Source organism: Streptomyces sp. NBC_01275, assembly GCF_026340655.1.
GTDB lineage: Bacteria > Actinomycetota > Actinomycetes > Streptomycetales > Streptomycetaceae > Streptomyces.
The window spans coordinates 7,094,484-7,151,581 of the sequence record NZ_JAPEOZ010000001.1 but is presented as its reverse complement, the minus strand read 5'-3'; the positions used below and the strand labels follow the sequence as shown (position 1 = coordinate 7,151,581).

General features: G+C 71.9%; 51 protein-coding genes and 3 riboswitches (2 of these 54 cut by a window edge). Of the genes, 25 read left to right on the top strand and 26 right to left on the bottom strand.

Annotated elements, in window-relative coordinates; translation table 11 throughout:
- Both OG562_RS31780 and OG562_RS31775 read right to left on the bottom strand, forming a co-directional pair.
- Window positions 1-405: the 5' end (the start) of an iron ABC transporter permease gene (locus tag OG562_RS31780; protein WP_266404074.1), read on the bottom strand. The gene continues 609 nt to the left of window position 1, outside the view; the window shows 405 of its 1,014 coding nt (coding positions 1-405); it begins with the start codon at window positions 403-405; the stop codon falls past the left edge of the window.
- Window positions 402-1,478, bottom strand: a complete 1,077-nt coding sequence (locus OG562_RS31775; protein WP_266404072.1) for an ABC transporter substrate-binding protein — start codon at window positions 1,476-1,478, stop codon at window positions 402-404. The genes OG562_RS31780 and OG562_RS31775 overlap by 4 nt, the downstream gene beginning before the upstream one ends.
- 89 nt (window positions 1,479-1,567) lie before the next feature.
- Window positions 1,568-1,781, bottom strand: a riboswitch (cobalamin riboswitch).
- Window positions 1,782-1,976: 195 nt separating this feature from the next.
- Window positions 1,977-2,207, top strand: a riboswitch (cobalamin riboswitch).
- A gap of 165 nt (window positions 2,208-2,372) precedes the next feature.
- Between OG562_RS31775 and metE the strand changes: the two genes are divergently transcribed.
- Window positions 2,373-4,691, top strand: a complete 2,319-nt coding sequence (gene metE, locus OG562_RS31770; RefSeq protein ID WP_266404069.1) for a 5-methyltetrahydropteroyltriglutamate--homocysteine S-methyltransferase — start codon at window positions 2,373-2,375, stop codon at window positions 4,689-4,691.
- Window positions 4,692-4,757: 66 nt separating this feature from the next.
- Here the strand turns inward: metE and OG562_RS31765 are convergent, their stop codons facing one another.
- The 4 genes from OG562_RS31765 to OG562_RS31750 form a co-directional block, all read right to left on the bottom strand.
- Entirely contained in the window at window positions 4,758-5,093 is a 336-nt protein-coding gene (locus OG562_RS31765; RefSeq protein ID WP_266404067.1) for a hypothetical protein, read from the bottom strand.
- 111 nt (window positions 5,094-5,204) lie between these two features.
- Entirely contained in the window at window positions 5,205-5,957 is a 753-nt protein-coding gene (locus OG562_RS31760) for a CbtA family protein (RefSeq protein WP_266404065.1), read from the bottom strand.
- 25 nt (window positions 5,958-5,982) lie between these two features.
- Window positions 5,983-6,204 carry a CbtB-domain containing protein gene (locus OG562_RS31755; RefSeq protein ID WP_266404064.1) on the bottom strand — a complete coding sequence of 74 codons (222 nt, stop codon included), beginning with the start codon at window positions 6,202-6,204 and terminating at the stop codon, window positions 5,983-5,985.
- A gap of 35 nt (window positions 6,205-6,239) precedes the next feature.
- Window positions 6,240-6,392, bottom strand: a riboswitch (cobalamin riboswitch).
- Between the two features lie 237 nt (window positions 6,393-6,629).
- Window positions 6,630-7,280 carry a superoxide dismutase gene (locus OG562_RS31750; protein ID WP_266404061.1) on the bottom strand — a complete coding sequence of 217 codons (651 nt, stop codon included), beginning with the start codon at window positions 7,278-7,280 and terminating at the stop codon, window positions 6,630-6,632.
- A 250-nt stretch (window positions 7,281-7,530) separates the two neighbouring features.
- Here OG562_RS31750 and OG562_RS31745 point away from each other — a divergent pair, with 250 nt between their 5' ends.
- Window positions 7,531-8,754, top strand: a complete 1,224-nt coding sequence (locus tag OG562_RS31745; protein WP_266404059.1) for a serine protease — start codon at window positions 7,531-7,533, stop codon at window positions 8,752-8,754.
- A gap of 259 nt (window positions 8,755-9,013) precedes the next feature.
- Window positions 9,014-10,216, top strand: coding sequence for a serine protease (locus OG562_RS31740; protein WP_266404057.1), 1,203 nt, complete (start codon window positions 9,014-9,016; stop codon window positions 10,214-10,216).
- A gap of 128 nt (window positions 10,217-10,344) precedes the next feature.
- Here OG562_RS31740 and hflX read toward each other — a convergent pair whose 3' ends face one another.
- From hflX to miaA, 6 genes are all read right to left on the bottom strand, one after another.
- Window positions 10,345-11,838 carry a GTPase HflX gene (gene hflX / locus OG562_RS31735; RefSeq protein WP_266404055.1) on the bottom strand — a complete coding sequence of 498 codons (1,494 nt, stop codon included), beginning with the start codon at window positions 11,836-11,838 and terminating at the stop codon, window positions 10,345-10,347.
- A 166-nt stretch (window positions 11,839-12,004) separates the two neighbouring features.
- The gene (locus OG562_RS31730) at window positions 12,005-13,483 is read right to left on the bottom strand and encodes a M1 family metallopeptidase (RefSeq protein WP_266404052.1); all 1,479 of its coding nucleotides are present in this window, start codon (window positions 13,481-13,483) and stop codon (window positions 12,005-12,007) included.
- A 189-nt stretch (window positions 13,484-13,672) separates the two neighbouring features.
- Window positions 13,673-15,829: a bifunctional (p)ppGpp synthetase/guanosine-3',5'-bis(diphosphate) 3'-pyrophosphohydrolase gene (locus tag OG562_RS31725; protein WP_266404050.1), complete on the bottom strand. Its 2,157-nt coding sequence runs from the start codon at window positions 15,827-15,829 to the stop codon at window positions 13,673-13,675.
- 301 nt (window positions 15,830-16,130) lie between these two features.
- A complete protein-coding gene (gene dapF, locus OG562_RS31720; RefSeq protein WP_266404047.1) occupies window positions 16,131-17,000 on the bottom strand; it encodes a diaminopimelate epimerase in 870 nt (289 codons plus the stop codon).
- Between the two features lie 150 nt (window positions 17,001-17,150).
- Window positions 17,151-17,666 (bottom strand): hypothetical protein, encoded by a 516-nt coding sequence (locus OG562_RS31715; protein WP_266409630.1) that lies wholly within the window; start codon window positions 17,664-17,666, stop codon window positions 17,151-17,153.
- A gap of 108 nt (window positions 17,667-17,774) precedes the next feature.
- On the bottom strand, window positions 17,775-18,713 hold the full coding sequence (gene miaA / locus OG562_RS31710; protein ID WP_266404045.1) for a tRNA (adenosine(37)-N6)-dimethylallyltransferase MiaA: 939 nt from the start codon (window positions 18,711-18,713) through the stop codon (window positions 17,775-17,777).
- Between the two features lie 190 nt (window positions 18,714-18,903).
- Here miaA and OG562_RS31705 point away from each other — a divergent pair, with 190 nt between their 5' ends.
- Entirely contained in the window at window positions 18,904-19,239 is a 336-nt protein-coding gene (locus OG562_RS31705) for a hypothetical protein (protein WP_266404042.1), read from the top strand.
- Between the two features lie 24 nt (window positions 19,240-19,263).
- Entirely contained in the window at window positions 19,264-19,539 is a 276-nt protein-coding gene (locus OG562_RS31700; protein ID WP_266404040.1) for an antitoxin, read from the top strand.
- Between the two features lie 145 nt (window positions 19,540-19,684).
- Here OG562_RS31700 and OG562_RS31695 read toward each other — a convergent pair whose 3' ends face one another.
- The 4 genes from OG562_RS31695 to OG562_RS31680 form a co-directional block, all read right to left on the bottom strand.
- A complete protein-coding gene (locus OG562_RS31695; RefSeq protein WP_266404037.1) occupies window positions 19,685-20,401 on the bottom strand; it encodes a class III extradiol dioxygenase subunit B-like domain-containing protein in 717 nt (238 codons plus the stop codon).
- 180 nt (window positions 20,402-20,581) lie between these two features.
- Window positions 20,582-22,111 (bottom strand): tRNA (N6-isopentenyl adenosine(37)-C2)-methylthiotransferase MiaB, encoded by a 1,530-nt coding sequence (gene miaB / locus OG562_RS31690; RefSeq protein ID WP_266404034.1) that lies wholly within the window; start codon window positions 22,109-22,111, stop codon window positions 20,582-20,584.
- A 61-nt stretch (window positions 22,112-22,172) separates the two neighbouring features.
- The gene (locus OG562_RS31685) at window positions 22,173-22,895 is read right to left on the bottom strand and encodes a response regulator transcription factor (RefSeq protein WP_266404031.1); all 723 of its coding nucleotides are present in this window, start codon (window positions 22,893-22,895) and stop codon (window positions 22,173-22,175) included.
- A complete protein-coding gene (locus tag OG562_RS31680) occupies window positions 22,895-23,962 on the bottom strand; it encodes a sensor histidine kinase (protein ID WP_266404029.1) in 1,068 nt (355 codons plus the stop codon). The genes OG562_RS31685 and OG562_RS31680 overlap by 1 nt, the downstream gene beginning before the upstream one ends.
- Before the next feature lie 214 nt (window positions 23,963-24,176).
- Between OG562_RS31680 and OG562_RS31675 the strand changes: the two genes are divergently transcribed.
- From OG562_RS31675 to OG562_RS31665, 3 genes are all read left to right on the top strand, one after another.
- Window positions 24,177-24,662: a cation:proton antiporter regulatory subunit gene (locus OG562_RS31675; RefSeq protein ID WP_266404027.1), complete on the top strand. Its 486-nt coding sequence runs from the start codon at window positions 24,177-24,179 to the stop codon at window positions 24,660-24,662.
- 4 nt (window positions 24,663-24,666) lie between these two features.
- Window positions 24,667-25,887, top strand: a complete 1,221-nt coding sequence (locus tag OG562_RS31670) for a cation:proton antiporter (protein WP_266404024.1) — start codon at window positions 24,667-24,669, stop codon at window positions 25,885-25,887.
- Between the two features lie 515 nt (window positions 25,888-26,402).
- Window positions 26,403-27,848, top strand: a complete 1,446-nt coding sequence (locus tag OG562_RS31665) for a hypothetical protein (RefSeq protein WP_266404021.1) — start codon at window positions 26,403-26,405, stop codon at window positions 27,846-27,848.
- A 7-nt stretch (window positions 27,849-27,855) separates the two neighbouring features.
- Here OG562_RS31665 and OG562_RS31660 read toward each other — a convergent pair whose 3' ends face one another.
- Window positions 27,856-28,263, bottom strand: a complete 408-nt coding sequence (locus OG562_RS31660; RefSeq protein WP_266404019.1) for a MazG nucleotide pyrophosphohydrolase domain-containing protein — start codon at window positions 28,261-28,263, stop codon at window positions 27,856-27,858.
- A gap of 99 nt (window positions 28,264-28,362) precedes the next feature.
- Here OG562_RS31660 and OG562_RS31655 point away from each other — a divergent pair, with 99 nt between their 5' ends.
- Window positions 28,363-29,361: a TAXI family TRAP transporter solute-binding subunit gene (locus OG562_RS31655; RefSeq protein ID WP_266404017.1), complete on the top strand. Its 999-nt coding sequence runs from the start codon at window positions 28,363-28,365 to the stop codon at window positions 29,359-29,361.
- A gap of 76 nt (window positions 29,362-29,437) precedes the next feature.
- Here the strand turns inward: OG562_RS31655 and OG562_RS31650 are convergent, their stop codons facing one another.
- Entirely contained in the window at window positions 29,438-30,847 is a 1,410-nt protein-coding gene (locus OG562_RS31650) for a HAMP domain-containing sensor histidine kinase (RefSeq protein ID WP_266404015.1), read from the bottom strand.
- A gap of 9 nt (window positions 30,848-30,856) precedes the next feature.
- The gene (locus OG562_RS31645) at window positions 30,857-31,543 is read right to left on the bottom strand and encodes a response regulator transcription factor (protein WP_266404012.1); all 687 of its coding nucleotides are present in this window, start codon (window positions 31,541-31,543) and stop codon (window positions 30,857-30,859) included.
- Window positions 31,544-31,830: 287 nt separating this feature from the next.
- Between OG562_RS31645 and OG562_RS31640 the strand changes: the two genes are divergently transcribed.
- The 8 genes from OG562_RS31640 (at window position 31,831) to OG562_RS31610 (ending at window position 38,465) form a co-directional block, all read left to right on the top strand.
- Window positions 31,831-32,607 carry an amino acid ABC transporter ATP-binding protein gene (locus OG562_RS31640; RefSeq protein WP_266404009.1) on the top strand — a complete coding sequence of 259 codons (777 nt, stop codon included), beginning with the start codon at window positions 31,831-31,833 and terminating at the stop codon, window positions 32,605-32,607.
- A gap of 128 nt (window positions 32,608-32,735) precedes the next feature.
- Entirely contained in the window at window positions 32,736-33,596 is an 861-nt protein-coding gene (locus OG562_RS31635) for a glutamate ABC transporter substrate-binding protein (protein WP_266404007.1), read from the top strand.
- A 109-nt stretch (window positions 33,597-33,705) separates the two neighbouring features.
- Window positions 33,706-34,371: an amino acid ABC transporter permease gene (locus tag OG562_RS31630; RefSeq protein WP_266404004.1), complete on the top strand. Its 666-nt coding sequence runs from the start codon at window positions 33,706-33,708 to the stop codon at window positions 34,369-34,371.
- Complete coding sequence (locus OG562_RS31625; RefSeq protein ID WP_266404001.1) at window positions 34,368-35,282, top strand: amino acid ABC transporter permease; 915 nt, start codon at window positions 34,368-34,370, stop codon at window positions 35,280-35,282. The genes OG562_RS31630 and OG562_RS31625 overlap by 4 nt, the downstream gene beginning before the upstream one ends.
- Window positions 35,283-35,458: 176 nt before the next feature.
- Window positions 35,459-37,093: an FAD-dependent monooxygenase gene (locus OG562_RS31620; protein WP_266404000.1), complete on the top strand. Its 1,635-nt coding sequence runs from the start codon at window positions 35,459-35,461 to the stop codon at window positions 37,091-37,093.
- Between the two features lie 310 nt (window positions 37,094-37,403).
- A complete protein-coding gene (locus OG562_RS46260) occupies window positions 37,404-37,451 on the top strand; it encodes a hypothetical protein (protein WP_309506048.1) in 48 nt (15 codons plus the stop codon).
- 94 nt (window positions 37,452-37,545) lie between these two features.
- The gene (locus OG562_RS31615) at window positions 37,546-38,073 is read left to right on the top strand and encodes a cysteine dioxygenase (RefSeq protein WP_266403997.1); all 528 of its coding nucleotides are present in this window, start codon (window positions 37,546-37,548) and stop codon (window positions 38,071-38,073) included.
- A complete protein-coding gene (locus OG562_RS31610) occupies window positions 38,064-38,465 on the top strand; it encodes a rhodanese-like domain-containing protein (RefSeq protein ID WP_266409629.1) in 402 nt (133 codons plus the stop codon). Before OG562_RS31615 ends, OG562_RS31610 begins: the two co-directional genes overlap by 10 nt.
- Before the next feature lie 69 nt (window positions 38,466-38,534).
- On the opposite strand, the gene OG562_RS31605 is transcribed toward OG562_RS31610, so the two are convergent.
- The 4 genes from OG562_RS31605 to recA form a co-directional block, all read right to left on the bottom strand.
- A complete protein-coding gene (locus tag OG562_RS31605; protein WP_266403994.1) occupies window positions 38,535-41,072 on the bottom strand; it encodes an ABC transporter permease in 2,538 nt (845 codons plus the stop codon).
- Between the two features lie 78 nt (window positions 41,073-41,150).
- Window positions 41,151-41,777: a helix-turn-helix transcriptional regulator gene (locus OG562_RS31600; RefSeq protein WP_266403992.1), complete on the bottom strand. Its 627-nt coding sequence runs from the start codon at window positions 41,775-41,777 to the stop codon at window positions 41,151-41,153.
- A gap of 152 nt (window positions 41,778-41,929) precedes the next feature.
- A complete protein-coding gene (gene recX / locus OG562_RS31595; protein WP_266403990.1) occupies window positions 41,930-42,718 on the bottom strand; it encodes a recombination regulator RecX in 789 nt (262 codons plus the stop codon).
- Between the two features lie 3 nt (window positions 42,719-42,721).
- Entirely contained in the window at window positions 42,722-43,846 is a 1,125-nt protein-coding gene (gene recA, locus OG562_RS31590; RefSeq protein WP_266403988.1) for a recombinase RecA, read from the bottom strand.
- 368 nt (window positions 43,847-44,214) lie between these two features.
- Here recA and OG562_RS31585 point away from each other — a divergent pair, with 368 nt between their 5' ends.
- A complete protein-coding gene (locus OG562_RS31585) occupies window positions 44,215-44,991 on the top strand; it encodes a hypothetical protein (RefSeq protein WP_266403985.1) in 777 nt (258 codons plus the stop codon).
- 96 nt (window positions 44,992-45,087) lie between these two features.
- On the opposite strand, the gene OG562_RS31580 is transcribed toward OG562_RS31585, so the two are convergent.
- Both OG562_RS31580 and OG562_RS31575 read right to left on the bottom strand, forming a co-directional pair.
- On the bottom strand, window positions 45,088-46,353 hold the full coding sequence (locus OG562_RS31580) for an AI-2E family transporter (RefSeq protein ID WP_266403982.1): 1,266 nt from the start codon (window positions 46,351-46,353) through the stop codon (window positions 45,088-45,090).
- A 60-nt stretch (window positions 46,354-46,413) separates the two neighbouring features.
- On the bottom strand, window positions 46,414-46,608 hold the full coding sequence (locus OG562_RS31575) for a DUF3046 domain-containing protein (protein ID WP_266403979.1): 195 nt from the start codon (window positions 46,606-46,608) through the stop codon (window positions 46,414-46,416).
- A 79-nt stretch (window positions 46,609-46,687) separates the two neighbouring features.
- Here OG562_RS31575 and OG562_RS31570 point away from each other — a divergent pair, with 79 nt between their 5' ends.
- From OG562_RS31570 to OG562_RS31540, 7 genes are all read left to right on the top strand, one after another.
- Entirely contained in the window at window positions 46,688-47,632 is a 945-nt protein-coding gene (locus tag OG562_RS31570) for a hypothetical protein (RefSeq protein WP_266403976.1), read from the top strand.
- A 69-nt stretch (window positions 47,633-47,701) separates the two neighbouring features.
- Window positions 47,702-48,682 carry an AraC family transcriptional regulator gene (locus tag OG562_RS31565; protein WP_266403973.1) on the top strand — a complete coding sequence of 327 codons (981 nt, stop codon included), beginning with the start codon at window positions 47,702-47,704 and terminating at the stop codon, window positions 48,680-48,682.
- Complete coding sequence (locus tag OG562_RS31560) at window positions 48,625-49,326, top strand: AzlC family ABC transporter permease (protein WP_266403970.1); 702 nt, start codon at window positions 48,625-48,627, stop codon at window positions 49,324-49,326. Before OG562_RS31565 ends, OG562_RS31560 begins: the two co-directional genes overlap by 58 nt.
- A complete protein-coding gene (locus OG562_RS31555; RefSeq protein WP_266403967.1) occupies window positions 49,323-49,631 on the top strand; it encodes an AzlD domain-containing protein in 309 nt (102 codons plus the stop codon). Before OG562_RS31560 ends, OG562_RS31555 begins: the two co-directional genes overlap by 4 nt.
- A gap of 226 nt (window positions 49,632-49,857) precedes the next feature.
- Window positions 49,858-54,804, top strand: coding sequence for a DEAD/DEAH box helicase (locus OG562_RS31550; RefSeq protein ID WP_266403964.1), 4,947 nt, complete (start codon window positions 49,858-49,860; stop codon window positions 54,802-54,804).
- A gap of 142 nt (window positions 54,805-54,946) precedes the next feature.
- Window positions 54,947-55,789: an Fpg/Nei family DNA glycosylase gene (locus OG562_RS31545; RefSeq protein ID WP_266403961.1), complete on the top strand. Its 843-nt coding sequence runs from the start codon at window positions 54,947-54,949 to the stop codon at window positions 55,787-55,789.
- A gap of 32 nt (window positions 55,790-55,821) precedes the next feature.
- On the top strand, window positions 55,822-56,586 hold the full coding sequence (locus OG562_RS31540; protein WP_266403957.1) for an SDR family NAD(P)-dependent oxidoreductase: 765 nt from the start codon (window positions 55,822-55,824) through the stop codon (window positions 56,584-56,586).
- 85 nt (window positions 56,587-56,671) lie between these two features.
- Here the strand turns inward: OG562_RS31540 and OG562_RS46060 are convergent, their stop codons facing one another.
- Window positions 56,672-57,098, bottom strand: partial view of a recombinase family protein gene (locus OG562_RS46060; RefSeq protein WP_323187577.1) — the 3' end only. It continues 539 nt past the right edge of the window; 427 of the gene's 966 nt are visible here — the last part of the coding sequence; its start codon lies off the right edge, out of view; it ends in the stop codon at window positions 56,672-56,674.

Here is a 57,098-nt window from a genome sequence, read left to right as displayed (position 1 = left end):
GAAGGAGAGCAGCGCGCCGACGAACGCGCCCGCCGACAGCGACAGGGCCCCACCGCCGACGCCGAGCACCACGACGGCGACCGCGCCCGTGGAGGCCCCGGAGGAGACGCCGAGCACGAACGGGTCGGCGAGCGGGTTGCGCAGCAGGGACTGCATGACCGCGCCGCACAGCGCGAGCCCGGCGCCGCAGACTGCGGCCAGCAGCGTCCGGGGCATCCGCAGGTTCCAGACGATGCCGTCCCGCAGCGGGGCGAGTGTGCTCTCGCCGCCGCCGAGGTGGGAGGCGACCGACGCCCACACGTCGGCGGTGGAGATGTCGGCGGGGCCGATGGTCACGGCGGCGGCCACGGAGAGGGCCAGTGCCGCGAGCCCGCCGCCCGTCAGCAGCAGGCTGCGCGGGCTCACTTGGCGAGTCCGAGGTCGCGCAGGCCGGCGGCGACCTGCTCGATCCCTTCGACGGTGCGGATGGAGGGGTTCAGCGCCTGGCCGCTGAGCAGGATGTACCGCTTCTTCCTGACGGCGGTGAGGTTGCGGGTGGCGGGGTTGGACTCCAGGAAGCCGATCTTGGCCTTGGCGGTCTCCGCGGTCTGGGACTTGCGGGTCAGGTCGCCGAGGACGATGACGTCGGGGTCGCGGTCGGCGACGGTCTCCCAGTTGATCTGGGGCCACTCGTCGTGAGTGTCGGAGAAGGCGTTCCGTGCGCCGACGGCCCGGGTGATCGCGCCGGGCGCGCCGCAGCAGCCGGCCAGGTAGGGCGACTGGGAGTTGGCGAACCAGTACATGAGGGAGGCATCGGAGGCGTCCAGGCCGTCGGTGGCCTTGCGCACCCGCTCCTTCAGCCGGGCGACGAGTGCGTCGCCGCGCGTCTCGACGCCCAGGGCGCGAGCCAGGTCGCGTATCTCGTCGTATACGGCGTCGAGGGTGAGCGGTGTGCTGCGCGAGCCGTCGCCGCCGCTGTCGTTGTCCTTGCCGGCGGCGCAGTCGGACGGGGAGACGTACGTGGGCACGCCCAGCTTCTCGAACTGCTCGCGGGTGGCGACGCCGCCCTTGCCGAGGGTGGAGACGAACGAGGAGGTGACGAAGTCGGGTTCGGCGTCGAGGACCTTCTCGAAGGAGGGGGCGTTGTCGGCGAGGCGCGGCACGGACGCGTTCGCCTTCTCCAGTCCCTTGAGCACCGGGTCGGTCCAGGTGGCGGTGCCGGCCATACGGTCGCCGAGGCCGAGGGAGAGCAGGATCTCCGTGGTGCCCTGGTTGAGGGAGACGACCCGCTGAGGGGCCGACTTCACAGTGACCTGGTGCCCGCAGTTGTCGAGGGTGAGCGGGAAGCCGGCGGCGGACGCCGCCGCCTCGCCGCCGGAACGGTCCCCGTCGGAACGGTCTCCGTCGGAGCCGCCGCACGCTGTCAGCAGCAGGACGGGCGCGAGGACGAGGACGGCGGTACGGCGGAGGGGGACGGGGACGGTACGCAGCACGGGCATGCCTTGCCTGTCGGGGCTCGATACGCGGAGCCTGGCCTACGGAGGTCCTCCTCGCTCGAAGCCGACTCGAAGCATGGTTCGCAGCAGGCCCGCAGCGGGAAGGCGCCAGCAGGTCTTCGGACTCGGGTTCGTCCGGACGGAGCGCCTTCCCGGCGCGTTGCACACCGGCTCCTTCGGCCGGCCCGCGTCGCTCCAGTGGCGTCGAGTGCCCCGCCCGTCCCCCTCACCGCTGCGCGTCAGTTCCGGATTCCCACCGGATTCCCTGGCCTCGGATGTGGCACGACTGGCCCCAACAAAGTATCAAGATCAACCATCGGCTCCCGTCATGGGGTTCACCGGTACACGGGTTCACAGGTACACGGGTTCACGGGTTCACGGGCAGGAAGGTCGTTGCCGGGGCATCTCCCGCCCTGCGGATGTTCCACACGTGCCCCTCCCGTGTCCCTCGTCACCATCCGAATGCCGGACGTGACCCGTCGTATCGCCGGACGGCCCCCTAGGCTGGCCGGTGCAGCTGGTTCGCCCCGTCCGCCAGGCGGGATGCGTCGCAAGAGGGAACCCGGTGGGAATCCGGGACTGCCCCGCAGCGGTGAGCGGGAACGACCGCCGTCTTACGCACTGGACCCGACGAACGGGGTCTGGGAAGCGACGGCCAGTAGGTGTCCTCCTCGGTGAACGACGAGGACGTGCCCGCGAGTCCGAAGACCTGCCAACTGCCCGTACGCGTACGACTCGCGCACGGACATCCCGGTGACCTCGTGGGCGGGTCGGCGTACATGTCAGGCGGACGACCGCGGCTTGCCGTGCGATGTCGTCTCCGCCCGATCCGTCACCCCGTCGCGCTCGCGTCCCGTCGCCGGGATCTCAGGGATTCATCTCGCGAAGGAGATCTCCGTGACCACCAAGCCCGCAGCCACGGCAGCACGGGCCACCGTGTACGGCTACCCCCGCCAGGGACGGAGCCGGGAACTGAAGAAGGCGATCGAGGGCTACTGGAAGGGCCGCGGCACCGCCGACGCCCTCCGGGCCACCGCCGCCGAACTGCGCCGCACGAACTGGCGGCAGCTGGCCGAGGCCGGCGTCGACGAGGTCCCGACCGGCGACTTCTCGTACTACGACCATGTCCTGGACACCACCGTCATGGTCGGCGCGATCCCCGCCCGCCACCGCGACGCCGTCGCCGCCGACCCGCTCGACGGGTACTTCGCGATGGCACGCGGCACGCAGGACGTCGCGCCGCTGGAGATGACCAAGTGGTTCGACACCAACTACCACTACCTGGTGCCCGAGTTGGGCCCGGACACGATCTTCACGGCCGACTCCGCCAAGCAGGTCGCCGAGTTGAAGGAGGCCCTCGCCCTCGGGCTGAGCGCCCGCCCGGTGCTGGTCGGCCCGGTCACCTACCTGCTGCTCGCCAAGCCCGCGCCCGGCGTGGCCGCTGACTTCGAGCCCCTGACCCTGCTCGACCGGCTGCTGCCCGTGTACGCCGAGGTCCTCGCCGATCTGCGCGCGGCCGGCGCCGAGTGGGTGCAGCTCGACGAGCCCGCCCTCGTCCAGGACCGTACCCCCGCCGAGCTGAACGCCACCGCCCGCGTCTACCGCGCCCTCGGCGCGCTCACCGACCGGCCGCGACTGCTGGTCGCCTCCTACTTCGACCGGCTCGGCGACGCGCTGCCCGTGCTCGCCAAAGCCCCCGTCGAGGGACTGGCGCTGGACTTCACGGAGTCGGCCGCCGCGAACCTGGACGCGCTCGCCGCCGTCGGCGGACTGCCCGGCAAACGCCTGGTCGCCGGTGTCGTCAACGGCCGCAACATCTGGGTGAACGACCTGGAGAAGTCCCTGGCCGTCCTCGGCACCCTGCTGGGTCTCGCCGCCCGGGTCGACGTGTCGGCGTCCTGCTCCCTGCTGCACGTGCCCCTCGACAGCGCGGCCGAACGGGACGTCGAGCCGCAGATCCTGCGCTGGCTGGCCTTCGCCCGGCAGAAGACCGCCGAGATCGTCACCCTCGCCAAGGGTTTGACCCTCGGCACCGGCGCGATCGCCGCCGAACTCGCCGCGAACCGGGCCGACCTCGCCTCCCGCGCGCACTCCCTCATCACCCGCGACCCGGCCGTCCGCGCCCGCACCGGCGCGGTCACCGAGACCGACGCCCGCCGTTCCCAGCCCTACGGCGAGCGGACCGCGGCCCAGCGCGCCCACCTGGGCCTGCCCCTGCTGCCGACCACCACCATCGGCTCCTTCCCGCAGACCGGCGAACTGCGCACCGCCCGTGCCGACCTGCGCGCGGGCCGGATCGACACGGCCGGCTACGAGGACCGCGTCAGGGCGGAGATCCAGGAGGTCGTCTCCTTCCAGGAGAAGGCCGGCCTGGACGTCCTGGTGCACGGCGAGCCCGAACGCAACGACATGGTCCAGTACTTCGCCGAGCAGCTCGTCGGCTACCTCGCCACGCAGCACGGCTGGGTCCAGTCCTACGGCACCCGTTACGTCCGCCCGCCGATCCTGGCCGGCGACATCTCCCGCCCCGAGCCGATGACGGTGCGCTGGACGACGTATGCCCAGTCGCTCACCGAGAAGCCGGTCAAGGGCATGCTCACCGGGCCCGTCACCATGCTCGCCTGGTCCTTCGTCCGCGACGACCAGCCCCTCGGCGACACCGCCCGCCAGGTCGCGCTCGCCCTGCGCGAGGAGGTGAACGACCTGGAGGCGGCCGGGACTTCGGTCATCCAGGTGGACGAACCCGCGCTGCGCGAGACGCTGCCGCTGCGCGCCGCCGACCACGCCGGCTATCTGGCCTGGGCCACGGAGGCGTTCCGGCTCAGCACCAGCGGGGTGCGGCCGGACACGCAGATCCACACGCACATGTGCTACGCCGAGTTCGGTGACATCGTGCAGGCGATCGACGACCTCGACGCGGACGTCATCAGCCTGGAGGCCGCCCGCTCGCACATGCAGGTCGCCCGCGAACTCGCCGCGCACGGCTACCCGCGGGAGGCCGGACCCGGCGTGTACGACATCCACTCCCCGCGTGTGCCGAGCGCCGGGGAGGCCGCCGCACTGCTCCGCACCGGTCTGGAGGCGATCCCCGCCGAGCGTCTGTGGGTCAACCCCGACTGCGGGCTGAAGACCCGCGGCTGGCCGGAGACCCGCGCGTCCCTGGAGAACCTGGTCGCCGCGGCCCGCACGGTCCGCGGCGAGCTGCCCGCCTCCTGACCCGGACGCCTCCGACGGGCCGGGGCGGCGGACGCCGTCCGCCCCGGCCCGCATCGCCGTGGTGGTTCAGGAGGCCAGGTCGCGGTGGCGGCGCAGCAGTTCCGCGAGCGCGCGGCGCAGGCAGTCGGCGTCGTTGCCCGCATCGGAATCCGACTGCGGCTCCGACTGCGACTGCGACTGCGAGTCCTGTGCACGGCAGTCCGTCGGGCTCCCGACCAGTCTCTCCAGGTCCTGGAGGAGCTGTTCGGTCCGTTTCGCCTGGTGGGCGAGGACGCGTACGCGGGCGCTCTGGCCGCCTATCTGGCGTCGGCTGGCGATCAGCCGCTCGTACTCCGCGACGGTGAGGGCGACCGCCTCACGGCCTCCGAGGGTGATGCGGCGCGGCTGGGGTCGTCCGGCCATCCCGTTCCTCCGCTCCTCGCCCGATGGTCCTCGTCTCATCGCTCGTTGTCGGGAGAACGCGAGAGGGCCCCCGGATGGTTCCGCGGGCCCTCTTTCGTGTGTCGGGTCATGTCAGTTGGGGGCTGCGACCGGCCGAGGTGCGGGGGCGGTCGCGGGCTTGGGGTTGAGCAGCCGTTCGGCCAACTCGCCGAAGACCAGCCCGAACCCGCCCCACAGGGTGACCTGCATGGCCAGCGCGGAGAGCCGGAACCGCCACAGCAGGGTCGCCGGGAAGTCCGCCGGCACCTCGTTGATCACCGGCAGGAACGCGTACGCCAGACCGATCGCCACCGCGAAGGCGGCCACCGCCGTGACGGTCGCGTACCAGGTGCCCAGCCTCGGCGCGAGCCTCCTGCCCAGCAGCGTCGCGGCGACCGCCAGGAGGATGCTGAGCAGCATCATCAGGAAGTAGAGCGTGGTGCGCTTGCCGATGGTGTCGGGGTCGCCGACCGAGGGCGGGTTGGCCGGGTACTTCAGGAACGGCACCACGTACACGGCCAGCAGCGCGCAGCCCGAGAGCAGCAGCGCGGTCGCCCGTGCGCTGAAGCGGCCGACGCGGCCGAGCGCGAAGCAGTAGGCGAGCGCGGCGATGCCGCCGAAGGCGACGCCGTAGAGCAGCACACCGGTGGCGAGGCCGGCGGTGGACTGCAGGGAGCGCGAGACGATCTCCATCTCGTGCTCGTGGGAGTGGGCTTCCTCGAAGCCGATCGCGCTGTCGACGTTCGGCTCGCCGAGGAAGTAGGCCACGAACAGGGCGAGCACGCCGGCGGCCAGGCCGGCGAGCATGCCCCGCACGAGAAGGTTTCTCACCGTTGCGGAGTTCATGAGACGGACCGGGTTCCCCTTCGGATCAGTGGCAGGGGAAGCCGAGGAGATGGCGGGCGTCGTGCACCCACTCGTGGACGTCCTCGCCGGAGACCACGGCGGTCGCGCCCTGCTCGGCGCCGACGAAGTACAGCAGGACCAGCATCAGAACCCCGACGAACACCGCCCACGGGACGATCGCCCCGATCGGCAGCTTCGCGGGAACGACAGGGGTGGTGGCGGTCGGCGGAGCGACGGTCTGCGCCATGGCAGGACCTCCTCGGGAGTTCGCGTCCCATCTCGGTGGTGCACACGACGACGGCCACGGGTCTGACTCACACGACAGCCCGGGCAAGCCCCGGGCTCTGTGCTCACAGTGGCGCGACCGTGCCGGATTTCCACCGGCTTCCGTCGTACCGTCGTCAATATCGCACTGACCGTACCGCGCGCCGGGAACGCCGCCAAGACCACCCCACCTGGCGTGATCTAGCTCTCCCGGCAAGAACCCGGCCTCACCTGGCCTGAATCCGGCCTGAATCCGGCCTGAGCGCGGCGAGAACCCGGCCTGAGCCCGGCGAGAAAAGGCTCCCGCGAGTCACTCCCCAGAGGGGGACCCCGTCGCGGGAGCCCTTCTCCTTGCCGCCTGCCGCGTGAAGGGTGAGAAGACGATCACGAGCAGGACGTCTCATGCGCTCACGGCGTGAGCAGCAGGCTGTTTCCGCGCTCCTTGGCGGCGGCGTAGCGCTTCGCCACGTCCTGCCAGTTGACGACGGCCCACATGGCGTCGATGAAGTCGACCTTCTGGTTCTTGTACTGGAGGTAGAAGGCGTGCTCCCAGGCGTCGAAGACCAGGATCGGGGTCGAGCCCTGGCCGACGTTGCCCTGGTGGTCGTAGACCTGCTCGACGATCAGGCGACCGCTCAGCGGCTCGTACGCGAGGACGCCCCAGCCCGAACCCTGGGTGGTCGCGGCGGCCTTGGTGAGCTGGGCCTTGAAACCGGCGAAGGAGCCGAAGGACTCGGCGATGGCGTCCGCGAGCTCGCCCACGCCGTCGGCCTCCAACGGCTCGCCGCCGCCGTCGCCGGTCATGTTGTGCCAGTAGATGGAGTGCAGGATGTGGCCGGAGAGGTGGAAGGCCAGGTTCTTCTCCAGACCGTTGATCGCCCCCCACGCCTCCTTGTCCCGCGCCTCGGCGAGCTGCTCCAGCGTGTCGTTCGCGCCCTTGACGTACGCCGCGTGGTGCTTGTCGTGGTGCAGCTCGACGATCTGCGGGTTGATGACCGGTTCGAGCGCCGCGTAGTCGTACGGAAGCTCCGGGAGCGTGTACACCGCCGTGTCCAACATCCTTCGGCCGTCTTGTCGCCACGTGCCACGTCGCGTGGCCACCTGGCCACTTCTTATTGCAATTAATGTGCAGTTGCAGGCTAGCAGCAAGAGCAGGGTTCCATGCGAACTCCCGCGCGGCGAGCGCCTATCGTGTTGCCGTTGCACAGGGCCGTAAGACCCGTCTGAACTCGGCGTGAGATCACGGTGAGTTCTGCCGGCGGGTACGGCCGCAGCTCCACGTTCGTTGACAGCAGGGGGAGTTCAGACCATGCGATCCATACGGCCGTCGTTCACCGCTCGCCGAGGGAGGAACGCGCGCCGCAGAACCTCCCCCGTCCTGGGCGCGGTCGCCCTCGCCTCGGTGCTCGCGCTCACCGCGACCGCCTGCGACTCCGGCGACACCAACGCCGACAGTCAGGCCAGCGCGTCGGCGTCGGCCGCCGGCGACGGCAAGATAACGATCCCGGACGACATCAAGGACAAGCTCAAAGAGCACGGGATCGACCTCGACAACTGGAAGAACGGCGCCTGGAAGAACTGGGACAAGGACGACTGGCTGCGCGAGGCGCAGGACTACATCAACCCGATCATCAAGGGCCTGTGGGACCCGGACCGGATGCGGGAGGCCGAGGACCCGGACCGGGGCGTCGACGACAACGACCTCTCGGGCGACCAGGGCGTGACCGACCCGACGCCGGCGGCGGTGGACGCGAAGAGCGTGGCGACCACGTATCACGCCAACGTTCCCGAGGCGGGCAAGGTCTTCTTCGACGCCCCCGAGGGCACGATGGTCTGCTCGGCGACGGTCGTGGAGGACCCCGCCCACCCCGGCAAGTCCAACCTGGTGTGGACCGCGGGCCACTGTGTGCACGCAGGCAAGGACGGCGGCTGGTACCGCAACATCGCGTTCGTGCCGTCGTACAACGACTCGGGCAAGACCTCCGCGCAGCTGGAGACGGCCACCAAGGAAGAGGCCGCTCCGTACGGCGTGTGGTGGGGCGACTGGACGCGGACCTCGGACCAGTGGATCGCGCAGGGCGGTGAGACGGGCGGCAAGGGCTCCGCGTACGACTTCGCCGTCATCCATGTGACGCCGGAGGAGGGCGGTTCCGGCAAGTCCCTGGAGGAGACGGTCGGTTCGGCGCTGCCGGTGGACTTCAACGCGCCGGCGGTGACGAAGGTGGACAGCATCACCGCGACGGGCTACCCGGCGGCGGAGCCGTTCGACGGGCAGAAGCTCTACCAGTGCACGGACAAGCCGGGACGGCTGTCGATCAAGGCGTCGGACCCGACGATGTACCGCATCGGCTGCACCATGACCGGCGGTTCGTCCGGCGGCGGCTGGGTGGCGACGGGCTCGGACGGCAAGCCGGCCCTGGTGTCCAACACCTCGATCGGCCCGGTGACTTCGGGCTGGCTCGCGGGCCCGCGGCTGGGCGAGGTGGCCAAGGGCGTGTACGACTCGGTGAGCGACAAGTTCGCCGGTCAGTAACAGGGTTCCCGGCATGGACGGCGGTGGGGCTCTCACACGAACCTTCACCGGCTCACCGCCGTTCATCCCGATTTCCACGGGCATAGTGGGGGGGGTGGCTTCGGGCGTCCGCGCACGAGCCGCCTCTAAGCCTGACAAGCACATGACATTCACGCGTCACGCCATTCCATTCCATGCCACGCGTCGCATCGCACGTCACGCACGCGCGTCCTGGCGTGACACGCACACGCATCACACGGACCACGGGGGTCATCGCACCATGCGTTCCACACGTACGCCCATCCCACGCCGACGCGGTCGGCGGCGCACCCTTCTCGCCATCACCTCTCTCGTCGCCGCCCTGGCGCTCACCGCGACCGCCTGCGAGGACTCCGACGACGCCCAGGCCGACGCCGCCGCCTCCCAGTCCGCAGCCGGCACCGGCGACGGCAAGGTCAAGGTCCCGGCCGACATCGCCGACAAGCTCAAGAAGCACGGCATCGACATCGACCAGTGGGCCGACGGCGGCTGGCAGGACTGGGACAAGGACCAGTGGCTCAGCGCGGCCAAGGACTTCGTCAACCCGGTGATCGAGGGCCTGTGGAAGCCGGAGCGGATGCGGTCCGCGAAGGAGGCCGACAAGACGCTCACGACCAAGGACGCCACCGCCGACCAGGGCGTCAGCGACCCGGAGCCGGCGCCCGTCGAGGCGACGGCCGAGAAGACTCCGTACCACGAGACCGCGGCCCCGGTCGGCAAGGTCTTCTTCGACTCGCCCGAGGGCACGATGGTCTGCTCCGGGACGGTCGTCACGGATGTGAACCACCCGGGCAAGTCCAACCTCGTCTGGACGGCCGGCCACTGCGTGCACGCCGGCGGCGCCGGCGGCTGGTACCGCAACCTGGTCTTCGTCCCGGCCTACAACGACCTCGGCAAGAGCGAGGCACAGCTCGGCGACGCCACCTCCACCGAGATAGCCCCCTACGGCAACTGGTGGGCCGACTGGGCGTCGACGTCCAACGAGTGGATCAAGGACGGTTCGGGCACGGGCGGCGCGGGCGCCCCGTACGACTACGCCGTGCTGCACGTGACGCCGGAGCAGGGCTCCAAGTCGCTGGAGGAGACGCTCGGCGGAGCGCTGGACGTCGACTTCTCCGCACCGTCCGCGACCGAGGTCGACGCGATGGGCGCCTGGGGCTATCCGGCGGCGCCGCCCTACAACGGGCTGAAGATGTTCAAGTGCGTCGACCAGCCCGGGCGGCTCTCGCTGAGCCCGTCGCTGCCGACGATGTACCGCATCGGCTGCACCATGACCGGCGGTTCGTCCGGCGGCGGCTGGTTCCGCGTGCTGGACGGCGAGACCAAGCTGGTCTCCAACACCTCCATCGGCCCAGCCGACGACACCTGGCTCGCGGGCCCGCAACTGGGCCCGGAGGCCGAGGCGCTCTACCAGAACATGAGCAAGACGTACGGCGGTCAGTGACCGGGGACGACCCGGATCCGACCGGGCCTGACCGGTTCCGACCGAGCCTGACCGGGCCCTGAGCCGGACACCCTGAAGGCCCGCCCCCTGGACATCACCAGTAGGGGGCGGGCCTTCAAGGTCGAGCGTCAGACGAGCGGTGCCGGTACGTACGGCGCGAGGTCCGCCGCCAGTTCCTCGTGCACCCGCGCCTTGAGCAGCGTGCCCTCCGGGGTGTGCTCCTCGGAGATCACCTCGCCGTCGGAGTGGGCGCGCGCGACCAGCTTGCCGTGCGTGTACGGCACCAGCGCCTCGATCTCGACCGAGGGCCGGGGCAGTTCGGCGTCGATGAGCGCGAGCAGCTCGGCGATGCCGAGCCCGGTGCGGGCCGAGACCGCGAGGGCGCGCTTCTCGATCCGCAGCAGCCGCTGGAGCGTCAGCGGGTCGGCCGCGTCCGCCTTGTTGATGATGACGATCTCGGGCACCCCGGTGGCGCCGACGTCCCGGATCACCTCGCGTACGGCGGCCAGCTGCTCCTCCGGGTTCGGATGCGAGCCGTCGACCACGTGCAGGATCAGGTCGGACTCGCCGACCTCCTCCATGGTGGAGCGGAACGCCTCGACCAGGTGGTGCGGCAGATGCCGGACGAAGCCGACCGTGTCCACCAGCGTGTACAGGCGGCCGCTGGGCGTCTCGGCCCGGCGGACGGTGGGGTCCAGGGTCGCGAACAGGGCGTTCTCGACCAGGACGCCCGCGCCCGTGAGGCGGTTGAGCAGGGAGGACTTGCCGGCGTTGGTGTAGCCCGCGATGGCGACGGACGGCACCTTGTGACGCCTGCGCTCCTGGCGCTGGATGTCGCGGCCGGTCTTCATCTCCGCGATCTCCCGGCGCATCTTCGCCATCTTCTCGCGGATCCGACGCCGGTCGGTCTCGATCTTGGTCTCACCGGGACCACGGGTGGCGAGGCCGCCGCCCTTGCCGCCGCCCATCTGACGGGACAGCGACTGACCCCAGCCGCGCAGTCGCGGCAGCATGTACTGCATCTGCGCGAGCGCGACCTGCGCCTTGCCCTCTCGGGACTTGGCGTGCTGGGCGAAGATGTCGAGGATCAGGGCCGTACGGTCGATGACCTTGACCTTGACGACGTCCTCGAGGTGGATCAGCTGGCCCGGGCTCAGCTCACCGTCGCAGATGACGGTGTCCGCGCCCGTCTCGAGGACGATGTCGCGCAGCTCGTCGGCCTTGCCGGAGCCGATGTAGGTGGCCGCGTCGGGCTTGTCGCGGCGCTGGATGACGCCGTCGAGCACCAGCGCGCCCGCGGTCTCGGCGAGGGCGGCGAGCTCCGCGAGGGAGTTGTCGGCGTCTTGCGCGGTCCCGGTGGTCCAGACGCCGACGAGCACGACCCGCTCCAGCCGGAGCTGGCGGTACTCGACCTCGGTGACGTCCTCGAGCTCGGTGGAGAGGCCCGCTACGCGGCGCAGGGCCGCGCGCTCGGAGCGTTCGAACTGGTCGCCGTCCCGCTCTCCGTCGATCTCGTGGCTCCAGGCGACGTCCTCTTCCATCAGGGCATCGGCCCGAAGACCTTCGGGGTAGGCGTGCGCCATGCGCGGAGTGTCCTGGGAAGGGGAAGAAGAGGAGGTCATTGGGTCCTTACGTCGTCGGGAATGCCGTCGGTGGTGCCGAGTCGGCGGTCGGCTGCCGTCAATGACTCCAACGCACGAGCGCCCCGGGAGATTCCCGTGTCCCGTGCCGCGCCGTGCCGCGCCGACCTCACGATGGTCGCACGGTACGGCCCGTCTCGTCACGGTCTTATTTGACGGGCCGCTCGGCCTTCGCGACCGGCGCCGCGGCCTTCCAGTCCGGGTGGCCGGGCATCGGCGGGGTCTTCTCGCCGTACAGCCAGGCCTTGAAGAACGCGTCGAGGTCGCGGCCGGAGAACTGCTCGGCGAGGCGCTCGAAGTCGGCCGTGGAGGCCGTGGAGTCCCGGTGGTCCTGCACCCAGGCCCGTTCCAGGCGCTCGAACACGGGCGTCCCGATCTCCTGGCGCAGGGCGTAGAGGACGAGGGCCGCGCCGTCGTAGACGTTCGGGCGGAAGATGCCGATCTTCTGGCCGGGCCGGGGCGGCTTGGGAAGCGCCGGCGGGCCGCCTGCGGACCGCCAGGCGTCGGAGGCGCCGTAGGCCGCCTTCATGCGTGCCTCCAGCGTGCGGCTCGGCTCCTTCTCCTGCGCGTACAGGGCCTCGTACCAGGTGGCGTGTCCTTCGTTGAGCCACAGGTCGGACCAGGAGCGGGGGCTGACGCTGTCGCCGAACCACTGGTGGGACAGCTCGTGCACCATGACCGACTCGATGTACCAGGCGGGGTAGCCGGGCTCGGTGAAGATGTCCTTCTCGAAGAGGGAGAGGGTCTGGGTCTCGAGTTCGAAGCCCGTGGACGCCTCGGCCATCAGCAGACCGTAGGTCTCGAAGGGGTAGGGGCCGACCTTGCTCTCCATCCAGGAGATCTGGTCGGGCGTCTTCTTGAGCCACGGTTCGAGGAGGTCGCGGTCCTTGGTGGGGACGACGTCCCGCACGGGCAGCCCGTGCGGCCCCTCACGGTGCAGGACCGTGGAGCGGCCGATCGACACCTGGGCCAGCTCCGTGGCCATGGGGTGCTGGGTGCGGTACGTCCAGGTGGTCGCCGGGCCGACCCGGTCGACGCCGGTGGGCAGACCGTTGGCGACGGCCGTGTAGTCGTTGGGGGCGGTGATCCGGATGGTGAACATCGCCTTGTCGGAGGGATGGTCGTTGCACGGGAACACCAGGTGGGCGACGTCTGCCTGGTTGGCCATGGCGAGGCCGTCCGTCGTGCGCACCCAGCCGCCGTCGCGGTCGCCGGTGCTCACCGGGTCGCTGGTGTGCCGCACGGTGACGCGCATCCAGCTGCCCTCGGGGAGCGCGTCCTGCGGGGTGACCACCAGGTCGTCGCCCGCACTCGCGAAGGCGGCCGGCTCGCCGTCGACCTCGACCGAGTCGACCGTGCCGTGGGCGAAGTCGAGGTTGATCCGCTCCAGGTCCGTGGTGGTCCAGGCGTCGATGGTGGTGACCGCCTGAAGGGGCTTGCTGTTGGTGCCGGGATAGGTGAAGGACAGGTCGTACGACGCGACGTCGTAGCCGGGGTTGCCCAGGTACGGGAAGAGGCGGTCGCCGACGCCCAGCGGGACCGCCGGGGCGCTCGCGGCGACGAGACAGACGGAGACGGCCGAGGCGAGCAGCGCGGACTTCAGCCGGGCACGAGGGGTGAGCAGCATGCACCACCGCTACCAGCGCGCCCACGTGCTACGGCGAAGACGCGCACCCGGCCCACCCGAACGGATGACTCACGCGTGCGCGTGCTGACGACGAGAGCGCCCTCCCCACTTCCTCAGACCTTCAGGCCCTCATCCAGATCCTCGAGTCGTCAGACCGTCGTCAGACCCGTCAGACCCGTCAGACCGCCATCAGGCCGTCACGTGGTGCTGCGCCCGGCTCACGTCGTACACCCCGGGCACGTTGCGCATCGCGCGGATGAGGGTGGGCAGGTGGCCGGCGTCGGGGAGCTGGACGGTGTACGTGTGGCGTACGCGCTGCTGGCTCGGGGGCTCGACGGTCGCGGAGACGATCTCGGCGCCTTCCACGGCCATGGCCTCGGTGAGGTCGGCGAGCAGATGGGGGCGGCCGAACGATTCGGCGACCAGGGTGACCCGGCACCCGCTCGTGTCGCCCCAGCGCACGTCGACCTCCGCGCGCCCCGCGTCCGCCATGCGCGCCACCGCGGAGCACTCCGCGCGGTGCACGGTGACCACTCCTCCCCGGACGGAGAAGCCGGTGACGTCGTCGGCCGGGACGGGCGTGCAGCACCCGGCGAGCCGGACGGTGGCGTCGGGCCGGTCGACGACGGTGATCGCGGCGCCGGGGCGTGGGGCGGGCGAGTCGGGGGCGGGCTCGGGCGCCTCTGCCGTGGGCCTGGCGGTGGCCGCCTCGACCGTCTCCGCGGACTCCTCGCGCTCGGCCGACGCCGGATGCGCCGCGAGCCACCGCTGGATGGCGATCCGGGCGGCCGGGGTGTGGGCATGCTCCAGCCACTCCCTGGAGGGCTCCGAGGCCGGGTCCTGGCCCATGAGGAGCTGCACGGTGTCGCCGTCCCGCAGAACGGTGCTCAGGGTCGCCAGGCGGCCGTTGACGCGGGCGCCGATGCAGGCGTGCGCGTCCTCGCCGTACTGCGCGTACGCGGCGTCCACACAGGTGGCCCCGTCGGGCAGTCCGAGGGCGCCGCCGTCGGGGCGGAAGACGGTGATCTCTCGGTCCTGGGCGAGGTCCTCGCGCAGGGTGGACCAGAAGGTGTCGGGGTCGGGCGCGGCCTCCTGCCAGTCGAGGAGGCGGGAGAGCCAGCCGGGCCGGGTGGGGTCGACGCGCTCCTCGTCGGCCGGGGCGGCCTCCCGGGCCTGGTCCTCCGCGGGGCCGACGTAGGGGTTGCCGAGGGCGATGACGCCGGCCTCGGCGGCCTTGTGCATCTGGTGGGTGCGGATGAGGACTTCGACGACCTGGCCGTCGTCGCGGGCTACGGCCGTGTGCAGCGACTGGTACAGGTTGAACTTGGGGACGGCGATGAAGTCCTTGAACTCCGAGACGACCGGCGTCATACAGGTGTGCAGTTCACCGAGGACGGCGTAACAGTCCGCGTCCTCGTTGACGAGCACGAGCAGTCGGCCGAAGTCGGAGCCGCGCAGTCGGCCGCGCTTGCGGCCCACCCGGTGCACGGAGACGAAGTGCCGTGGCCGGATGAGGACTTCGGCCTGGATGTCGGCGTCCCGCAGGATCACGCGCATCGCCTCGGAGAACTCGGCGAGCGGATCGTCCGCGCGGGAGGCGTTGTCGACGATCAACTCGCGCGTGTGCTCGTACTCCTCGGGGTGCAGGATCGCGAAGACGAGGTCTTCCAGCTCGGTCTTCAGTGCCTGGACGCCGAGGCGTTCGGCGAGCGGGATGAGGACGTCCCGGGTCACCTTGGCGATGCGCTCCTGCTTCTCGGGGCGCATCACGCCGAGGGTGCGCATGTTGTGCAGCCGGTCGGCGAGTTTGATCGACATCACGCGGACGTCGTTGCCGGTGGCGACGAGCATCTTGCGGAAGGTCTCGGGCTCGGCGGCCGCTCCGTAGTCGACCTTCTCCAACTTCGTGACGCCGTCGACGATGTAGCGCACCTCGGCGCCGAACTGCTCGCCGACCTGATCGAGCGTCACCTCGGTGTCCTCGACGGTGTCGTGGAGCAGAGAGGCCGTCAAAGTCGTGGTCTCCGCGCCGAGTTCGGCGAGGATCAGGGTCACGGCGAGCGGGTGCGTGATGTAGGGCTCGCCGCTCTTGCGCATCTGGCCGCGGTGCGAGGACTCGGCGAGCACATAGGCGCGGTGCAGCGGTTCCAGGTCGGCGTCGGGATGGTGGGCGCGGTGCGCCTCGACGACATGGCCGATCGCGTCGGGCAACCGGCCGCGCGAGGCGGGGCCGAGCAGCGCGGCCCGGCCCAGGCGACGCAGATCGATCCGGGGGCGGCTGCGCCTGCGCGGCGCGGCCGGCACTACCGGGCCTGGGGTCGCGGGATTCGTGGCCTCCGCACTCATGGGCACCTCCGGCTGCGTGGACCGGCGGACGGGGTGTCCCAGGGCGGACACGGCTCAGGGGACTGACGAACAATCCCCCGTCCGGGCCGGTGCTTGATGCTACCGAGCCCACCACGCCCGACTGACCGCCTCTCGCCGAGCGTGAAACGGATCACCCATTCGAGCGAAGGTCTCGGGGTTTACGGTTTTGCGCCGCCCGACCTGAGGCCGATCACGATTTCGAACCCGTGAACGGCTCCCCGAGCGCACTCCTGCGCAGCGCCGAGCCGCTCCGGCCTCCGATGCCAAGCCTTCACACCCGTCAACGAACGGAGGTTTCCAGCCATTCCGATTCGATCACACCTTCGGCGACGATCACCGCGGGGCCGGTCATCTCGATCTCGCCGTCCGGCCGCTCGGTGATCACCAGGCGTCCGCCGGGAACGTCCACCGTGTAGGTGACCGGTGTGCCGGTGACCGCGGGGTCGGCGCCGTCCCTGCGGGCGGCCGCCACGGCGACGGCGCACGCGCCCGTGCCGCACGAGCGGGTCTCGCCGGAGCCGCGCTCGTGTACGCGCAGCGCGACGTGTCCGGGGCCGCGGTCGACGACGAACTCGACGTTGACCCCGTCCGGGTAGGCGGAGGCGGGGCTGAAGGGCGGCGGGGAGTACAGGTCGCCCGCGTCCGCCAGGTCGTCGACGAAGGCGACGGCGTGCGGGTTGCCCATGTTCACGTTCCGCGCGGGCCAGCTGCGCGCGCCGACGCTCACGGTCACGTCGCCCTGGGGGAGCTGCGCCCTGCCCATGCCGACGGTGACGTCACCGTCCTTGGCGAGGTGCGCGCGCTTCACGCCCCCGCGCGTGGCGATCGCGAGGTCGCCCTCGGTGACGAGCCCGGCGCGCTGGAGGTAGCGCGCGAAGACCCGCACCCCGTTGCCGCACATCTCCGCGACGGAGCCGTCGCCGTTGCGGTAGTCCATGAACCACTCGGCCTCGGCCGCCATGTCCTTCGCCTCGGGATGCGCGGCGGACCGCACGACGTGCAGCAGTCCGTCGCCGCCGATGCCCGCGCGTCGGTCGCACAGGGCGGCGACGGCGGCAGCAGGGAGGTCGATGACGTTCTCGGGGTCCGGGACGATCACGAAGTCGTTCTCGGTGCCGTGCCCCTTGAGGAAGGCGATCCGCGTGCTCATCCCTCGATCGTACGGCGTGGCTACGACATCCCGACGATCACGGCGGCCGAGCCCCGACAGGGGCGCGGGACGGTGACATGTGCGGCTCCGCCGCGGGGCGCGACCGGCCCCCACCGGCCGCGGCACACGAACCGCGTGTCCAGCGGAGCGCTAGCGCAGGCGGGCGACCCGCCAGACGGCCAGCACGACCACCGCGGCGACCATCACGACGTACCCCAGGACGACCCGCCAGTCAGGGCGGCGGCCGGAGCCGCGTGCGGGGAGTCCAGGCCACGTGTAACCGACGCGGCGCGCGGCCGTCATGCCCCAGCCGGCCGCGCAGGAGCAGATCAGCAGTCCGAGCATGGCGATCACGGCCCCGCTGTCGCCGAAGTCGAAGGCGAGGGGGAAGGCGAACATCAGGGAGCCGATCGCGGACAGCGTCACGATGGGCGCGAGCTGCCAGAGCCGCAGTCGACGCTGCGGGCGCAGCTCGACCTCGACCTCGGGGCCGCCCGCGAACATCTCCTCGGGCTCGGGACCGTCGTCGGTCACTCCGCCCTGGGTGTCGTCGTCCGGCCCGTCGGGGCTCAGAAGGACTTCGCCTGTCTCCGGGGCCTCCGGTTCACCAGGCTCGGTGGTGAGGTCCTCGGTGCCTTGTGCGGTGTCACGAGGGCCGGCCTCCATCGCCACGCGCCCTCCCAACTCGGACTCCACTTGGTCGATCGAAGCTCGATGATGGCACGGTGTCGGAGGCCCGGATGACGGCCGGAGCGTCCCGATGCCATGACGTGATCAGGCTGTGACCGGTCGTTCGACCAACGCCAGTGCGAGTCGCGGAAGTTCTGCGCGATCCGCCACGGCCCCACTCAACCAGTGCACCCGCGGGTCGCGCCTGAACCATGAATCCTGACGGCGCGCGAAGCGCTTGGTGGCACGGACGGTCTCCGCGCGCGCCTCCTCCTGCGTGCTCTCACCGGTCAGGGCCGCGAGGACCTGCTGATAGCCGAGCGCGCGCGAGGCCGTACGCCCCTCGCGCAGGCCCTGCGCCTCCAGCGCGCGGACCTCGTCCACGAGCCCCGCGTCCCACATGCGGTCGACGCGACGGGCGATGCGCTCGTCGAGTTCGGGGCGCGCGACGTCGACGCCGATCTGGACGGTGTCGTAGACGGAGTCATGACCGGGCAGATTGGCCGTGAACGGCTTGCCGGTGATCTCGATCACCTCGAGGGCCCGGACGATACGGCGGCCGTTGCTGGGCAGGATCGCGTGCGCGGCCTCGGGATCGGCGGCGGCCAGCCGGGCGTGCAGCGCACCGGAGCCGCGCAGGGTGAGCTCCTCCTCGAGCCGGGCCCTGACCTCGGGGTCGGTGCCGGGGAACTCCAGGTTGTCGACGGCCCCGCGGACGTAGAGCCCGGAGCCGCCGACCAGGATCGGCCAGCGGCCTTCGGCAAGCAGGGCGTCGATCCTGGCGCGGGCCAGCCTCTGGTACTCGGCGACGGAGGCGGTGACGGTGACGTCCCAGATGTCCATGAGGTGGTGCGGGACGCCTTCGCGTTCCTCGGGCGTCAGCTTGGCGGTGCCGATGTCCATCCCTCGGTAGAGCTGCATGGAGTCGGCGTTGACGACCTCGCCGCCGAGTCGCTGGGCCAGGAAGACGCCCAGATCGGACTTTCCGGCCGCGGTCGGTCCGACGACGGCGATGACGCGGGGGGCGGGGGGTGTGCTGCTCACTGCACCAGTCTCGCAAACCTCGCCCCCCGCCCTCGAACGGGTTACGTGACGACACGAGTCCGGTGTCGTTGCCGTTGCGAGATTCCCGTCGCCGGAGCGCAGGACGGCGACCCCCGGTGGCGCACATGGGCGTACCGGGCAACGCGGGATTTCGCCCGCACGAGTACCGTATGGAGTGGATATGGGCGTTATGGCGCGACTTTTCCGGAGGTCGAAGGTCACGGAGAACGCGGCCTCGGAGAACGTGGCCTCGGAGGACGCGGTTGCGGAAATGACGGCTACGGGGGCGACGACGGGGAAGGCGACCTTCGGGGAGGCTGCGACGACGGCCGCCGAGGCGCCGGCCGATACGCCGGCCGATACGCCGGAGCACGGCGACGAGGCGGAGCAGCCGGCGGAGGGCGCGCAGGAGGCGGCCGAAGCCTCGTCGGAGCCGGTCGCCGCCGCCGACGGCGTCGAGATCCCCAGGCAACAGTCCGCCGTAGAGGCGGTCGACAGCGAAGCCGGCGAGGGCGCCCGCACCTAGCGGGCCCGCAAGGAAAGGTGACCCATGGGTCTTTTGGACAATCTGAAGGCCAGGCTGACCCCGGCCAAGGGCAAGGTCTCGGGCCTCGCCCAGCAGCACGGCGACAAGATCCAGAACGGCATCGACAAGGCCGCGAAGGTCGTCGACGAGAAGACCAAGGGCAAGTACAGCGGGACGATCCACACGGGCACCGACAAGGCCAAGGGCGCCATGGACCGGCTCGCGCACAAGGACGCACCGGGAGCCGACAAGGGCGGGGACACCTTCACCCCGCCGAGCACACCCCCGCCGGCCTCCTGAGCACCCCCCTCACCCCGGGCGCATCGATCGGCGGACGGCCGCGGAGCGGAAACGCTCGCGGCCGTCCGCCGTTTCACCAGACCAGCGAGGACCAGACCGGTGAGGACCAGATCAGCTGGGACCAGTCCGGTGAGGACCAAGTCGGCTAGGACCAGGTCGCGACCACGTATCCCACGCCGTACGGCGCGTCCTCGTACAGCAGCTCGCCGGCCAGCCCGGCACCCTCGGCGGCGCCCGCGAGCACCTGCCAGGGCGCCCGGCCCGAGGCCTTCAGTTCCTGTGCCGGCTCGGTGTCCAGCGCCTTGAGGGCGGCCACGTCCGCCGCGCCCAGCGCCCGGGCGACCGCCGCGTCGAAGGGCGCGGCGCGCTCGTCGAGATATCCGGGGGCCTTCAGCGTCCGGCAGGCGCTGCCGTCGCCCATCACCAGCAGCGCGATCCGCCCCGGCCGCGCGCCGATGTCCCGTCCGGCCTCGACGCACCGCTCGGGAGCGAGCGGCTCCCCCACCCCGAGTCCCTCGATCGGGGCGGCCGACCACCCGGTCCGCTCCAGCAGCCAGGCGGCGACGGCGAGGGAGGGCGGCAGCGCGCCCTCGGCCGACGGGTCCGGTTCGCCCCGGCCCAGCCGTACGGCGAGGTCCACGCCGAAGCCGCGGAACGAGCCCGGCGTCCCCTCCGGGTGCGGGCCGCGCCCCGACCGCTCGGCGGGTCCGACCACCACGAGCCGGTCCGGCCGGGCGGCCGCCAGCACCGCCAGCGCGTCGGAACAGGCGGCACGCGCGGTGTCCAGCTCGGGTGCGGCGCCCGCGGCGACCTCGGGCACGAGAAGGGGCGGGCAGGGGCAGACTGCGGCGGCGACAAGCATGATCGGCAGCGTAACCCCGTACCCAGCCCTATAAGGCACTCCGGGAACCAAGTCCCTTCCAGGCGCGCCCCGGGAACCCGGCCCCTTTAATGCGCGCCCCGGAAACCCAGTCCTTGAGGCACCCCTTTGAGGCACCGCTAAGGGCACCCCTTTAAGGCACCGCGTTAAGGCGTCCCGAGGTCAGTCGCAGCCGCAGCCGCTGCCCGTGGCGACCGGGAGCGGCGCGGGGACGCCGATCTTGGGCAGGCCCAGCAGCACGCCGGCCGGCTTCGCCGCCTTCTCGGCGGTGCGCTTCTCCCAGGCGTCCCCCGCGCGCGTGCGGCGCACGTCCAGGGTGGCGCCCTCGGCGAGGAGGTGGTGCGGGGCGGCGTACGTGATCTCCACGGTGACGACGTCGCCGGGGCGCACCTCCTGCTCCGGCTTGGTGAAGTGGACCAGGCGGTTGTCGGGGGCGCGGCCGGAGAGGCGGTGGGTGGCGCCGTCCTTGCGGCCCTCGCCCTCGGCCACCATCAGCTCCAGGGTGCGGCCGACCTGCTTCTTGTTCTCCGCCCAGGAGATCTCCTCCTGAAGGGCGACGAGACGCTCGTAGCGCGCCTGGACGACCTCCTTGGGAATCTGGTTCTCCATGGTCGCGGCCGGGGTGCCGGGGCGCTTGGAGTACTGGAAGGTGAAGGCCTGGGCGAAGCGGGCCTCGCGCACGACGTGCAGGGTCTGCTCGAAGTCCTCCTCGGTCTCGCCGGGGAAGCCCACGATGATGTCGGTGGTGATCGCCGCGTGCGGGATCGCGGCGCGGACCTTCTCGATGATCCCGAGGTAACGGTCCTGCCGGTAGGAGCGGCGCATCGCCTTCAGCACCGGGTCCGAGCCGGACTGCAGGGGCATGTGCAGCTGCGGCATCACGTTGGGCGTCTCGGCCATGGCGGCGATGACGTCGTCGGTGAAGTCTCGCGGGTGTGGGGAGGTGAAGCGGACGCGCTCCAGGCCCTCGATCGCGCCGCACGCGCGCAGCAGCTTGCTGAAGGCCTCGCGGTCGCCGATGTCGGAGCCGTAGGCGTTGACGTTCTGGCCGAGCAGGGTGATCTCGGAGACGCCCTCGCCGACCAGCGCGTCGATCTCGGCGAGGATGTCGCCGGTGCGGCGGTCCTTCTCCTTGCCGCGCAGCGCCGGGACGATGCAGAAGGTGCACGTGTTGTTGCAGCCGACGGAGATCGACACCCAGGCCGCGTAGGCGCTCTCGCGGCGGGTGGGCAGCGTGGAGGGGAAGGCCTCCAGGGACTCCGCGATCTCGACCTGCGCCTCTTCCTGCACGCGCGCGCGTTCCAGCAGGACCGGCAGCTTGCCGATGTTGTGCGTGCCGAAGACGACGTCCACCCAGGGCGCCCTCTTCACGATGGTGTCGCGGTCCTTCTGGGCGAGGCAGCCGCCGACCGCGATCTGCATGCCCGGGCGCGAGGCCTTCCGGGGCGCGAGCCGACCGAGGTTGCCGTACAGCCGGTTGTCGGCGTTCTCGCGCACCGCGCAGGTGTTGAAGACGACGACGTCCGCGTCGCCGTCCGACCCCTCGGGGGCGCGCACATACCCGGCGTCTTCGAGCAGCCCGGACAATCGCTCGGAGTCGTGGACGTTCATCTGGCACCCGTAGGTGCGGATTTCGTAGCTCTTGGGTGCGTGAACGTCCACTGCGAGGCTCCGGTCGCTGCTGCTGGTCATTCCTCAAGGGTAGGCGGTCCACGGAGAGCCCCACCCCGGTGCCTCGGGGAGGCCCGGGGCCTCAGGGGTCGATGAGGCCGACCCGGATGGCGTACCGGGTCAGTTCCAGACGGTCGCGCATGCCGAGCTTGGCCAGGAGGTTGGCGCGGTGGCGTTCGACCGTCTTGGCGCTGATGTACAGCAGCGCGCCGATCTCCCGGGAGGTGAAGCCCTCGGCGACGAGCTTCAGGATCTCCTCCTCGCGCTCGGTGATGGGCCGCTCGGGCAGCCCGTCCACACCGCCGCCTCCGCTACCGCCCACGCCCTCACCGCGGTGCAGCCGCTCCAGATACGAGCGCACGAGGGCCCGCTCCGCGCCCGGGTAGATGAACGGCTCGTCGCGCACCACCGCCCGGCACGCCTCGACGAGGTCGCGGTCCGCGACGGACTTCAGGACGTAACCGCCGGCCCCGGCCTTGAGGGCCTCGAAGAAGTACTGCTCGTTGTCGTACATGGTGAGGATGAGGATGCGCAGGTCGGGCAGTCTGCGGGAGAGCTCGCGGGCCGCCTGGAGACCGGTCATCCGGGGCATCGCCACGTCGAGGACCGCCAGATCGACGTCCCCGGCCCGGGCCCGCTCGACCGCCTCGGCCCCGTCCCCGGCCTCGGCCACCACCGTCAGATCCGGCTCCCCGTCCAGAATCAGCCGCACCCCCCGCCGTACGAGCGTGTGGTCGTCGGCGAGCAGCACGCGGGTCGGCGAGCCCGATCGCACCGCCGAGCCGGGTCGCGTCTCGTCGGACATCAGCGTCCTCCGAGGGCGACCGGATCCACAGCCGTCCCCGGCTTCGCCGCGCTCCTCAGCCGTACGACGGTCCCCCGGCCGCTCCCGACGACCCCTCCGTCCCTGACGACCCCTCCGTCCCTGACGACCCCGCCGTTCCCGCCGTTCCCGCCGACCCCGTCACCGCCGGTCGCCACCGAGGCGAGGGTGAGGGTCGCGCCGATCAGCAGGGCCCGTTCGCGCATCCCCGCGATGCCGGCGCCCTCCTCCGTCGCCGTACCGATGCCCCTGCCGTTGTCCCGTACGACGAGTTCGACGCCGTCGGCGACCGGGTGGAGGCGGAGTTCGGCGCGGTCGGCGCCGGCGTGCCGGGCGGTGTTGGTGAGGGCTTCCTGGGCGACGCGGTAGAGCACGAGTTCCGTCTCCTCGGTCAGCGGGGGCAGATCGGTGTGCAGGTCGTGGCGCACCGACAGGCCATGCGTGGTGAACTCGGCCGCGAGCGAACGCAGCGCGCTGAGCAGCCCGAGCTCGTCCAGGACGCCGGGGCGCAGCCGGCGGGCGATACGGCGGATCTCGTCGAGGCCGGCCCGGGTGGCTTCCTGGGCCTGCCCCACCTCCTCACGCAGGTCCCGTGGAGCCCGCTCGGCGACGTGCTTGAGCTGGAGGAGCACGGCGGTCAGGGTCTGCCCGACCTCGTCGTGGAGCTCGCGGGCGATGCGATGGCGCTCGCGTTCCTGAGCGGACAGCGCCCTGGCCACGCTGGCGGCGCGCTCGGCCTCCAGCCGGTCGAGCATCGCGTTGTACGTCGTGATCAGCTGGGCCGTCTCCACCGGCCCGGAGACCACGGCACGGGCCCCTGGGCGCAGCAGGTCCGCGTCGGCCATGGCCCGGCCCAGCCGTCCCAGCGGAGCCAGTCCGACCCGCAGCACGACGGCGTTGACGGCCAGCAGTGCGACCAGCCCCGCCGCTACGACGAGCGCCTCGCCCGGCCGGACCGGAGTGGACACGGTGACCGGGCCCAGCAGCAGCGCGGCGGCCGCGGCCAGACCGACGGCGTTCAGGGCGAAGATCCGCCAGAACAGCGACACGTGTGCGGCTCCTCCTCTCCGGCTCCTCCATGGCACCGCCGTGACCAGCCTCTCTGTCGTTCGTCGACCCTGTCCATCCGTCACGGCACCCATGTCGCCACCGTACGGGTGGATGGCAGCATGGCGGCTCCGCCCACCGAACGCATGAACGACCAGACGCGGGAACGACCGAACCGCCGACACCGCACACGAACGACCGACAAGGGGAAGAAACGTGTCTGCACCACGCCTCCGGACGACGCCGCTGCCAGGGATCGGGGTCCAGTACGACCTCGTGACGCGGGAGCAGCGCCACCTGTCGGTGGTGGCGCATCGCGACGGCGCCCGTACCGTCAGCTTCTACGGGGCCGACGACCCGGACTCCTGCGCCCAGTCCCTGCGGCTGAGCGGCGCCGAGGCGGGCTCGCTGATCGACGCGCTGAAGCCGTCCCACCACAGCGCGAGCCTGTTGTACACGACGGACCTGGGGCTGGTCGCCGAGCGGATCGAGGTGGCCGCGACCTCGCGCTGGAACGGGCGGGTGCTGGGCGACACCCGGATGCGCACGGAGACGGGCGCGTCGATCGTGGCGGTGCTGCGGCGGGCCGAGGCGATACCGTCCCCGACGCCGGACTTCCGGCTGGCGGGCGGCGACACCCTCATCGTCATCGGCACCCGCGAGGGTGTGGACGCGGCCGCGGCGATAATCGGGCGGGAGTGATCGCGTGCACTCCGCAGTCCTGCTGATCGAGTTCGGTTCCATCATCCTGGCGCTCGGTCTGCTCGGCCGGTTCGCCGCCCGTTTCCGGCTCTCGCCGATACCGCTGTACCTGCTGGCCGGGCTGGCCTTCGGCGAGGGCGGGCTGCTGCCGCTCGGCGCGAGCGAGGAGTTCGTCGCCACCGGCGCGGAGATCGGCGTCATCCTGCTGCTGCTGATGCTCGGCCTGGAGTACTCGGCGAGCGATCTGGTCTCCAACCTCAAGGCCCACTATCCGTCCGGTCTCGTCGACTGTGCGCTCAACGCCCTGCCGGGCGCGGCCGCGGCGCTGCTGCTGGGCTGGGGGCCGGTGGCGGCCGTGGTGCTGGCGGGCGTCACCTGGATCTCGTCGTCCGGAGTGATCGCCAAGGTGCTCGGCGACCTGGGCCGGGTCGGCAACCGGGAGACTCCCGTCATCCTGAGCGTGCTCGTCCTGGAGGACCTGGCGATGGCGGTCTATCTGCCCATCGTCACGGCGCTGGTGGCCGGGGCGGGGCTGGCTGCGGGCAGCCTCACCCTGGCCATCGCGCTGGGCGCCGCCGGGCTCGTGCTGTTCGCAGCGGTGCGCTACGGCCGGGTCATCTCCCGGTTCGTGTCGAGCGACGACCCCGAGAAGCTGCTGCTCGTCGTGCTGGGTCTGACGATCCTGGTGGCCGGCGTGGCACAGCAGCTCCAGGTGTCGGCTGCCGTGGGCGCGTTCCTGGTGGGCATCGCACTGTCCGGGGAGGCGGCCGAGGGCGCGCACACGCTGCTGAGTCCCCTGCGGGACCTGTTCGCGGCGGTCTTCTTCGTCTTCTTCGGGCTGCACACCGACCCGGCGAGCATCCCTCCCGTCCTCCTTCCCGCCCTCGCGCTGGCCGTCGTCACCGCCGCGACGAAGATCGCGACCGGCTACTGGGCGGCCAAGCGGGCCGGCATCCCCGTCAAGGGACGCTGGCGCACGGGCGGTGCGCTGGTGGCGCGCGGGGAGTTCTCGATCGTCATCGCCGGTCTCGCGGTCACCGCCGGCATCGAACCGTCCCTGGGCCCGCTGGCGACGGCATACGTCCTGCTCCTGGTCGTCCTGGGCCCGCTCACCGCCCGTTACACGGAGCCCTTGGCGGCCTGGTGGGCGCGACACCGGGCGACCCGCGGCGAAACGCCGGAACCAGTCGCCGAGACCCGCGCACAGACGCCCGTCGGCGACTGAGAAGGGGCAGCCGCCCGAGAAGCGAGGCGGGCGCCGGCGAGGCGGGCGCTGCGGAGGCCCTTTGGCGGCACAGCGAGGACATGGCGGCTCCGGGCGCCCCGCCGGCTCTCGCAGAGCCGGCGGCCTCCGGGCGGGGGGCCGGGCGGGGGCCGGGCGGGACGCCGGACAGCCCACGTCGAGACGGCGGGGCCGGTCCCCGAGAGCCGCGCGCAGACGCCCGTCGGCGGCTGAGAAGGGGCGGACGCCGGGAGGCGAGGGCGCTGCGGAAGCCCGTGAGGCAACAGCGTGGACACAGCTTGGGCACGGTGGCTCCGGGCGTCCCGCCGGCCTCGGCGCGGCCGTGGCATACCTCACACCGGGGCGTGGCGGAATCGTGGAACTCCGGTGCGGCACCCGTGGCATGCTCATGGCCTGTTACCGGCCAGTAGGCACTCCTGCCCGGGCCGGTCCCCCTTTCTCATCCCCCACCCCCAGGACTGACCTTGCGCCGACGCACGAGGCACTCCCGTGCCCTCATGCCCGCCTTAGCCGCATCCGCCCTACTCCTCGTCGCGGGCTGCTCCTCCGCCCCGTCGCAGGCCGAACCCTCCTCCGCGACAGCGGCCGGCCGACAGGCCGACTCCGACGCCTCGCCCGACTCCGCCGACAGTTCGCTCGCGGTGGCGGCAGCGCCCGCCGACGCCGCGACCGCCGCGGCCCGCCCGGGCAGCTCCGGCGGCGAGGCCCAGAAGACGAAGCTCAGCGTCGCCTCGTACGACAGCAAGACCCGACGGGCCGTCATCGCCTCCAACGACGGGACGGGCGACGGGAGTTCCTCGCCCTCGCCGAGTTCGCCCCCTGGGTCCTCCGAGCCCTCGGAAAGTACGTCCTCCTCGCCCGACCCGTCGGCTTCGCCGAGCTCCTCGCAGGCGTCGCGCCGCACGGCGGTGGGCGATGTGATCGCCAGCGCCCCCGCCCCCGGCGCCCCACAGGGACTCCTCGCCGAGGTCACGAAGGTGATCGGCGAGACCGACGAGGGCACGGAGGTGCAGACCGAGCCCGCCGAGCTCAACGCCCTGCTCGGGGACGACACCGCGAAGGGCAGCGTGCCGGTCGACCCGGCCGCCTTCGACGTCGACAAGCTGCTGCCCGACGTCGACGTCTCCTGGTCGAAGACCAGTGACGTGCACGTCGGCCCGGAGGGGGCGACGGTCCCGCTCGGCAGCCTGCGGCTCGACGTGAGCGCCGAACTGCCGACCGTCGGGAACGCGTCCACCTCGGCGTCCGCCTCCGTCTCGGGCTTCGTGCAGGTCGCCCCGCAGGTCGACTTCCGCTACGGCGGCGAGGGCGCCGACGCCTCGCCCGCCTCGGCGTACCTGGGCGTGTCCGGCGACTGGACCTCGGCCTGGTCTCTCAAGGGCCGCGCCGACGCCTCCGCCACCGCCGTGCGGATCCCCTTCGCGGTCCTGCACGCCGACCCGGTGCTCCAGGTCGGCCCCGTCCCCGTCGTGGTCAACCTGGACCTGACCTGCTACGTCCAGATCAGCGGCGACGGCAAGATCACCGTCGATGTGGAGCAGAGCCTCAAGGGCGACTTCAAGGCCGGCGGCACCTTCGGCCTCGCCCAGGGCTGGACCCCCGTCAGCTCCTCCGACATGACCAGCACCCCGGTCCGGACCTCCGTGACCACCGCCGGAAGCGTGAAGGCGGCCCTGGGCGCCCAGGCCACCGTCGGCCTGTACGGCAGCGTCGGCGTCATCGCCGACCTGGCCCCGTACGTCCGCGGCGAGGGCACCGGCACGGTCACCGGAACCGACGACGTGTTCGACACGGACGGCTCCTGGGCCTTGTTCGGCGGCGTCGATCTGAGCGGCACGCTGCGGCTGCAGCTGTCGATCTTCGGCACCCCGGTGTTCCAACGGGACATCCCGCTGGGCGCGTTGCACCGGGAGTGGAAGCTGGCCGGCGGCCAGGCCCCGTAACCGGACGTCAGGCTGCGCCGCCGGGCACCCAGCCCTGGCGGCGCAGCACCGCCGACACGTCCGGCGCCTCGTAGTGCTCCCCCTTGAGGACCTTGCCGTCGGCGCGGCGGGCGACCTGGCCGTCGGGGCCCAGCTTGGTCATGTTGGAGCGGTGGATCTCCGCGAGCACCGCGTCGAGGTCGATCCCGTGCACCAGGGCCGTGCCGTAGGCGACGTAGACGACGTCGGCCAGTTCGTGCGCCAGCCGGTCCAGCGGGCCGCCCACCGACACCTCGGCGACCTCCGCGGCCTCCTCGGCGAGCAGTTCCCCTCGGTGCGCGGCGAGCGGGGGCGACACCTCGGTCGGCGTACTGCGGGCGTCGAGTCCGAAGGCGCGGTGGAACTCACGGACCAGGTCGGCGGGCGAGGAACTCATGCACCGACTGTAACCAAGGCCACTGACATCCCCGCCCCAAGGCCTCGCTGTGCGCCCTGCCCTGGCCAGCACCGCGGACCGGCTGGCAGGATCGCGCTCATGTCCAGGACGTTCCCCCGTATCGCCAGGCGCCGGGCCCTGCAGGCCGCGGCCGCCGGCGTGGTCGCCCTCGGGCTGCTGCTGTGGTGGCTGCTGCCGCTGGGCGAGGAGCCGCCGAGCGGGTCGATCACCTTCAGCACGGGCTCGACGAGCGGTGTCTACCAGGAGTACGGCAGTCGGCTGCGCGAGGCGCTCGCCAAGGACATGCCCGATCTGAAGGTGACGCTGAAGACCAGCAACGGATCCCAGGCGAACGTCGAGCGGGTGGCGACGGGCCAGGCCGACTTCACCATCGCCGCGGCCGACGCGGTGGAGACGTACGAGACGCAGCACCCCGGCTCGGCCGACCGGCTGCGCGGGGTGGCCCGCCTGTACGACGACTACCTCCAGCTCGTGGTGCCGCGCGACTCGGACATCCGGTCCGTCGCGGACCTGCGGGGCAAGACGGTGGCGACGGGGCTGTCCCGCTCCGGTGTGCGGCTGATCGCCGAGCGCGTGCTCAAGGCGGCCGGGCTGGACCCGGAGAAGGACATCAAGGCCGTCCCGGAGGGCATCGACACCGGCCCCGAGGAGCTGAAGCAGGGGAAGATCGACGCGTTCTTCTGGTCCGGCGGGGTGCCGACGGCCGGGTTGGAGAAGCTGGCCGACAGCTTCACCTTCCGGTTCGTGCCGATCACCGCCGAGTTCGTCGCCAAGATGCACGACCAGGACGACACCACCGGCTACTACCGGGCCACGAACATGCCCGAGTCGGCCTACCCCACCGTCCAGAACGGCTTGACCGTCGCGACGATCGCGGTGTCCAACCTCCTGATGACCCGTACGGACATGGACCCCCGCCTCACCGAGTGGCTGACCCGGACCGTGATCAAGAGCCGGGACCGCATCGGCTCGGACGTGCACTCCGCACAGCTGGTCGACCTGCGCACGGCCATCTACACCGACCCGCTGCCCCTGCACAAGGGCGCCCGCCGCTACTACCGGTCCGTCAAGCCCTAAGCCGTACGTCGGCTCCTCAAGCCGTACGTCGCCAGGTCAAGCCGTGCGTCGGCTCCTCAAGCCGTACGTCGGCTCGTCACGACGCGGGTGACCTCGGCACCGATACCGTCACCTCGAGGCCGTTCGGCTCGTGGCGGCCGTAGGAGAGGGAACCGCCGCCCGCCGCGAGCAGGGTGCGCGAGATGGACAGGCCCAGGCCCGAGCCCTTGATGTTCTGGTGGCGGCCGCTGCGCCAGAAGCGGTCGCCCACGCGCGCGAGTTCCTCGTCGGTCAGTCCGGGGCCGTTGTCGGTGACGACGACGGTGGAGGTCTCGCCGTCGGCGGCCACCGTCACCTCGACGCTCTCGCCCTCCGGGGTGAACTTCACCGCGTTGTCGATCACCGCGTCCAGGGCGCTGGACAGCGTGACGGGGTCGGCCCACGCCGTGGTGGGCGGGCAGTCGCCCACCAGCCGGACGCCCTTGGCCTCGGCCGTGGGCGCCCAGGCGGCGACGCGCTCGGCGGTCAGCGCGCCGATGTCGGTGACCCGCAGATCGGCCTCGGTGTGCTCGGCCAGGGCCAGGTCGAGCAGGTCGTCCAGGACCTGGGCCAGGCGTTTGCCCTCGCCCTGGACGGAGGCGATCTCCTCGTTGCCCTCCGGAAGTTCGTAGGCCAGCAGTTCGATGCGCAGCAGCAGCGCCGCGAGCGGGTTGCGCAGCTGGTGCGAGGCGTCGGCCACGAAGGCGCGCTGCTGTTCCAGCACGTCCTCGACGTTGTCCGCCATCTCGTTGAACGACCGGGCCAGCCGTCTGAGTTCCGGCGGCCCGCCGGCCGGCGCGACCCGGGACTTCAGCCGCCCGGTGGCGATGTCGTGGGTGGTGGCGTCGAGGACGCGCACGGGCTTGAGCACCCAGCCCGTCAGCTGGAGGGCGGCGCCGATGGCCAGCAGCATCGCGGCGGCCTCGCCCGCCCCGATGACCAGCCAGCCGCGCAGAATCCGCAATCGCATCGCGTCGGTGGGCGAGTCGGTGACGACGACCGCGACGACGTCGCCGTCCCTGATGACCGGCGACGCCACGACGAGGCGGTCGTTCTGCCACGGCCACACCTGCTGGGGGTCGTGGCTGCGACGGCTGAGCAACGCTTCCTCGAACGCGTCCCGCACCTCACCCGAATGAGGGAGGAACCAGGTCGCCGGATAAGGAGCCATGGGGGCATCGGTGTTGTAGAAGACCGCGGCACGGATGCCGTAGACGTCGTAGTAGCTGGTCAGCTCACGGCTGAGAGTCTCGCGCCGCTCCTTCGTGGACGCGGACGCCGAGTCGCCCGTGCTCGACGAGGCGGTCACGAACTGGGCGAGCGCAGCGAAGCGCGCGGTGTCGTCGATGCGGTCGACGACCACCTTCTGCTGCTGGGCGCCCGCCACGCTGACGGCGAGCGGCACGCCGAGGGCCAGCAGCACGGCCGCCAGCAGGACGATGAGCAGCGGCAGGAGACGGGTGCGCAACGGACCCCGCTACGCGGCCGGGGCGACGAGCCGGTAGCCCACGCCGCGCACGGTCTCGATCAGCGCGGGCATCCGCAGCTTGGCGCGCAGGGAGGCGACGTGCACCTCCAGGGTGCGCCCGGTGCCCTCCCAACTCGTGCGCCACACCTCGCTGATGATCTGCTCGCGCCGGAAGACCACGCCCGGGCGCTGGGCCAGCAGAGCGAGGAGGTCGAACTCCTTGCGAGTCAGTTGGATTACCGAACCGTCCACGGTGACGCGCCGGGTGGGCAGCTCGATCTGCACGGGCCCGAGGCGCAGCGCGTCCTCGCCTCCCGCCGCCGGGTCCTCGTGGACGGTGCGCCGGCTGACGGCGTGGATACGGGCGAGCAGCTCGCCGGTGTCGTACGGCTTCACCACGTAGTCGTCGGCCCCCAGGTTGAGGCCGTGAATGCGGGAGCGCACGTCGGAGCGGGCCGTCACCATGATCACCGGGGTGGCGGTGCGCTTGCGGATCTTGCCGCAGACCTCGTATCCGTCCTGGTCGGGCAGGCCCAGGTCGAGCAGCACGACGCCGAAGCCGGGGCCCTCGGGGACCAGCGCCTGGAGCGCCTCCTCGCCGTTGCGGGCGTGCGTGACGTCGAAGCCGTGCCGCTTGAGGACCGCGGACAGTGCGGCTGCGACATGGTTGTCGTCCTCGACGAGGAGCAGTCTCATCCCGGCCCCCTCCGGTTCATCGGCCGTCCGTTCTCGGTAGGTAAAAGCGTGGGCACACGCACGCGTGCATCCACGCAGTCACGCTGATGGACGAGGACGCAGTCAAGTGGGTTCCGGTTGCGCGCGGCTTTAGTTATCCCCCCGATACGCGCCCAGCTCACAAGTGCTACGACACGTGTCCGATTGCTATCGGATCGTGATGCTCAGATTCCCCTCAGATGTAATGACGCTGATCGCGGCCGGTCACTACTGTCCTCCGAAACCGAGGAGGACGGAGCCCCAGAGCGATGACCGAAGTATCGGTGGCCAAGGAAGACAAGGTCGCAAGCGATGAACTGGTCGTCCTGAAGAGCGTCAACAAGCACTTCGGCGCGTTGCACGTTCTCCAGGACATCGATCTCACGATCGCCCGCGGCGAGGTCGTCGTGGTGATCGGGCCCTCCGGGTCCGGGAAGTCGACCCTGTGTCGCACCATCAACCGCCTGGAGACCATCGACGCGGGCGCGATCACGATCGACGGGAAGTCCCTCCCTCAGGAGGGCAAGGCACTGGCCCGGCTGCGCGCCGACGTCGGCATGGTCTTCCAGTCGTTCAACCTGTTCGCGCACAAGACCGTGCTCGAGAACGTGATGCTGGGCCAGATCAAGGTCCGCAAGAGCGACAAGAAGAAGGCCGAGGAGACGGCCCGAGCCCTCCTCGACCGGGTCGGCGTGGGCACCCAGGCCGACAAGTACCCCGCGCAGCTCTCGGGCGGACAGCAGCAGCGCGTGGCCATCGCCCGGGCGCTGGCGATGGACCCGAAGGTCATGCTCTTCGACGAGCCGACCTCGGCACTGGACCCCGAGATGATCAACGAGGTCCTCGAGGTCATGCAGCAGCTCGCCCGGGACGGGATGACCATGATCGTCGTCACCCATGAGATGGGTTTCGCACGATCGGCTGCAAACCGCGTGGTGTTCATGGCGGACGGGCGCATCGTCGAAGAGGCTGCGCCCGACCAGTTCTTCAGCAATCCGCGCAGCGACCGTGCAAAGGACTTCCTGTCGAAGATCCTTCACCACTGACGGACGCCCACCGCCGGACACCACCGCCGGGCACCACTGGCAGACACCGCCGGCAGACGCCGCTGACGGACGCAACTGACGGAAACCCGCACCGCCCGCAGTCCTTCATCACTCCAAGGAAGGTCCTCATGAAGCTTCGCAAGGTCACCGCAGCCTCGGCCGCCGTACTCGCCCTCGCCCTGGCCGCCACCGCGTGCGGCGGCGACAACAAGGACGACGCCGACAGCAGCGCCAGCGGCGGCAGCGGCGGCGGAAAGATCAAGGTCGGCATCAAGTTCGACCAGCCCGGCCTCGGTCTGAAGAAGCCCGACGGCTCCTTCGCCGGCTTCGACGTGGACGTCGCCACGTACGTCGCCAAGCAGCTCGGCTACGAGCCGGACCAGATCGAGTTCGTCGAGACCAAGAGCGCCGACCGCGAGAACGCCCTCGCGCGCGGTGACGTGAAGTTCATCGCGGCCACCTACTCGATCAACGACGAGCGCAAGCAGAAGGTCGACTTCGCCGGCCCGTACCTGCTGGCCCACCAGGACCTGCTGGTCAAGTCGGACTCGAAGATCAGCAAGGCCGCGGACCTCAACGGCAAGAAGCTGTGTTCCGTGGTCGGCTCGACCTCGGCGCAGAACGTCCAGAAGACGATCGCCCCCAAGGCGAACCTCAAGGAGCTGAGCAGCTACTCGGAGTGCATCGCCGGCCTGCAGAGCGGCGCCGTCGACGCGGTCACCACCGACGACTCGATCCTCGCCGGCTTCGCCTCGCAGGAGCAGTACAAGGGCAAGTTCAAGCTCGCCGGCCTGAAGCTGAGCAACGAGAACTACGGCGTCGGCGTCAAGAAGGGCGACACCGCGACCGTGGACAAGATCAACACGGCGCTGGAGAAGATGGTCAGCGACGGCTCGTGGCAGAAGGCCGTCGACGCCAACTTCGGCCCGGCGGGGTACAAGAACGAGCCCGCCCCGAAGATCGGCGTCATCGTCCCGAACGCTTCGTAACCAAGGCTCAGCCAAGCGGGTTCCTGCGGTGCGCCGCCGTCCGTCGCGATCACGGCGGCGGCGCGCCCCGCCCTCCTCATACGCCACTCACCCGGAAGCGCGGGAGATCGTGTTCGACTTTCTTGAAGGTTACGACGTCCTAGGGGCGTTCTGGATGACGGTGAAACTCACCGCCCTCTCCGCCGTCGGTTCCCTGATCTGGGGCACCCTGCTGGCCGGGATGCGGGTCAGCCCGGTCCCGCTGATGCGCGGGTTCGCCACCGTCTACGTCAACATCGTCCGGAACATCCCCCTGACGGTCATCATCCTCTTCAGCTCGCTCGGCCTCGCCGACGTCTTCGGCATGACCCTGGGCGCCGAGGACTTCAAGGTCCAGGGCTTCCGGCTCGCCGTGCTCGGCCTGATCGCCTACACCGCGGCCTTCGTGTGCGAGGCGATCCGCTCCGGCATCAACACGGTGCCCCTGGGGCAGGCGGAGGCGGCCCGGGCCATCGGGCTGAGCTTCAGCCAGACCCTCACGCTGATCGTCCTTCCGCAGGCCTTCCGCTCTGTGATCGGCCCGCTGGCCAACGTCCTGATCGCGCTGACCAAGAACACCACCGTGGCGGCCGCCATCGGCGTCGCCGAGGCCGCCTACCTGATGAAGTCGATGATCGAGAACGAGGCGCAGACGCTGCTCATCGGCGCGGTCTTCGCGTTCGGATTCGTGGTACTGACCCTGCCGACCGGCCTCATCCTGGGCTGGTTCAGCAAGCGACTGGCGGTGAAGCGATGAGTTCGGTCCTGTACGACACTCCCGGCCCCCGCGCCAAGCGGCGCAACGTCATCTTCTCGGTGGTCTTCTTCGTCCTCCTCGCCCTGCTCGTGTGGTGGATGTGGCAGAAGATGGACGAGAAGGACCAGCTCACCTCCGCCCTGTGGAAGCCGTTCATCGAGTCCCAGGCCTGGACGACATACCTGCTCCCCGGCCTCGCCAACACGCTGAAGGCCGCGGCCCTCGCCATGGTGATCGCCCTTCCGCTGGGCGCCGTCTTCGGTATCGCCCGCCTGTCCGACCACCGGTGGGTGCGGGGCGCGGCCGGCACGGTGGTGGAGTTCTTCCGGTCCATCCCCGTGCTGCTGCTGATGCTGTTCGCCAACGAGCTCTACGCAAACTCCACGGGCGTCAGCAGCGAGGACCGGCCCCTCTACGCGGTCGTCACCGGCCTGGTGCTCTACAACGCCTCGGTCCTCGCCGAGGTCGTCCGGGCCGGCATCCTCTCCCTGCCCAGGGGGCAGACGGAGGCCGCGTACGCCATCGGTCTGCGCAAGGGCCAGACGATGAGCAGCATCCTGCTCCCGCAGGCCGTCACCGCGATGCTCCCGGCGATCGTCAGCCAGCTCGTGGTCATCGTGAAGGACACCGCGCTGGGCGGTGTGATGATCGGCTTCACCGAGCTGCTCAACTCGCGCGGCACCCTCGCGGCCAACTACGCCAACGTCGTCCCGAGCTTCATCGTGGTCGCGGCCATGTTCATCCTGCTGAACTTCATCCTCACCAGCTTCGCGAGCTGGCTGGAGCGCCGACTGCGGCGCAGCAAGCGCAGCACGGGCGCGGTGCTGGCCGCGGAGGAGATCGAGGAGATCAACCCCGGGGCGGTCTTCGGCGGCTTCGGCACCGGTGCCGAAGGCGGCGGCAGGATCTGACGCGCACTCAAGCGGCATGACCTTGGACGGAGGCAGTGGCGTGCGCGCCACTGCCTCCGTCACTTGACGCAAGCTGCGGCAATGGGTTGCATACGTTCTGTGATCGTGCACCCTGCTCCTACCTCTTGTTCACTTACGTCCCTGAGGGCACCGTCGCGGGCAGGGGGCGGCACACCGTGGACCCGGTGATCATCGTCGGAGCGGGGCCCGTGGGGCTCACGCTCGCCCTGGCGCTGGCGCGCCAGCAGGTGCCGTCGGTCGTCCTCGACGAGGGCCCCGGCAAGGACGAGCCGCGGCTCGCACGCACCGTCGTGCTGCGCGAGGACACCGCCGCCCTCATGGCGCGGCTGACCGGAGCGCCTCTCGACGAGGCCGGGGTCCGCTGGGCCGGATGGCGGTCGATGCGGCGCAAGCAGGTGACACGCGAGATCGCGTTCGACGACGACGCCGACCCCGCTCCGCTGCACATCGCCCAGCACGTCCTCACAGCCGCCCTGCGCGCCGCCCTCGCGGGCGAGCGGCTGGTGAAGATCGCCGTGGACAGCCGGCTGGACAGCATCGAGCAGGAACCTTCCGGCGTCACGGCGCACACCCGCGGCCCCAAGGGCACCTGGTGGCGCGGCAGCCATCTGGTCGGCTGCGACGGCCCCCGCTCCACGGTCCGCAAACTCCTCGACATCCGCTTCCCCGGCCGTACGGCGGTGGAGCGACACGCCGTGGCCGCCCTGCGCACGGAACTTCCGTGGGCCGACGAGGCGTTGCTCCATCGGACGCCTCCGTGGCGAACGTCCGGCCCCTCCGCCGGCGAGGTCACCGGACGTCCGCTGCCGGACGGCGTCTGGCGCCTGGACTGGCTGCTGCCGCCCGGCAAGGACCTCGTGACGCCCGAGCTGCTGGTGGCCCGTGTCCGCGAGACCCTGGCGGGCTGGAGCAACGGTTCTCCTCCGGCGTACGAACTGCTCGACACCGGCGTCCACACCGTGCACCACCGGCTGGCCCGCCGCTGGCGCGTCGGGCGGGTGTTCCTCGCCGGGGACTCGGCGCACCTGCTCGGCGCGCTCGGCACCCAGGGTCTCGACGAGGGGCTGCGGGACGCCGACAACCTCGCCTGGAAGCTGGCCCTGGCCTGGCACCACGGGCCGCACGAGGCCCTGCTCGACAGCTACCAGGCGGAGCGGCGCGCGGTCGTCGCGGCCCGGCTGCGCGCGGCCGACCAGGCCCTGCCGCTGCTGCGCGGCGGCGCCGGCGCCATAAGGGCGTACGTCCCCGGCGCGGCCCGCGGCCACGACGTGCTGCTCACCGACGGCCACCTCGGCCGCGGCCAGCTCGGCGCGCCGGGCGCCTACGCCGACTCCCCGCTCGCGCCCCGGCACCTGGAGGCCGAGGTCCCGGTGGAGACGCCCCCGGGCACGCCGGTCGAGGACGTCCGGGTGACCGCGGAGGACGGCTCCTTCGTACGGCTGCGGGAGCGGCTCGGCCGGGGCGCCCTGCTCGTCGTGTTGATCGCGCCGGGCACGGGCGTGTGGGAGCGCAGGCACTGGGTGGGCGCCGGGATCATGCCCCGGCTCGCCGCCGCGGTGACGGCCCTGCCGAGCCCGGCCGAGCTGCTGGTCGCCGAGAGCTACCCGGGCGCGGCCGCCCACACCGTCCTGCTGATCCGGCCCGACGGCCACCTGGTCACCGCGCTGAGCGGGGTGCGCCCGGCCGATCTGTACGCGGCAGCCGAGGCGGCTGTGGGCGGCCCGGGGCCGTCGGGAGCGGGGCCGACCGGTGTGGAGGCGGGAGCGGGGGCCGGCTCGGCGGCGAAGTGAACCCGTACAGCCGGGACCCGTACGGCGTGAACCCGTAGGGCATCGGGCTGGACGGCGTGGGGCTGGACGGCGTGGGGCTGGACGGCGTGGGACTGGACGGCGTGGGACTGGACGGCGTGGCGAGATGTACGGCGTGGCGAGATGTAGGGCGTGGGGCGACTGCCCGGTCGGCGGCCGTATGACAACCGTATGACCACACTCACCGTCACCGTGAGGTCCACATGGTGACGGCGAGTTGACCGGCCCGCAGCGGCATGCTCTACTCCGAATCGTGACCGACACCGATGTGCGCCTGTGGCGGAGGGTCCATATGGACCTCGTCCGCTATGCGGGCTGCGTGTGTCGTCCCTCCTGCTGAACTCGCACCCCCTTCCACCGGCGCCCGCCGCCGATGCGCGAGCGCGCCTCTGCGCCGCCACGCGCTCCCTGCGAACGTTCCCAGGACGGTATCCGTGTCTGTCTCTCCCTCTGTGCCCGCCGCCGTCGCCGCGCCCACGCAGGCGGACCTCCTCGACTTCGTCCGGCGCACGGCCGCCGACGCCGAGCTGATCGCCTCGCTCCCCCTCGACCCCGAAGGCCGCACCTGGGTGCGGCTGGAGGGGCCCGGCGGCAGCGAGGCCTGGCTGATCGGCTGGCCGCCCGGCACCGGCACCGGCTGGCACGACCACGCCGACTCGGTGGGCGCCTTCCTCACCGCGCGGGGCGAGCTCAAGGAGCACTCGCTCGCCGCGCGGCTGCCCACCGACGGCTGGAAGACCCTGGAGCTGGCGGAGGACGTGGACCGGGAGCGCCGACTGCCGGCCGGCCGTGGCCGCTCCTTCGGACGCCATCACGTCCACGAGGTCCTCAACGAGTCCGCCGACGCCCACGCGATCTCCGTCCACGCCTACTACCCCCCGCTGCCCCAGATCCGCCGCTACAGCCGTACCGGCCAGGTGCTGCGCCTGGAGCAGGTCGAGCGCCCGGAGGACTGGCAGTGAGCGGCGAGCAGCCCCTGGGCATAGACGAGCTGTTGGAGCGGGTGCGCGCGGGGTACGCGCGCGTGGAGGCGCAGGAGGCGTACAAGGCCGCACACGCGGGAGAGGCGTTGCTCGTCGACATCCGGTACGCGGCCCTGCGCGAGCGGGACGGTCTGATCCCGGGCGCCCTGGTCGTCGAGCGCAACGAGCTGGAGTGGCGCCTGGACCCCCGGGGCAGCCATCGCCTGCCCGAGGCCACGAGCCACGAGCTGCGGGTCGTCGTGATCTGCAACGAGGGCTACGCGTCGAGCCTGGCGGCCGCCTCCCTGCACCAGCTGGGGCTGCACCGGGCCACCGACCTCGTCGGCGGATTCCAGGCGTGGCGCGCGGCGGGACTGCCGGTGACCGCGTAGTCAGTGGGGCGTACGCCCCGGACGGGGCCGTACGCCTGTCACGGGGCCGTACGCCTGCGACGGAGGGCGTCACTCCTTGGCCGTCGCCACCGTCACCGCCCGGACCCTCAGCGCGACGCGTCCGGGCAGGGAGGTGGCGACGAGCGCGAGGAGCCCGGCTCCGGCGACGACGACGGCGTACACGAGGGGGACGACCGCCGGCACTGCCCGGCCCGTCATGCCGACGCTGAACGCGGTCAGGACAGCCAGGGCGACGGCGGTGCCGAGGGCCGTGGCGAGGAGCAGGACCGACAGCGCCTCGGTGCGCAGCATGCGCAGCACCTGACGGCGGGTCGCCCCCGCGAGCCGCAGCAGCGCGAACTCCCGGACGCGCTCGGACACCGACATGGCGAGCGTGTTGACCACGGCGATGGCGGTGAAGGCCAGCACGAGCCCCATCGCCAGGAGGTTGACCTCGGCGTTCGCCTGCTGCCGCTCGGCCTGGAGCGAGTCGGCGACGGCCGGGGAGATTACCGCGAGTCCCGGGAACTCACTCAGCGTGTTCGAGAGTTGTGTCTGTGTACGGGTCGTGCTGACGAGGAGGGAGGAGGAGAGCGGGTTGTCGACGTGGGGGGCGACCAGGTCGTGCGCGAAGGTGAGGTCTCCGAAGCCTAGACCCCTGGCGTAGACGGCGGCGACGGTGAGCGTGGCGGGCGTGCCGTCGCCCAGCGTGAGCTTCAGGGTGCTGCCGGGCTTCAGGTGCTGCTGGTCCGCGGCCAGTTCGCTTACGGCGACGGTGTGCTCGGTGAGCCGGTCGAGGGAGCCGGCGGTGACGTCCGGGTCCCAGGTGCGGGTGAGCCCGGCCGGGGTGACGCCCTGGGCCGTGTACTTGTCGAGGCCGACCCGGACAGTGGTGCGGACGACTTCGGTGACGACGTCCTGGCGCGTACGCAGTCGTCGTGCCGCCTCGGCCGGAACGCCGGGTCCCCGGGAGGCGACGACCCAGTCGGCGCGGACGCCCTCGCGGGTCTGGGCGCGGGCTGCGCCGCCAAGGGTGGGCTGGACGAACAGGACGGTGCAGGTCATGCCGATGAGCAGGGTGAGGGGGGTGACGACGGAGGCCATGCGGACGGCGTTGCCGCGGAGGTTGGCGACGGCGAGTCTGCCGCCGGGGCCGGTCAGCCGCAGCGGGCCGGTGAGGAGAAGGGCGGCCGCCTTGACCAGGAGCGGACCGAGCAGGGCGACGGAGGTGGACAGCACGATGACGGCGAGGAAGGTCACGGGCGTCGAGGCGGACTCGGTCCGCAGGATGCTGAGCAGGGCGACGAGCACGGCGCCTCCGGCGAGCAGCAGCAGACCGGCGACGATGCGCCCCCACGCGGGCCGGGCGCGCTCGGCCCGGGCCTCGGCGAGCGCCTCGGCCGGGCGGATCCGGGCGACCCTGCGGGAGGCGACCCGTGCGGCGGCCCAGGCGCCGAACAGGGTCGCGGCGAGGGCCGCGAGCGGAGGGAAGGCGCTGACGGTGTGCTGGAGCGTGGCGGGCACGGCGCCCACGGCGACGAACCTGCCGTAGAGCCAACTTCCCAGGGGAAGCCCGGCCAGGGCCCCGGCCGTGCCGGCGGCCGCTGCGACGATCAGGGCCTCCCGCCCGAGGAGCCTGCGGATCTGCCCGGAGGTGGCGGCCACGGCGCGCAGCAGGGCGAGTTCGCGGTGGCGCTGCTGGACGGAGAGCGCGAAGGTGCCGACGACCACGAGCACCGCCACGAGCAGCGAGGTGCCGCCCATCGCGCCGCCCATGCTGACGAGCTTGGTGCGGGCCGCGGCGGCGTCCAGGAATTCGACTTGGCCACGGGCGTCACCGGCGCTGACCTGGGCCCGGGTGCCGTGCAACGCCGTGGCCACGGCCTGCCGCAGCCGTCCGGGGTCGATGCCCGCGTCCGGGACCACGCCGAATGCGGTGACCTGCCCGGGGCGGGCGGCCAGACGGCGGGCCTCGGCGGCGGAGAAGAAGAGCGAGGTCTGGTGGCGTACTGCGGTGGCGGGAGCGGCGATTCCGGAGACCCGGTAGGTGCGCGGGGCCTGGGTCGACTGGACGGTGAGGCGGTCACCGGGGGCGAGGTGGGCGCGTGCGGCGAGGTCACGGTCTATGACGACGTCGGCGGCGGTCGTGGGGGCGGCGCCCGCGGTGAGCCGGTACGGCGTCAGGGCGGCGGACTCCCAGGCGTGCCCGTAGGCGGGCCCGCCGTCTTCACCCTGGGCGCCGTCAGGGGTCAACGGCTCGGCCAGGAAGGTGAGTTCGGGGACGACGCGGGCCACACCGGGGGTGCCGGCGAGCGTGTCCTCGAGGTCGGCCGGGAGCCAGGCGCGCTCGGCGACGGGTTTGGCCTTGTGCTTGACCTTGGTCTTGCCCTTCTTGTGCGTGACCTTGGTCTGGTGGACGTTCTGGTCGGCGGACACCACCACCGGGGCCGCGGCATAGCGCTCGGTGCGGATCGTGCCGCGCAGCCCCGTCTCCAACAGGGTGCCGCACGCGGTGATCAGGGCGGCCGCGCACATCAGCGCGAGGAAGGCGCCGAGAAAGCCGGCTGTGCGGGCGCGGACGGTCTTCAGGGCATAGCGCAGCATCATGGGTGATCGGGCTCTCTTGTGGTGTCCGGAAAGCGGGTCCTGAGGGGGCCTCGGGGCGGAGTCGAGATCCCGACCGCGTCAGGGGTCGCTGTCGGCCGTGGGCGCGGGGAAGGCGAGGAACCGGGTGAGGAGGGTGCGCGCGCCGGGCGGGGTCTCGGGCTCGGGCCGCTTGTAGCGGTTGAGGAGGGCGATGTACTCCTCGAAGAACTCCCGGACTTCGGGCAGCGTGAGCCGGACGGTGCTGCGCGAGTAGAGGAAGGCGTCCGCCCACGGATCGTCTGCGGCCGCGTCCCGCTGGAGTCGCTCGAAGAGGTCCAGGTCGGCGGCGTACGCGTGATGGTTCAGCTCGTCCATGACGTGCCGCGTCTCGGGGCTCTGGCGGCTGCGCGGCGGGAAGCGGCGGTCGCCGGGGACCGCCCGCCACCAGCGTTCCCGGTGCGCGGACGGCTCAGCGCGGTGCTCCCCCTCCGCCTGTCGACCCGTCCCCCTGCCCGGCTTCTCGTCCGTCTCCTCCACGAAGCCGTATCTGGCCAGCTCACGCAGGTGATAGCTGGTCGATCCCGTGTTCAGGCCGAGGGCCCGGGCGAGCGTCGCCGAGGTGGCCGGACCGTGCAGGGTGAGGTGTTCGAGCATGCGCTGGCGGCGGGGCTGGGCGAGCGCCTTGAGCGCGGCGAGGTCGCCGAGTTCGACGGGATCCTGGGGCATGCGTACACAGTCGTCTGTGCACAGGGGTCTGTGCACTGCGGTGGCCCGGCGTCCTCAGCGGGGGGATATCCCTACCCCGGAACGGGGAAACAGTCGGGGAAGCAGCCAGGACTCCCGGTGGCCGAAGAGCTCAGAATCGGTGCTCGAAGAGCTCAGAGCTCCTCGCCCTCCAGGAACTCCGTGTCCTCGCCCTCTTCCTCCAGTGCCCGCCGGACCACTCTGAGGGCCATGCCCTCGGGGTACCCCTTGCGCGCGAGCATGCCCGCGAGGCGGCGGAGCCGTTTGTCGCGGTCCAGACCGCGGGTCGAGCGCAGCTTGCGGTCGACCAGTTCGCGCGCGGTCTCCTCCTCCTGCTCGGAGTCGAGCCGGCCCACGGCCTCTTCGATCAGCGCCGAGTCGACGCCCTTGGTCCGCAGTTCCTGCGCGAGCGCACGGCGGGCCAGTCCCCGGCCGTGGTGCCGGGACTCGACCCAGGCGTCCGCGAAGGCGCTGTCGTTGATCAGCCCGACCTCCTCGAACCGTGAGAGCACCTCCTCGGCCACGTCGTCCGGGATCTCCCGCTTGTGCAGGGCGTCGGCGAGTTGCTTCCGCGTGCGCGGGGTCCCGGTGAGCAGGCGCAGGCAGATCGCCCGTGCCCGCTCAGCCGGGTCCCCTGAAGGCTCCCCCTGATCGGCCCTCGACGAGGAGGAGGAGCCTCCGTCCTCGGTGGACGGGTCTCCGAAACCGGGCCGACGGCGCCCACGCCCGCCGCGTGGACCGCCCTCGCCGCCGCGGCCCGTCCGGCCGCCACGGCTCCGGCCGCCGCCGTCCGCACCATCACTCCGGTGCGAGCCGCCGGCCGACCGGTCGTCACCCTGGCCGAGACCGTCGTCGCCCCCGCTCCCCGGCTCCCGAGGGGTGCCGGGGTGGGCGTACTCGGCCCAGTCCGTTCGTCGTGTCACGGGTCAGCTCTTGGCAGCCGCGGCCTTCTTGGCGGTCTTGGCGGCGGGAGCCGGAACCGCCTTCGTGTCGTCCGCGGGTGTGCCCGGGACGGCTGCGGCGTCCGCACCCGGCTGGGCGGCGGGCTCCTCCGGGCGCACGCCGACGCCCAGCTTCTCCAGGATCTTCTTCTCGATCTCGTTGGCCAGGTCGGGGTTGTCCTTCAGGAAGTTACGGGCGTTCTCCTTGCCCTGGCCGAGCTGGTCGCCCTCGTACGTGTACCAGGCGCCGGCCTTGCGGACGAAGCCGTTCTCCACGCCCATGTCGATCAGGCCGCCCTCGCGGCTGATGCCGTGGCCGTAGAGGATGTCGAACTCGGCCTGCTTGAAGGGCGGCGCGACCTTGTTCTTGACGACCTTGACACGGGTGCGGTTGCCGACCGCGTCGGTGCCGTCCTTGAGCGTCTCGATACGACGGATGTCGAGTCGCACCGAGGCGTAGAACTTCAGCGCGCGGCCGCCGGTCGTGGTCTCCGGGGAGCCGAACATCACGCCGATCTTCTCGCGGAGCTGGTTGATGAAGATCGCGGTGGTCTTGGACTGGTTGAGCGCACTGGTGATCTTCCGCAGTGCCTGGCTCATCAGACGGGCCTGCAGACCGACGTGGCTGTCGCCCATCTCGCCCTCGATCTCCGCGCGCGGGACGAGCGCGGCGACCGAGTCGATGACGATGAGGTCGAGGGCGCCGGAGCGGACCAGCATGTCCACGATCTCCAGAGCCTGCTCGCCATTGTCGGGCTGGGAGAGGATCAGGTTGTCGATGTCGACGCCGAGCTTCTTCGCATACTCGGGGTCAAGGGCGTGCTCCGCGTCCACGAAGGCCACCTGGCCGCCGGCTCGCTGCGCGTTCGCCACCGCGTGCAGCGTCAGCGTCGTCTTGCCGGAGGACTCCGGTCCGTACACCTCCACGACGCGGCCACGCGGCAGGCCGCCGACGCCGAGCGCGACGTCGAGCGCGGTCGACCCGGTGGGGATGACCTCGATGGGCTCGTTCGGCCGCTCGCCGAGGCGCATCACCGCGCCCTTGCCGAACTGCCGTTCAATCTGTGCGAGAGCGGCGTCCAGGGCCTTCTCGCGGTCGGTTCCTGCCATGGGTTCCACCCGGTTTGCTTGAGTCGATCGCTTCACGTCAAAGACGCTAACGCCTGCCACTGACAATGCGCCTCGACGCCGGTCCAGCCTGTGGATAACTGGGGCACTTACCGCCCCTAAACGGGACGAAATTCCCGCCGAGAACCTTGCCGGAGCCTTGCTGGAGCTCCCATAAGAATAGATGTTCGATTTTCGTGTCAAGCGCACCACGCCCAACGCGCGTCCCGGTTCTCTCCCGCCGCCCGGTGCCGGCGAAGGTCCGGCGTCGTCACCGAAGGTCGGCGCACACCCGCCTACTTCCCCGGGGGTACAGCGGGTGTCTTCCGCCGGACGACGACGGCCTGCGGCGCACCGGGGACCCTCGGTGCATGAACGCCGAGAGGACCACGCCGAGCCGGGGCGCGCCCCGGTCCCCGTCCCTGTACCGCCTCTACGGCGCGACCGCTCTCCTGCTGATCCTCTCCGGGCTCCTCCACCTCGTGGTGTTCGCCGTCGACGGCGGTCCGTGGAACGGACCCGTGTCCTGGCGCAAGCCGGTGACCTTCGGGCTCTCCTTCGGCGTGACGCTCCTCGCGGTCCTGTGGGTCACGTCGTGCCTGCGCGTCGGGCCGCGGCTGCGGGCCGGACTGCTCGGGGTGTTCGCCGCCGACTGTGTGGTGGAGGTCGGGGGCATCACGCTTCAGGCGTGGCGGGGCGTGCCCTCGCACCTGGACATGGAGACGCCCTTCGACACGGCCGTGTCCATGACGCTCGCGGTCGGCGGCGGTGTCCTCGTGGTGGTGCTCACCGTGTTCGCGGTGGCGTCCTTCCGGCGCCGGCCGACGGGTCCGGCCGGGATGGCGCTCGCGGTGCGCTCCGGTTTCGCGGTCCTGCTGGTCGCGCTCGCCTCGGGCGCGGCGATGATCGCGCGCGGTGTCGTGCTCACCCGGACCGGCCACCAGGACGCGGCCTACCACTCCACGGCCCCGCTCAAGCCCCTGCACGGGGTCAGCCTGCACGCCGTCCTGGTCCTGCCCGCGCTGGCCTGGATGCTGTCGCGCACGTCCTGGAGCGAGACCGTACGGCGGCGGATCGTGGCCGCGGCGGTGGGCTGCTATGCGACCGCGGTCGCCGCGACCGGCGTGTGGGCCGTCCTCACGTACTGACCCACGCCCTCCTCGACCCCCGGCTCTCCTGCTCGCTCGAGGCACAGGCCTCCTTGAGGCACAGGCCCTCCCGAGGCACGCCGGCCGACCGCCTCGTCAGCCTCCGCCGGACCCGTCCCGTGATCTCGCCGCCCGCTGCCGCGCCTTCGTCCACAGGCGTCGCGCGCGCGTGAGCGGGCTCGGTCCGTCGCCGCGGCCGCGGTGCCCATGGACGCGGGGGTCGTCGGTGACGTCGTAGCGCTTCACGTACGCGCCCAGGAACGCCTGGAGTGTGGCGACCGCCGGGATGGAGATCAGCGCGCCTACGGCGCCGAGGAGGGCGGTGCCGGCGATGACCGATCCGAAGGCGACGGCGGGATGGATGTCGACGGTCTTCGAGGTCAGCTTGGGCTGCAGCATGTAGTTCTCGAACTGCTGGTAGACCACGACGAAGACCAGCACCCACAGCGCGTACCAGGGGTTGACCGTGAAGGCGATCAACATGGGCAGGGCGCCCGCGAGATAGGTGCCGATGGTCGGGATGAACTGCGAGACCACGCCCACCCACACACCGAGGACGGGCGCGTACGGGATGCCGAGCGCCTGCAGCAGTATGAAGTGGGCCACGCCCGAGATCAGGGCCATCAACCCGCGCGAGTACAGGTATCCGCCGGTCTTGTCGACGGCGATCTCCCACGCGCGCAGCACCTCGGTCTGCTTCGCGGGCGGCAGGACGGAGCACAGCGCTCGGCGCAGGCGCGGTCCGTCGGCGGCGAAGTAGAACGAGAACAGCGAGATCGTCAGCAGTTGGAAGAGGCCGCCGAGGACCTGTGTGGAGACGTCCAGGACGCCGGCGGCGCTGTTCTGCGCGTACTTCCTCAGCCAGTCGGAGTGGAGCAGGCCCTCCTGGATGTCCACACGTCTGAGGTCGGTGCGAAACGTCGTGTTGACCCAGTTGATCACGGAGTCGAGGTAGTCGGGGAAGCCCTCGATCATCTTGATGATCTGCCCCGCCAGCATCGAGCCCAGCAGCGTGAAGAAACCGGCGATCACGATCAGCAGGCCGAAGAAGACCAGGAAGGTGGCGAACCCCCTGCGCATCCCACGGGCGGCCATCCGACTCACCGCGGGCTCCACGGCGAGGGCCAGGAAGAACGCGATGAGGATGTTGATCAGCAGGCCGATGAGCTGGTGGAACGCCCAGGTGCCCAGCTGGAACACACCGACGAGGGCGAGCGCGAGCACCATCGCGCGCGGAAGCCAGCGCGGCATGCGCGCGTCCCGCCCGTCGGCGCCGTCGGCCGGGGGCGGCACGGTGGGCGGCGTCGTGCCGAGCGGGGATGCGTGTCGGGCGGCCTGCCCGGTCTCGTCAGTGGGTACCACGGGCCAAGTGTCGCCTACGCCACTGACAGCCGGGGAGCCGCCTGCGATCTTCGTGACGCTTCAGCGCATCTCCTGCGGAACGTTCATCACCGCGCACACCACACGCCACACGTCCTTGGCCTCCCAGCCGTCGGCCAACGCCTCGATCACCGTGCGTCCGCCGAGCTCCGTCATCACGTGATCGCGCGCGAAGCTCTCGGCGTACCCCGTGCCGAAGTGCTCGTCCATTCGCTGCCAGAAGACCGTCAACCGCATGACACCAGTATCCCGCGCCCGGGGGTGGCCCCCGCCGGGACCGCCTGCCGGGACCGCTTCGCGCCCTACGGTCTGAACCATGGCCGAAACCGGAGCATCCCCACTCCCCCCGACGCCCCCGGCGCGCTCCCCGCTCTTCCGCGCCGAGCACTTCGTCTGGCTCACCGCGCGCGTGCTGGAACAGCGCCTGTTCGCGCACCACTTCCTGCACGGCGGCGCCGAACCCGTCGAGACCGCCCTCGACGCCTACCGCAACGAGGACGGCGGATACGGCCACGCGCTGGAGCCCGACCTACGCGGGCCCGTCAGCCAGCCCCTGCACACCGCGCACGCGCTGCGCGTCCTGGACTCCGTCGGACGCCTGGGCGGACAGCGCGTGGAGCGGGTGTGCCGCTACCTCACCTCCGTCTCGACCTCCGACGGCGCACTGCCGGCGATCCATCCCAGCCAACGCGGGTACCCGACGGCGCCCTTCATCCCCATCGTCGACGATCCGCCCAGTGAACTGCTGGCCACCGGACCGGTGGTGGGCCTGCTGCACCGCAACGAGGTATGGCACGCCTGGCTGTTCCGCGCCACGGACTTCTGCTGGCAGGCGGTCGACTCCCTGGAGCGGTCCCACCCGTACGAGATCGAGGCCGCCGTCGCCTTCCTGGACTCCGCTCCCGACCGCCCGCGCGCGGAGGCCGCCGCCGACCGTCTGGGCCGGCTGGTACGCGCACACCGGCTCGCCGTGCTGGACCCGGACCGCCCGGACGCATACCCGGTCGCACCCGGCTACGCCCCGGGCGAGCAGCACTTCCCGTACGACTTCGCCCGCACTCCGCACTCCCTCGCGCGCGGGTGGTTCACGGACACCGAGATGACCCGCTCCCTGGACCACCTCGCCGGCGCGCAGCAGGAGGACGGCGGCTGGCCCGTCCGGTGGCGCCAGTGGGCGCCGGGCACCGCTCTGGAGGCACGCCCCATGGTGACGATCGAGGCACTGCGCACCCTCAGGGCCTACGGCCGCGCCATCGTCTGAGTCCAGAGCCTCCTTCTCCGCGCCCGGCGCCGTCCGTCGCGGAGAAGGAGGGCGAAGGAGAATGGGTGCATGACGGATTCGAGCGAGCTGGCGCGGCACTGGCGGTACGCCGAGCTGCCCGGGGTCGATCTGTTGCGCGCCCGGTACGTCCGGAAGACCTTCGTGCGGCACACCCACGAGAACTTCGTCATCGCCGCCATCGCCGACGGGGCGGAGGTCTTCCACCACGGCGGGTCCGACCAGTACGCGGGCGCCGGTGCGCTCGCGCTGGTCAACCCGGACACCCCGCACACCGGGCGGGCCGGCGTGCCCGAGGGATGGCGGTACGGGGCGGTCTACCCGGCCCCCGGCCTCGTGGCCGCCATAGCGGCCGAGACGACGACGCTGCGCGGCACACCGGGGTTCGTCAGCCCCGTGCTCGACGACCCGTACGCGGTGGGTCTGGTGCACCAGGTGCTTCGCGCCGCCGACGAGGGCAACGCACTGGCCGCCGACACGCTGCTGAGAGTGGCCGTGACACGGCTGCTGCGGCTCAACGGCGGGCCGTTGCCCCAGCGGGAGGTGCGCACCGCCGGGGCGCGGATCGCGGCACGCGCGCGTGCGGTGCTGGAGGAGCGGATGGCCGGGCCGCCGACGCTCGAACGGCTCGCCGAGGACCTGGGGACCAGTCCGTTCGCGCTGTTGCGCGCCTTCAGGGACGCCTACGGGATGCCTCCCCACGCCTGGCTGACCGACGCGCGCGTGCGGCGGGCGCGACGGCTACTGGACGCGGGGACGACGCCCGCCGAGGCGGCCGTCGAGGTGGGCTTCACCGACCAGCCGCACCTCAACCGTCACTTCGCCCGGATCGTGGGCGTGCCGCCGGGCGCATACCAGCGCGAGCGCAAGAACGTACAAGACGCGCGCGGGGGACTCCTCGTACCGTCCGAGTCGTGGCAGAACAGACAGCTCGCACAGACATACGCGCGTACGGCGCAGGAAAGCCGGACGACGTGGGAAAGCCCGACGCCGCCGTCGTACGGGACGCCCTCAGCGTCGGGGTCGCCGTAGGACTCTCCGGGTTCGCCTTCGGGGTGACCTCTGCGGGCAGTGGACTCACGGTGTGGCAGACCTGCGCGCTCAGCCTCATGGTGTTCACCGGCGCGTCCCAGTTCGCGCTCGTCGGGGCGCTGGCGGCGGGCGGCAACCCGCTCACGGCGGCCGCGGGCGCCTTCTTCCTGGGCGTGCGCAACGCCTTCTACGGCCTGCGCCTGTCGCAGCTGCTGGCCCTCCCGCGCGCGGTGCGCCCGTTCGCCGCGCAGTGGGTGATCGACGAGACGACGGCCGTCTCGCTGGCGCAGCCCGGACGACGCAGCGCCCGGATCGGCTTCGCGGTCACCGGTGTGACCCTGTACGTCCTGTGGAACCTCACCACACTGCTGGGCGCCCTGGGCGCCGAGGCCATCGGGGACACGGACGCGTGGGGGCTCGACGCGGCCGGACCCGCCGTCTTCCTTGCGCTGCTCGCGCCCATGCTGAAGACCGCCACCGAGCGAGCCGTCGCCGGCCTCGCCGTCCTGCTGGGGCTCGCCCTGCTGCCCGTCCTGCCCGCCGGAGTGCCCGTTCTGGTGGCCGCGCTCGCCGCGCCCGGCGTCCTGTACCTCGAGGGCCGGCGCAAGGGCGCCCGGGACGACGTGCAAGGAGGAGAACGGTGAACATCTGGATCGCGATCGTCGCGACCGCCGTCGGCTGCTACGCCGTCAAGCTCGCCGGACTGCTCGTCCCCGCGGGCGTTCTCGAGCGACCGCTCGTCAGACGGCTCGCGGCCCTGCTCCCCGTCGCCCTGCTCGCCGCCCTCACGGCCCAGCAGACCTTCGCCGACGGACACACGCTGGTACTGGACGCGAGAGCCGCGGGCCTCGCCGCGGCCGCCGTGGCGCTGCTCCTGCGAGCCCCCTTCCTGCTCGTCGTGGCGGCGGCCGTGATCGTGACGGCGGGGGCGCGAGCCATCGGCGGGTGACGGGTGGGACGAGGCGGGTGACGGGTGGGACGAAGCCGCCCCGCGGCCCTTCCCGGACCGCCGTCCCAGGTCAGCCGTCCTCCCGCCGTCAGCCGCCTTCGTCAGCTGGCCGCCGGCCGCCGGCCCGACCGCCGCACCGCACCGCGCCCTCGCGCCCTCGCCTCATCGCGCCCTCGCCTCATCGCAGGTCAGAGCCATTGTCAGTGGGCGGGTGCAGGATGGACGCATGGTCAGCTCCGCACATCGAGCCCTCGACGGCTTCTCGCCCGCGACCCGCGGCTGGTTCACGGGGGCGTTCTCCGCGCCCACCGCGGCCCAGGCGGGCGCGTGGCAGGCCATCGGCGCAGGCTCGGACGTGCTGGTGGTCGCTCCGACCGGCTCCGGCAAGACCCTGGCCGCGTTCCTGGCCGCCCTGGACCAGCTCGCCTCGACGCCCCCGCCGGCCGACCCGAGGAAGCGCTGCCGGGTGCTGTACGTCTCACCGCTCAAGGCCCTCGCGGTCGACGTCGAGCGCAATCTGCGCAGCCCGCTGACCGGCATCCGCCAGGAGTCCGTGCGCCTGGGCCTGCCCGAGCCCGAGGTGAAGGTCGGCATCCGTTCCGGCGACACCCCGCCCGCCGAGCGCCGCGCGCTGTCCACCCGCCCGCCGGACATCCTGATCACCACCCCGGAGTCCCTGTTCTTGATGCTGACGTCGGCCACGCGCGACGCGCTGACCGGCATCGAGACGGTGATCCTGGACGAGGTGCACGCGGTCGCGGGCACCAAGCGCGGCGCGCACCTGGCGCTCTCCCTGGAACGGCTGGACGAGCTGCTGCCGAAGCCGGCCCGCCGCATCGGTCTGTCCGCGACGGTCCGCCCGGTCGACGAGGTCGCCCGCTATCTCTCGCCCCGCCGCAGGGCGGAGATCGTCCAGCCGAAGTCCGGCAAGGAGTTCGACCTCTCGGTCGTCGTCCCCGTGGAGGACCTGGGCGAACTGGGCGGCTCCCCGGTGGCCGAAGGCTCCGAAGGAGCCGAGCGCCCCTCGATCTGGCCACACGTCGAGGAGCGGATCGCCGACCTCGTCCAGTCCCACCGCTCCACGATCGTCTTCGCCAACTCCCGTCGTCTCGCCGAGCGCCTGTGCAACCGGCTCAACGAGATCGCCTACGAGCGGGCCACCGGCGAGCCCCTCGACGAGCACCACTCCCCCGCCCAGCTCATGGGCGGCTCGGGCGCGGCCCAGGGCGCACCGCCCGTCATCGCGCGCGCCCACCACGGCTCGGTCTCCAAGGAGCAGCGCGCCCTGGTCGAGGAGGATCTGAAGGCTGGCCGGCTGCCGGCCGTGGTCGCCACCTCCAGCCTCGAACTGGGCATCGACATGGGCGCCGTCGACCTGGTGGTCCAGGTCGAGTCCCCGCCCTCCGTCGCCTCCGGCCTCCAGCGCGTCGGCCGCGCCGGACACCAGGTGGGCGCGGTCTCCACCGGCGTCGTCTTCCCCAAGTACCGCGGCGACCTCGTCCAGGCGGCCGTGGTGACCGAGCGGATGCGCACGGGCTCGATCGAGTCCCTGAAGGTTCCGGCCAACCCGCTGGACGTCCTGGCCCAGCAGCTGGTGGCCATGACGGCGCTGGACACCTGGCAGGTCGACGACCTGCTGGCCATGGTCCGCCGCGCCGCCCCGTTCGCCTCGCTCCCGGAGTCGGCGTTCACTGCCGTCCTGGACATGCTCGCCGGCCGCTATCCGTCCGACGCGTTCGCGGAACTGCGCCCGCGCGTGGTGTGGGACCGCGTCGCCGGCACGATCACCGGCCGCCCCGGCGCCCAGCGCCTCGCCGTCACCTCCGGGGGCACGATCCCCGACCGCGGCCTGTTCGGCGTCTTCCTGGCGGGCGCCGACCCCAAGAAGGGCGGCGGCCGGGTCGGCGAGCTCGACGAGGAGATGGTCTACGAGTCCCGCGTCGGCGACGTCTTCACGCTCGGCACCAGTTCCTGGCGCATCGAGGACATCACACGCGACCGCGTCCTGGTCTCGCCGGCCCCGGGCGTGCCGGGCCGCCTCCCCTTCTGGAAGGGCGACCAGCTGGGCCGCCCGCTGGAGCTGGGCCGCGCGGTGGGCGCGTTCCTGCGCGAGGTCGGCTCCCTGCCCAAGGACGACGCCCGGCTCCGCCTGCTCACCGCGGGCCTGGACGCCTGGGCGGCCGACAACGTGCTCTCCTACCTGGACGAGCAGCGCCAGGCCTGCGGCCACGTCCCGGACGACCGCACGATCGTCGTGGAGCGCTTCCGCGACGAGCTCGGCGACTGGCGGGTCGTCGTGCACTCCCCCTTCGGCGCCCAGGTCCACGCCCCCTGGGCCCTCGCGCTCGGCGCCAGGCTCTCCGAGCGGTACGGCATGGACGCCCAGGTCATGCACGCCGACGACGGCATCGTCCTGCGCCTGCCCGACGCCGACCTGATGGGCCTGGACCTCCTCGACCAGGAGCCCATGAGGGCCGGCGTGGCCTTCGGCGCGGCGGCCGACACCGACCAGGCCCCCGTCGGCGCGGCGGACGTCGTCTTCGACAAGGGCGAGGTCGACCGGATCGTCACCGACCAGGTCGGCGGCTCGGCCCTGTTCGCGGCCCGCTTCCGCGAGTGCGCCGCCCGCGCGCTGCTGCTGCCCCGCCGCAGCCCCGGCAAGCGCACCCCGCTGTGGCAGCAACGCCAGCGCGCCGCCCAACTCCTCCAGGTGGCGAGCGAGTTCGGTTCGTTCCCGATCGTCCTGGAGGCAGTCCGCGAGTGTCTCCAGGACGTCTTCGACGTCCCCGGGCTCGTGGAGCTGATGGGCGACCTGGAGACCCGCAAGGTGCGCCTGGTCGAGGTCACCACCCCGGAGCCGTCCCCCTTCGCCCGCTCCCTCCTCTTCGGCTACGTCGCCCAGTTCCTCTACGAGGGGGACTCCCCGCTCGCCGAGCGCCGCGCCGCCGCCCTGTCCCTGGACTCGCGGCTGCTGGCCGAACTGCTCGGCCAGGCCGAGCTGCGCGAGCTGCTCGACGCCGAGGTCCTCACCAAGCTGGAGCGGGAGCTGCAGTGGCTCACCGAGGACCGGCGTGTGAAGGACGCCGAAGGCGTCGCGGACCTCCTGCGCCTGCTCGGCCCGCTCACCGAAGCCGAACTGGCCGAGCGCGGCGCCGAACCGCCCTGGGCCCGGGAGCTGGCCGCCGCCCGCCGGGCGATCCGGGTCCGCATCGCCGGCGCCGACCACTGGGCGGCGATCGAGGACGCGGGCCGCCTGCGCGACGCGCTGGGCACGGCGTTGCCGGTCGGCGTACCGGAAGCCTTCATGGAGCCCGTCAAGGATCCCCTGGGCGATCTCCTCGCGCGCCACGCCCGCACCCATGGCCCCTTCACCTCCACCACGGCAGCCGCCCGCTTCGGCCTCGGCGTGGCCGTCACCGAGGGCGCCCTGCAACGGCTCGCGGCGAGCGGACGCGTCGTCCAGGGCGAGTTCCATCCGGCCGGCATCGGCCAGGAGTGGTGCGACGCGACCGTGCTGCGCCGACTGCGCCGCCGCTCCCTGGCCGCTCTGCGACACGAGCTCGAGCCGGTGCCGCCGCCCGCGCTGGCCCAGTTCCTGCCGCAGTGGCAGCACATCGGCCAAGGCCACTCGCTGCGCGGCGTCGACGGGCTGGTGCGCGCCGTGGAGCAGCTCCAGGGCGCGTCGGTGCCCGCATCGGCCCTGGAGAAGCTCGTCCTGCCGTCCCGCGTCCGGGACTACGCCCCGGCGATGCTCGACGAGCTCACCGCCGCCGGAGAGGTCGTCTGGGCGGGCGCGGGAGCTCTCCCCGGCAAGGACGGCTGGGTCTCCCTGTACCTGGCGGACGCGACCCCCCTGCTCCTGTCCCCGCCCCACCCCCTGGAGCTGACGGCGGTCCACCAGTCCGTCCTGGACGCCCTCTCCGGGGGGTACGGCCTGTTCTTCCGTCAGATCGCCGACCAGATCCGCGCGACCACTCACCCCGATGCCACCGACCCCCAACTCGCCGACGCGATCTGGGACCTGGCCTGGTCCGGCCGTCTCACCAACGACACGCTGACGCCGATGCGCTCCCTGCTGGGCTCGGGCCGCACGGCCGGCTCCACGGCCCACCGCGCCAGGCGCACGGTCCCGCGCGGCCGCTACGGCTCGCTGACCGCCGCCGCCCGCCCCGCCTCCCGCGGCGGCCCCCCGACCGTCGCCGGCCGCTGGTCCCTCCTCCCGGCCCACGAGCCCGACCTCACCGTCCGCGCCCACGCGCTCGCCCGTACCCTGCTCGACCGGCACGGCGTGGTGACCCGGGGCGCGGTCGCCGCCGAAGGAGTCGAGGGCGGCTTCTCGGCGACGTACCGCGTCCTGTCCGTCTTCGAGGAGAGCGGCCAGGCCCGGCGCGGGTACGTCGTCGAAGGCCTGGGCGCGGCGCAGTTCGCGATGGACGGCGCCGTGGACCGCCTTCGCGCGGTGGCCAACGCCCGAGACCGCGGCGAGCCCCTGCCCGGTCCGACCGCAGGACAGGCCGATGCCGTCACCGGGACCTTCCCGCCGTACGACCCGGGCGACATCGCCTGGGACACCGGCGGCCTCGACGCCCCCTTCGCCGCTCCGGGATCGCCCACCGCGCGGGACGAGTACGTCTCCCCCCAGGACTTCGCCTCCCCGGCCGCCGGCGGCCCCCGCGGCGGAAACGGCTTCCCGCGCGCCTCCGCACACGCCTCCGCATACACCTCCGGCTCCGGCTTCGCCGACCGTCACAGCCGTACCCGTGGCGCCGCCCCCTCGTCCCGGGCCGTCGTGCTGGCCGCCGCCGATCCGGCGAACGCGTACGGGGCCGCCCTGGCCTGGCCCGATCCGCCGACCGACGCCGGGCACAAGCCGGGCCGCAAGGCGGGGTCCCTGGTGGTGCTCGTCGACGGTGAGCTGACGCTCTACATGGAGCGCGGCGGCAAGACCCTGCTGGCCTGGCCCTCCGCCCCGGACACGGAGGACGCCCCGACCGACGACCCACGCCTCCACACCGCGGCGCAGGCCCTGGCCGCAGCCGCCCGCGCGGGTTCCCTCGGCACCGTCACGGTGGAGCGGATCAACGGCGCCGCGGCCCTGACGTCCCCCATCGGCGCCCTCCTGGAAGGAGCAGGCTTCATCGCCACCCCCCGAGGCCTGAGACTGCGCGCATGACAACCCCGACCTCCACCACGCCCCGACGCCCCACGCCATCGCCGGTCCGCGCCCACCCCCACCCCCCACCCTCACCCACCCACACCCACACCCACGCCCTCCGCACCCCAACCACCAGGCCCGCTCATGCCACCCTTGACCCATGCCCGAAGGTGACACGGTCTGGCAGGCCGCGAGGCGACTGCACGACGCCCTCGCCGGCAAGGTCCTGACCCGATCCGACCTCCGGGTGCCGAAGTACGCGACCGCCGACCTCACCGGCCGTACCGTCCTGGACGTGACCGCGCGCGGCAAGCACCTCCTCACCCGCGTCGAGGGCGGCCTGACGCTCCACTCGCATCTGCGGATGGACGGCTCCTGGAAGGTGTACGCCCAGGGCGAGCGCTGGACCGGCGGCCCGGCGCACCAGATCCGCGCGATCCTCGGCACCGACGACCGCACAGCCGTCGGCTACCGCCTCCCCGTCCTCGACCTCCTGCGCACCGCCGACGAACAACGCGCCGTCGGCCACCTCGGCCCCGACCTGCTCGGCCCCGACTGGGACCCCGACCAGGCCCTGGCCAACCTCCTCTCCGACCCCGCCCGCCCCCTCGGCGAGGCTCTCCTGGACCAGCGCAACCTCGCCGGTATCGGCAACGTCTACAAGAGCGAGCTCTGCTTCCTCCTCGGCGCCACCCCCTGGCTCCCCGTCGGCGCGCTCCCCGCCGACCGAGCCGCCAAGCTGCCCGCGCTCGCCCGAAGGCTTTTGGAAGCCAACCGCGACCGCCCCGTCCGCAGCACCACGGGCCGCCGCGGCCAGGACCTCTTCGTCTACGGCCGTGCACCCCGCCCCTGTCTGCGCTGCGGCACGTCCGTCCGCGCCGCAGACCAGGGCGACGGCTCCCGCGAACGCCCCACCTACTGGTGCCCCACCTGCCAGACGGGCCCCACCCCGCCCCCGGGCTCCCCGCCGACGCACCGCATCCGCCCCCACCCCACCAATTGACGGTGCGTCAGAAACCCTCGTACCGTCCCCTCATGGCCGTGAAGGCGTACGACCTCACCGGACGCACCGCATTCGTCACCGGCGCGGCGAGCGGAATCGGGCGCGCCTGCGCCGTACTGCTCGCCCAGGCCGGCGCCACCGTGCACGGCGCGGACCGCGACGAGCAGGGTCTGCACGGGACGGCGGCGCTGATCGAGAAGCAGGGCGGCACCGTCCGCACCCACCGTCTCGACGTCACCGACCGCGCCCAGATCCGACAGGCCGTCGACTCCTGTGAACGGCTGGACGTGATGGCCGCCGTCGCCGGGATCATGCACAGCAGCCCGGTTCTGGAGACACGGGACGAGGACCTCGACCGGGTCCTGGCCGTCAACTTCAAGGGCGTGCTGTACGCCTGCCAGGAGGCCGCCCGCGTGATGCTCGCGCGCGACGCCGGCGGCAGCATCGTCACCATGGCCTCGGGCGCCGTCGACACCGGCGGCCCCGGCCTGCTCTGCTACGGAGTCGCCAAGGCTGCCGTGGTCCAGCTGACGAAGACCCTGGCGACCGAGGTCGGCCGCCACGGCATCCGCGTCAACGCCGTCGCCCCGGGCTGGATCCGCACCCCCATGACCGATCGCCGCGACCCCGGCGCACAGGCGCACACCGAGGCGCTCATGGCCCGTATGTCACCCCTGGGCCGGGTCGGCGAACCGGAGGACATCGCCCACGCGGTGCTCCACCTGGCCTCGGACGCGTCGGCCTTCACGACGGGCCAGATCCTCCGCCCGAACGGCGGGGTCGCGATGCCTTGGTAGTCACCCCCCTTGCCATGCCCCCCGGACTCACCCTCACCATGCCCCCGGTCTCACCCTGAAATATCCCCGGGCCCACCCCAACGACTCACCCCCGAACTCCCCCTCGACGCATCCCCCGGCCCCACGCCGACGCATCCCCCACCCCACCCCCGACGCACCCTCCGCCCTGCCCCGCAAAACGGGGTGCCGGTAAGAACGCTGTCACCAGCCGCAAACGGCGGTGATCAGTCCTCTGACCTGGTGGGTTGGGGCAGTTCGGGCATGCTCGTCGCCTCAGCGAGTGCGAGGCGACCCCCTTGAGTTCGGGCACGTAGTTGTAGATGGTGTTGCGGGAGACGCCGAGGAGCTTGGCGATCGAGGTGACGGTGTTCTCCGGGCGGGCGAGTAGGTCGCGGGCGTGACGTACCTGCTCCTCGGTCATCGCCGGCGGGCGGCCGAGTCGGGCGCCGCGGGCGCGGGCGGCGTCCAGGCCCTCGTTGGTGCCCTGCACGATAAGTTCGCGGATGAACTCC

Coding starts and splice junctions, on each gene's coding strand:
- OG562_RS31740 (WP_266404057.1), top strand. CDS start 9,014: ATGCGTTCCACACGTACGCCCATCCCACGCCGACGCGGTCGGCGGCGC.
- OG562_RS31625 (WP_266404001.1), top strand. CDS start 34,368: ATGAGTTCGGTCCTGTACGACACTCCCGGCCCCCGCGCCAAGCGGCGC.
- OG562_RS31685 (WP_266404031.1), bottom strand. CDS start 22,895: ATGTCCGACGAGACGCGACCCGGCTCGGCGGTGCGATCGGGCTCGCCG.
- OG562_RS31575 (WP_266403979.1), bottom strand. CDS start 46,608: ATGCGGTTGACGGTCTTCTGGCAGCGAATGGACGAGCACTTCGGCACG.
- OG562_RS31655 (WP_266404017.1), top strand. CDS start 28,363: ATGTCCAGGACGTTCCCCCGTATCGCCAGGCGCCGGGCCCTGCAGGCC.
- OG562_RS31750 (WP_266404061.1), bottom strand. CDS start 7,280: ATGTTGGACACGGCGGTGTACACGCTCCCGGAGCTTCCGTACGACTAC.
- OG562_RS31660 (WP_266404019.1), bottom strand. CDS start 28,263: ATGAGTTCCTCGCCCGCCGACCTGGTCCGTGAGTTCCACCGCGCCTTC.
- OG562_RS31695 (WP_266404037.1), bottom strand. CDS start 20,401: ATGCTTGTCGCCGCCGCAGTCTGCCCCTGCCCGCCCCTTCTCGTGCCC.
- OG562_RS31760 (WP_266404065.1), bottom strand. CDS start 5,957: ATGAACTCCGCAACGGTGAGAAACCTTCTCGTGCGGGGCATGCTCGCC.
- hflX (WP_266404055.1), bottom strand. CDS start 11,838: ATGACCTCCTCTTCTTCCCCTTCCCAGGACACTCCGCGCATGGCGCAC.
- recA (WP_266403988.1), bottom strand. CDS start 43,846: ATGGCAGGAACCGACCGCGAGAAGGCCCTGGACGCCGCTCTCGCACAG.
- OG562_RS31635 (WP_266404007.1), top strand. CDS start 32,736: ATGAAGCTTCGCAAGGTCACCGCAGCCTCGGCCGCCGTACTCGCCCTC.
- OG562_RS31755 (WP_266404064.1), bottom strand. CDS start 6,204: ATGGCGCAGACCGTCGCTCCGCCGACCGCCACCACCCCTGTCGTTCCC.
- OG562_RS31570 (WP_266403976.1), top strand. CDS start 46,688: ATGGCCGAAACCGGAGCATCCCCACTCCCCCCGACGCCCCCGGCGCGC.
- OG562_RS31550 (WP_266403964.1), top strand. CDS start 49,858: ATGGTCAGCTCCGCACATCGAGCCCTCGACGGCTTCTCGCCCGCGACC.
- OG562_RS31640 (WP_266404009.1), top strand. CDS start 31,831: ATGACCGAAGTATCGGTGGCCAAGGAAGACAAGGTCGCAAGCGATGAA.
- dapF (WP_266404047.1), bottom strand. CDS start 17,000: ATGAGCACGCGGATCGCCTTCCTCAAGGGGCACGGCACCGAGAACGAC.
- OG562_RS31700 (WP_266404040.1), top strand. CDS start 19,264: ATGGGTCTTTTGGACAATCTGAAGGCCAGGCTGACCCCGGCCAAGGGC.
- OG562_RS31645 (WP_266404012.1), bottom strand. CDS start 31,543: ATGAGACTGCTCCTCGTCGAGGACGACAACCATGTCGCAGCCGCACTG.
- OG562_RS31565 (WP_266403973.1), top strand. CDS start 47,702: ATGACGGATTCGAGCGAGCTGGCGCGGCACTGGCGGTACGCCGAGCTG.
- OG562_RS31715 (WP_266409630.1), bottom strand. CDS start 17,666: ATGGAGGCCGGCCCTCGTGACACCGCACAAGGCACCGAGGACCTCACC.
- OG562_RS31775 (WP_266404072.1), bottom strand. CDS start 1,478: ATGCCCGTGCTGCGTACCGTCCCCGTCCCCCTCCGCCGTACCGCCGTC.
- OG562_RS31745 (WP_266404059.1), top strand. CDS start 7,531: ATGCGATCCATACGGCCGTCGTTCACCGCTCGCCGAGGGAGGAACGCG.
- OG562_RS31705 (WP_266404042.1), top strand. CDS start 18,904: ATGGCGCGACTTTTCCGGAGGTCGAAGGTCACGGAGAACGCGGCCTCG.
- OG562_RS31730 (WP_266404052.1), bottom strand. CDS start 13,483: ATGCTGCTCACCCCTCGTGCCCGGCTGAAGTCCGCGCTGCTCGCCTCG.
- OG562_RS31765 (WP_266404067.1), bottom strand. CDS start 5,093: ATGGCCGGACGACCCCAGCCGCGCCGCATCACCCTCGGAGGCCGTGAG.
- OG562_RS31605 (WP_266403994.1), bottom strand. CDS start 41,072: ATGATGCTGCGCTATGCCCTGAAGACCGTCCGCGCCCGCACAGCCGGC.
- OG562_RS31540 (WP_266403957.1), top strand. CDS start 55,822: ATGGCCGTGAAGGCGTACGACCTCACCGGACGCACCGCATTCGTCACC.
- OG562_RS31725 (WP_266404050.1), bottom strand. CDS start 15,829: ATGAGTGCGGAGGCCACGAATCCCGCGACCCCAGGCCCGGTAGTGCCG.
- OG562_RS31585 (WP_266403985.1), top strand. CDS start 44,215: ATGAACGCCGAGAGGACCACGCCGAGCCGGGGCGCGCCCCGGTCCCCG.
- OG562_RS31665 (WP_266404021.1), top strand. CDS start 26,403: ATGCCCGCCTTAGCCGCATCCGCCCTACTCCTCGTCGCGGGCTGCTCC.
- OG562_RS31600 (WP_266403992.1), bottom strand. CDS start 41,777: ATGCCCCAGGATCCCGTCGAACTCGGCGACCTCGCCGCGCTCAAGGCG.
- OG562_RS31545 (WP_266403961.1), top strand. CDS start 54,947: ATGCCCGAAGGTGACACGGTCTGGCAGGCCGCGAGGCGACTGCACGAC.
- miaB (WP_266404034.1), bottom strand. CDS start 22,111: ATGACCAGCAGCAGCGACCGGAGCCTCGCAGTGGACGTTCACGCACCC.